Annotated in this window: 50 protein-coding genes and 1 pseudogene (1 of these 51 running past the window's edge); 29 read left to right on the top strand and 22 right to left on the bottom strand. The window is 69.3% G+C overall.

The window, feature by feature from the left end; genetic code table 11:
- Together HR086_RS49360 and HR086_RS03365 are read left to right on the top strand one after the other, a co-directional pair.
- Window positions 1-1,659, top strand: partial view of an SMI1/KNR4 family protein gene (locus HR086_RS49360; protein WP_174464851.1) — the 3' portion only. It extends 30 nt beyond the left edge of the window; the window shows 1,659 of its 1,689 coding nt (coding positions 31-1,689); the start codon falls outside the window, past its left edge; the stop codon is at window positions 1,657-1,659.
- Between the two features lie 135 nt (window positions 1,660-1,794).
- Window positions 1,795-2,118 (top strand): immunity 53 family protein, encoded by a 324-nt coding sequence (locus HR086_RS03365; RefSeq protein WP_217441664.1) that lies wholly within the window; start codon window positions 1,795-1,797, stop codon window positions 2,116-2,118.
- A gap of 83 nt (window positions 2,119-2,201) precedes the next feature.
- Here the strand turns inward: HR086_RS03365 and HR086_RS03360 are convergent, their stop codons facing one another.
- The 3 genes from HR086_RS03360 to HR086_RS03350 all read right to left on the bottom strand — a co-directional run bounded on the left by HR086_RS03360 (window position 2,202) and on the right by HR086_RS03350 (window position 3,774).
- Entirely contained in the window at window positions 2,202-2,474 is a 273-nt protein-coding gene (locus HR086_RS03360) for a hypothetical protein (protein ID WP_141643344.1), read from the bottom strand.
- A 109-nt stretch (window positions 2,475-2,583) separates the two neighbouring features.
- On the bottom strand, window positions 2,584-3,234 hold the full coding sequence (locus HR086_RS03355) for a vancomycin high temperature exclusion protein (protein WP_174464850.1): 651 nt from the start codon (window positions 3,232-3,234) through the stop codon (window positions 2,584-2,586).
- Between the two features lie 78 nt (window positions 3,235-3,312).
- Window positions 3,313-3,774, bottom strand: coding sequence for a response regulator (locus tag HR086_RS03350; RefSeq protein ID WP_373564254.1), 462 nt, complete (start codon window positions 3,772-3,774; stop codon window positions 3,313-3,315).
- Between the two features lie 177 nt (window positions 3,775-3,951).
- Between HR086_RS03350 and atpG the strand changes: the two genes are divergently transcribed.
- The 5 genes from atpG to HR086_RS03325 all read left to right on the top strand — a co-directional run bounded on the left by atpG (window position 3,952) and on the right by HR086_RS03325 (window position 8,389).
- Window positions 3,952-4,833, top strand: a complete 882-nt coding sequence (atpG, locus tag HR086_RS03345) for an ATP synthase F1 subunit gamma (RefSeq protein ID WP_174453953.1) — start codon at window positions 3,952-3,954, stop codon at window positions 4,831-4,833.
- A gap of 108 nt (window positions 4,834-4,941) precedes the next feature.
- Window positions 4,942-5,739: a prohibitin family protein gene (locus HR086_RS03340; RefSeq protein WP_174453954.1), complete on the top strand. Its 798-nt coding sequence runs from the start codon at window positions 4,942-4,944 to the stop codon at window positions 5,737-5,739.
- 176 nt (window positions 5,740-5,915) lie between these two features.
- Window positions 5,916-7,358, top strand: a complete 1,443-nt coding sequence (atpD, locus tag HR086_RS03335) for a F0F1 ATP synthase subunit beta (RefSeq protein WP_174453955.1) — start codon at window positions 5,916-5,918, stop codon at window positions 7,356-7,358.
- Window positions 7,359-7,389: 31 nt separating this feature from the next.
- Window positions 7,390-7,959, top strand: a complete 570-nt coding sequence (locus HR086_RS03330) for a hypothetical protein (RefSeq protein ID WP_141643350.1) — start codon at window positions 7,390-7,392, stop codon at window positions 7,957-7,959.
- 22 nt (window positions 7,960-7,981) lie between these two features.
- Window positions 7,982-8,389, top strand: coding sequence for a F0F1 ATP synthase subunit epsilon (locus HR086_RS03325; protein ID WP_141643351.1), 408 nt, complete (start codon window positions 7,982-7,984; stop codon window positions 8,387-8,389).
- A gap of 15 nt (window positions 8,390-8,404) precedes the next feature.
- Here the strand turns inward: HR086_RS03325 and HR086_RS03320 are convergent, their stop codons facing one another.
- Complete coding sequence (locus tag HR086_RS03320; RefSeq protein ID WP_174453957.1) at window positions 8,405-9,082, bottom strand: helix-turn-helix transcriptional regulator; 678 nt, start codon at window positions 9,080-9,082, stop codon at window positions 8,405-8,407.
- Window positions 9,083-9,255: 173 nt separating this feature from the next.
- On the opposite strand from HR086_RS03320, the gene HR086_RS03315 reads away from it, so the two are divergent.
- From HR086_RS03315 to HR086_RS03260, 12 genes are all read left to right on the top strand, one after another.
- Window positions 9,256-9,861 (top strand): flavin reductase family protein, encoded by a 606-nt coding sequence (locus HR086_RS03315; protein ID WP_246137229.1) that lies wholly within the window; start codon window positions 9,256-9,258, stop codon window positions 9,859-9,861.
- A 140-nt stretch (window positions 9,862-10,001) separates the two neighbouring features.
- On the top strand, window positions 10,002-10,385 hold the full coding sequence (locus HR086_RS03310; RefSeq protein WP_141643354.1) for a group 1 truncated hemoglobin: 384 nt from the start codon (window positions 10,002-10,004) through the stop codon (window positions 10,383-10,385).
- Window positions 10,386-10,403: 18 nt separating this feature from the next.
- Window positions 10,404-11,393, top strand: a complete 990-nt coding sequence (locus tag HR086_RS03305) for an FAD-binding oxidoreductase (RefSeq protein WP_174464849.1) — start codon at window positions 10,404-10,406, stop codon at window positions 11,391-11,393.
- Between the two features lie 2 nt (window positions 11,394-11,395).
- Complete coding sequence (locus HR086_RS03300) at window positions 11,396-11,842, top strand: Rrf2 family transcriptional regulator (RefSeq protein ID WP_141643356.1); 447 nt, start codon at window positions 11,396-11,398, stop codon at window positions 11,840-11,842.
- Window positions 11,839-12,099: a hypothetical protein gene (locus tag HR086_RS03295; protein ID WP_174453959.1), complete on the top strand. Its 261-nt coding sequence runs from the start codon at window positions 11,839-11,841 to the stop codon at window positions 12,097-12,099. Before HR086_RS03300 ends, HR086_RS03295 begins: the two co-directional genes overlap by 4 nt.
- Window positions 12,100-12,510: 411 nt before the next feature.
- On the top strand, window positions 12,511-13,539 hold the full coding sequence (locus HR086_RS03290) for an ADP-ribosylglycohydrolase family protein (protein WP_141643358.1): 1,029 nt from the start codon (window positions 12,511-12,513) through the stop codon (window positions 13,537-13,539).
- Window positions 13,540-13,713: 174 nt separating this feature from the next.
- A complete protein-coding gene (locus HR086_RS03285; protein WP_141643359.1) occupies window positions 13,714-14,118 on the top strand; it encodes a phage holin family protein in 405 nt (134 codons plus the stop codon).
- Window positions 14,115-14,624, top strand: coding sequence for a hypothetical protein (locus tag HR086_RS03280; protein ID WP_174464848.1), 510 nt, complete (start codon window positions 14,115-14,117; stop codon window positions 14,622-14,624). The genes HR086_RS03285 and HR086_RS03280 overlap by 4 nt, the downstream gene beginning before the upstream one ends.
- 39 nt (window positions 14,625-14,663) lie before the next feature.
- Window positions 14,664-16,016, top strand: coding sequence for a cytochrome ubiquinol oxidase subunit I (locus HR086_RS03275; RefSeq protein ID WP_174464847.1), 1,353 nt, complete (start codon window positions 14,664-14,666; stop codon window positions 16,014-16,016).
- On the top strand, window positions 16,006-17,031 hold the full coding sequence (locus HR086_RS03270; protein WP_174464846.1) for a cytochrome d ubiquinol oxidase subunit II: 1,026 nt from the start codon (window positions 16,006-16,008) through the stop codon (window positions 17,029-17,031). Before HR086_RS03275 ends, HR086_RS03270 begins: the two co-directional genes overlap by 11 nt.
- 362 nt (window positions 17,032-17,393) lie before the next feature.
- Complete coding sequence (locus tag HR086_RS03265; protein WP_174453963.1) at window positions 17,394-20,186, top strand: beta-propeller fold lactonase family protein; 2,793 nt, start codon at window positions 17,394-17,396, stop codon at window positions 20,184-20,186.
- Window positions 20,187-20,246: 60 nt separating this feature from the next.
- Complete coding sequence (locus HR086_RS03260; RefSeq protein ID WP_174464845.1) at window positions 20,247-20,645, top strand: DoxX family protein; 399 nt, start codon at window positions 20,247-20,249, stop codon at window positions 20,643-20,645.
- 87 nt (window positions 20,646-20,732) lie between these two features.
- On the opposite strand, the gene HR086_RS03255 is transcribed toward HR086_RS03260, so the two are convergent.
- The 3 genes from HR086_RS03255 to HR086_RS03245 form a co-directional block, all read right to left on the bottom strand.
- On the bottom strand, window positions 20,733-21,245 hold the full coding sequence (locus HR086_RS03255; RefSeq protein ID WP_174464844.1) for a hypothetical protein: 513 nt from the start codon (window positions 21,243-21,245) through the stop codon (window positions 20,733-20,735).
- Between the two features lie 84 nt (window positions 21,246-21,329).
- Window positions 21,330-22,100: an SDR family NAD(P)-dependent oxidoreductase gene (locus HR086_RS03250; RefSeq protein WP_141643366.1), complete on the bottom strand. Its 771-nt coding sequence runs from the start codon at window positions 22,098-22,100 to the stop codon at window positions 21,330-21,332.
- A gap of 97 nt (window positions 22,101-22,197) precedes the next feature.
- Window positions 22,198-23,172 carry an alpha/beta fold hydrolase gene (locus HR086_RS03245; RefSeq protein WP_174453966.1) on the bottom strand — a complete coding sequence of 325 codons (975 nt, stop codon included), beginning with the start codon at window positions 23,170-23,172 and terminating at the stop codon, window positions 22,198-22,200.
- Window positions 23,173-23,289: 117 nt separating this feature from the next.
- Between HR086_RS03245 and HR086_RS03240 the strand changes: the two genes are divergently transcribed.
- Window positions 23,290-24,186, top strand: a complete 897-nt coding sequence (locus HR086_RS03240; RefSeq protein WP_174453967.1) for a LysR family transcriptional regulator — start codon at window positions 23,290-23,292, stop codon at window positions 24,184-24,186.
- Window positions 24,187-24,365: 179 nt separating this feature from the next.
- On the opposite strand, the gene HR086_RS03235 is transcribed toward HR086_RS03240, so the two are convergent.
- Window positions 24,366-25,265 carry a helix-turn-helix transcriptional regulator gene (locus tag HR086_RS03235; protein ID WP_174464843.1) on the bottom strand — a complete coding sequence of 300 codons (900 nt, stop codon included), beginning with the start codon at window positions 25,263-25,265 and terminating at the stop codon, window positions 24,366-24,368.
- A gap of 195 nt (window positions 25,266-25,460) precedes the next feature.
- On the opposite strand from HR086_RS03235, the gene HR086_RS03230 reads away from it, so the two are divergent.
- A complete protein-coding gene (locus HR086_RS03230) occupies window positions 25,461-26,492 on the top strand; it encodes an alpha/beta fold hydrolase (protein ID WP_174464842.1) in 1,032 nt (343 codons plus the stop codon).
- A gap of 162 nt (window positions 26,493-26,654) precedes the next feature.
- Here HR086_RS03230 and HR086_RS03225 read toward each other — a convergent pair whose 3' ends face one another.
- The 3 genes from HR086_RS03225 to HR086_RS03215 all read right to left on the bottom strand — a co-directional run bounded on the left by HR086_RS03225 (window position 26,655) and on the right by HR086_RS03215 (window position 30,019).
- Window positions 26,655-28,244: a glucose-6-phosphate isomerase gene (locus tag HR086_RS03225; protein WP_174453970.1), complete on the bottom strand. Its 1,590-nt coding sequence runs from the start codon at window positions 28,242-28,244 to the stop codon at window positions 26,655-26,657.
- 179 nt (window positions 28,245-28,423) lie between these two features.
- Complete coding sequence (locus tag HR086_RS03220; RefSeq protein ID WP_174453971.1) at window positions 28,424-29,323, bottom strand: sterol desaturase family protein; 900 nt, start codon at window positions 29,321-29,323, stop codon at window positions 28,424-28,426.
- Window positions 29,324-29,344: 21 nt separating this feature from the next.
- Complete coding sequence (locus HR086_RS03215; RefSeq protein ID WP_141648158.1) at window positions 29,345-30,019, bottom strand: TetR/AcrR family transcriptional regulator; 675 nt, start codon at window positions 30,017-30,019, stop codon at window positions 29,345-29,347.
- A gap of 343 nt (window positions 30,020-30,362) precedes the next feature.
- Here HR086_RS03215 and HR086_RS49145 point away from each other — a divergent pair.
- Window positions 30,363-30,815 (top strand): annotated as a pseudogene (locus tag HR086_RS49145) (M23 family metallopeptidase); the annotation flags it as partial.
- 183 nt (window positions 30,816-30,998) lie between these two features.
- On the opposite strand, the gene HR086_RS03205 reads toward HR086_RS49145, so the two are convergent.
- Window positions 30,999-32,696 carry a GTPase gene (locus HR086_RS03205; RefSeq protein ID WP_174464841.1) on the bottom strand — a complete coding sequence of 566 codons (1,698 nt, stop codon included), beginning with the start codon at window positions 32,694-32,696 and terminating at the stop codon, window positions 30,999-31,001.
- 127 nt (window positions 32,697-32,823) lie between these two features.
- On the opposite strand from HR086_RS03205, the gene HR086_RS03200 reads away from it, so the two are divergent.
- Window positions 32,824-33,720: a dimethylarginine dimethylaminohydrolase family protein gene (locus HR086_RS03200; protein ID WP_174464840.1), complete on the top strand. Its 897-nt coding sequence runs from the start codon at window positions 32,824-32,826 to the stop codon at window positions 33,718-33,720.
- The gene (locus HR086_RS03195) at window positions 33,713-34,510 is read left to right on the top strand and encodes a hypothetical protein (protein ID WP_174464839.1); all 798 of its coding nucleotides are present in this window, start codon (window positions 33,713-33,715) and stop codon (window positions 34,508-34,510) included. The genes HR086_RS03200 and HR086_RS03195 overlap by 8 nt, the downstream gene beginning before the upstream one ends.
- A gap of 33 nt (window positions 34,511-34,543) precedes the next feature.
- Here HR086_RS03195 and HR086_RS03190 read toward each other — a convergent pair whose 3' ends face one another.
- The gene (locus HR086_RS03190; protein WP_174464838.1) at window positions 34,544-35,200 is read right to left on the bottom strand and encodes an MBL fold metallo-hydrolase; all 657 of its coding nucleotides are present in this window, start codon (window positions 35,198-35,200) and stop codon (window positions 34,544-34,546) included.
- A 145-nt stretch (window positions 35,201-35,345) separates the two neighbouring features.
- On the opposite strand from HR086_RS03190, the gene HR086_RS03185 reads away from it, so the two are divergent.
- The 4 genes from HR086_RS03185 (at window position 35,346) to HR086_RS03170 (ending at window position 41,695) form a co-directional block, all read left to right on the top strand.
- Window positions 35,346-37,274 (top strand): lipase maturation factor family protein, encoded by a 1,929-nt coding sequence (locus HR086_RS03185; RefSeq protein WP_174464837.1) that lies wholly within the window; start codon window positions 35,346-35,348, stop codon window positions 37,272-37,274.
- A 361-nt stretch (window positions 37,275-37,635) separates the two neighbouring features.
- On the top strand, window positions 37,636-39,321 hold the full coding sequence (locus HR086_RS03180; protein WP_174464836.1) for a HEAT repeat domain-containing protein: 1,686 nt from the start codon (window positions 37,636-37,638) through the stop codon (window positions 39,319-39,321).
- 33 nt (window positions 39,322-39,354) lie between these two features.
- Window positions 39,355-40,704: an HD-GYP domain-containing protein gene (locus HR086_RS03175; protein ID WP_174460765.1), complete on the top strand. Its 1,350-nt coding sequence runs from the start codon at window positions 39,355-39,357 to the stop codon at window positions 40,702-40,704.
- A 187-nt stretch (window positions 40,705-40,891) separates the two neighbouring features.
- Window positions 40,892-41,695: an Ig-like domain-containing protein gene (locus tag HR086_RS03170; RefSeq protein ID WP_246137260.1), complete on the top strand. Its 804-nt coding sequence runs from the start codon at window positions 40,892-40,894 to the stop codon at window positions 41,693-41,695.
- A 146-nt stretch (window positions 41,696-41,841) separates the two neighbouring features.
- On the opposite strand, the gene traB is transcribed toward HR086_RS03170, so the two are convergent.
- From traB to HR086_RS03140, 6 genes are all read right to left on the bottom strand, one after another.
- Entirely contained in the window at window positions 41,842-43,473 is a 1,632-nt protein-coding gene (gene traB, locus HR086_RS03165; RefSeq protein ID WP_174464835.1) for an outer membrane exchange protein TraB, read from the bottom strand.
- Window positions 43,470-45,656, bottom strand: a complete 2,187-nt coding sequence (traA, locus tag HR086_RS03160) for an outer membrane exchange protein TraA family protein (RefSeq protein WP_373564253.1) — start codon at window positions 45,654-45,656, stop codon at window positions 43,470-43,472. Before traA ends, traB begins: the two co-directional genes overlap by 4 nt.
- Window positions 45,657-45,934: 278 nt before the next feature.
- The gene (locus HR086_RS03155) at window positions 45,935-47,050 is read right to left on the bottom strand and encodes a glycosyltransferase family 4 protein (RefSeq protein ID WP_174464833.1); all 1,116 of its coding nucleotides are present in this window, start codon (window positions 47,048-47,050) and stop codon (window positions 45,935-45,937) included.
- Window positions 47,051-47,135: 85 nt separating this feature from the next.
- Complete coding sequence (locus HR086_RS03150; protein ID WP_141643658.1) at window positions 47,136-48,353, bottom strand: endonuclease/exonuclease/phosphatase family protein; 1,218 nt, start codon at window positions 48,351-48,353, stop codon at window positions 47,136-47,138.
- Between the two features lie 359 nt (window positions 48,354-48,712).
- Window positions 48,713-49,783, bottom strand: coding sequence for a hypothetical protein (locus HR086_RS03145; RefSeq protein WP_174453984.1), 1,071 nt, complete (start codon window positions 49,781-49,783; stop codon window positions 48,713-48,715).
- Window positions 49,784-49,934: 151 nt separating this feature from the next.
- Complete coding sequence (locus HR086_RS03140) at window positions 49,935-51,680, bottom strand: GTPase domain-containing protein (protein WP_174460768.1); 1,746 nt, start codon at window positions 51,678-51,680, stop codon at window positions 49,935-49,937.
- 107 nt (window positions 51,681-51,787) lie between these two features.
- Here HR086_RS03140 and HR086_RS03135 point away from each other — a divergent pair, with 107 nt between their 5' ends.
- Window positions 51,788-53,155, top strand: a complete 1,368-nt coding sequence (locus HR086_RS03135; RefSeq protein WP_174464859.1) for a thioredoxin family protein — start codon at window positions 51,788-51,790, stop codon at window positions 53,153-53,155.
- A gap of 9 nt (window positions 53,156-53,164) precedes the next feature.
- On the opposite strand, the gene HR086_RS03130 is transcribed toward HR086_RS03135, so the two are convergent.
- From HR086_RS03130 to HR086_RS47930, 3 genes are all read right to left on the bottom strand, one after another.
- The gene (locus HR086_RS03130) at window positions 53,165-54,331 is read right to left on the bottom strand and encodes a metallophosphoesterase (RefSeq protein WP_174464832.1); all 1,167 of its coding nucleotides are present in this window, start codon (window positions 54,329-54,331) and stop codon (window positions 53,165-53,167) included.
- A gap of 15 nt (window positions 54,332-54,346) precedes the next feature.
- Window positions 54,347-55,471 carry a helix-turn-helix transcriptional regulator gene (locus HR086_RS03125; protein WP_141643653.1) on the bottom strand — a complete coding sequence of 375 codons (1,125 nt, stop codon included), beginning with the start codon at window positions 55,469-55,471 and terminating at the stop codon, window positions 54,347-54,349.
- A 479-nt stretch (window positions 55,472-55,950) separates the two neighbouring features.
- Window positions 55,951-56,159, bottom strand: a 209-nt coding sequence (locus HR086_RS47930; RefSeq protein WP_217441662.1) for a hypothetical protein, incomplete at its 5' end; no start/stop codon positions are given.

Below are 56,159 nucleotides of genomic sequence, written 5' to 3'. Positions count from 1 at the left end.
TCGGCGAAGGCAGCGTCATCGGGTGTGTCCGCGGATGAGGTCCGGTGGGCGGAGACGGAGTGTGGCGTTCCATTCCCCGAGGACCTCGGCCACCTGTACCTGTCCTTCAACGGGGGCGAGTTTCACGGGGACGTGAGTCTCTTCCCGCTGCACGGGCCCGAGGGCTCCGCGAGCGTGTTGGAGAAGACGCGGCTGAAGCTGGAGGGCCTTCCGGCGGCGGGTGTGTGGCGCATTGGAATGAAGGGGGCCCACCGGCACCTGTTCTCCGCGCGCAAGTCGGCCATGGTGGAGCAGGGCGATGGTGGTGGACCCCTGCCGGGTTGGGTCCAGGCGCTGGGTGACGAGGAATGGATTTTCGGCACCTGGGAGGGCGAGAAGCGCGAGATGCGGCTGTACCGCACGCTGAAGGAGATGCTCGACGTGCTCGTGCCTCCTGCGGAGGTCGAGAGCTTCGGTGAGCGCACTTTCGCGCGCGCGCTGAACGCGGTGCTCCAGGGCGCGCTCTCTGGCGTCGGGGTGGACGACGAAGAGGAGACGGAGGAGGAGTCCGTCACGCAGGAGGTGCTCGTCGAGGCCGAAGAGGAGGAGGACGAGGGCGCTCAGCGCGAGCTGGCCTACGAGTATGACGACGACGCGTCACGAGGCCGGAAGGGCGCCGAGACCGCCGGATTCGGAAAGGCTGGCACGAAGGACGGCGGTGGGAGGAAGGCTCCGTCGAAGGTGGCGGTGAAGCAGGTAGAGCTCTTCGTGCGTCCGACGATGCAGGAGGCGCTGCGCAAGGAGCTGGGGCCCGAGAAGAAGGAGGCGCCCAAGAAGAAGGCGGCCGAGGCACCGGCACCGAAGGCTCCTGCCGAGCCCGCCGCGAAGAAGGCGAAGCCTCAGGTGGCCGCGACGCCCGCTGAGGCAAAGCCGGTGAGCGCGCCCCAGGCGGAACCGACAGCGAAGAAGGCCAAGGCGAAGAAGGTGGCCACGCCACTGGCGTTGGCACCCGCGACGAGCGATGTGCCGGCGCTGCTCGCGGAGGCGGCGGCGAAGAAGTCGGCTGTGGCTCCGGCGGCGAAGGTGGATACGGCGACGAAGCCCCGTGAAGCCATCGTGAAGAAGGCCGATACGCCAGCGGTTGGCGCGCCCAGCACCGCAAGCAAGGCCGCCGTGAAGAAGGCCGCCGCGACGAAGGCCGCCGCGACGCCCTCCGCGACGAAGGCCGCTGCGAAGAATGCTGCTGCGACGCCCGCTGCGAAGAAGGTCGCTGGGACGCCCTCCTCGAAGAAGGCTGCTGCGACGCCCTCCTTGAAGAATGCCCCCGTGAAGAAGACGGCTGCGACGCCCGCCTTGAAGAATGCCCCCGTGAAGAAGACGGCTGCGACGCCCGTCGCGAAGAAGGCGCCTGCGAAGCCTGCCGCGACGAAGGCCGCAGCGAAGAAGTCCCCTGCGAAGTCAGCCGCGAAGAAGGGCACCGCGAAGAAGTCTCCTGCGAAGCCCACCGCGAAGAAGTCGGCTGCGAAGAAGGCGCCTGTGAAGTCAGCCGCGAAGAAGGCCCCCGCGAAGAAGGTCGCCACCCAGAAGGCGGGGGGCAAAAAGGTCGTCGCGGGGAAAGCTCCAGCGAAGAAGGCGGCAGCCAAGAAGGGCGCCGTCAAGAAGGCCAAGTCGAGGAAGTAGGCCCTCGACGCGTCCATGCGCGGCCCCTTTGTTCGAGGAGGGGCCGCCTCGCGGCGCGATGCAAGAAGACCGTCAATGTCAGCCTGACGAGGTCTCGCCGTTCCTCATCGTCAAACGAACTCCTGGGAGGAGAAAATGACGATGGATGCTCTACGCGCGCTGGAAGCCTGGCTTGCCAATCACTCCAATGGAGAGTGGGAGCACCAGTACGGTGTTCGGATTGAGAACCTCGACAATCCAGGGTGGTCAATCCATATCGATCTGATCCAGACGGAGTTGTCGGGGGTCGCCTTCGAGGAAGTGACGATTGATCGAACGGACGAGGATTGGGTCCGCTGCCGAGTGCGCGCTGACGTCTTCGAGGGGTTTGGTGGAGCCTCGAACCTGAGGGAGATTCTGGGCATCTTCCAGACGTGGCAGGAGAAGTTCGCGGGCGGAAGCGCTCTGCGCGAGCAGTGAGTCCACGAGAAATCCCAGTGGGCGCAGGCGGGCCGGACCTCATCAGTCCGGCCTCGACCTTCCAACCGATGGGCGCCGAAGCGCTAGCTCTCCGGGAGCTGGTCCCTTCGCGCGGGGCGCAAGCGCTCCTCGGGCTGGGCCGTCAGCTCCACTTCCTCCGCCTCCTCGTCACCCCGGCGGAACTCGTGAATCTGATCCGGCAGGATGTCTCGGAAGTCCGGCTCCTCCTCCAACGGGGGAGTCGCCGCCAGGTCCTGGTCGGAGATGTTGATCTCCTCCTCGCCGGTGTCCTGATTCACGTGACGCAACGAAGTGGACTCGCCCACGTCCTCCGAACCGAGCTTCTTGAATCGCATGGTGTCTCCTCGCTCAAGCGGGGTGGGCTGAACCGCCGTACCTCAACAATGAGAACCCACGCGGGCCGCCGCAATTCGCGCCGCCCGCCCGCCTGCCGGGTTCGGCGGCTCAGCCGCCCTTCGGGAACGCCGCGCGGCCCGTCGGGTAGACGGGCTCCACCTTCATCAGCACCATGCCCAGGGCCAGCACGCGCGACAGCGTCTCGCGCACGGTGTAGCGCCAGGGTGTCGACCGCCCCTCGTCCGCCGCCACGCCCCACGCGTCGATGCCCACCGAGTTGGCGATGAACAGCGCACGAGGCAGGTGGAAGCGCTGGGTGACGAGCAACGCCTGACTCGCCCCGAACACGCCGCGCGCCCGCAGGCAGCTGTCATAGGTGGACAGCCCCGCCTCGTCGCCCAACACCGCGGACTCCGGCACGCCGCGCTCCAGCAGGTAGCGCCGCATGGCCCGCGTCTCGTGGTGGAAGGGCTGCACCTCGTCCCCGCTCACCAGCACCGCGCGCACCTTGCCCTCGCGCCACAGCGCCATCGCCATGTCCAACCGCTGGGCGAGCACCGGAGAGGGCACCGCGCCCGGCGCCAGCCCCGCGCCGAAGACGAGCGCCACCGGCGCCGTGGGCGCCTGCGCCAGGGACACGATGCGCTCCTCGTAGCTCACCCGCACGAGGTACGAGGTGACGAGCAGGCCCACCGTGCCCGCGAGCAGGAGGAAGAGGGCCCTGCGCGCCCAGATACCGCTCGCTCGGGTTGGCTTCATGGACCCAGGAACCACCGCACCAGGCGCCATTGTGTTACGGCCGACCGCCCTCGCAAAGCCCCGTGTGGACCTCCCGCGTCAAACCGGTGCGTCCGCCTGGGGGGCGGCCAGCCCCGGCAACAGTCGCCGCAGCGTCTCCAGGAGCCGCTTGGGGTCCACCGGCTTGGGCAGGAAGGCCGCCACGCCCTGGCTCGCCGCGTACACCGCCCTGTCACGGGGGCTCATGTCCGCCGTCTCCGCCGACAGGATGACCACCGGCACCCGCGCGAGCGCCGGGTCCGTCCCGCGCGCCGTCAGCACCCGGTGGCCGTCCAGGACCGGCAGCCCCATGTCCAGCAGGATGAGCGAGGGAGGGGGCAGGGCCGCCAGGTGCGCCAGCGCCTCCCGGCCGTCGCCCGCGACGCGGACCTCGTAGCCCTGGAGCTCCAGGTAGGTCTGGAGCGCCTCGCGGATATCCACGTCGTCCTCGACGATGAGCAGGGGTCCACCACCGGCGGCGACGGCTGAGGCCATGCCCTGGAAGGTAAGGGGTCTGCTCACCTCCGACAGCCCCGGGGTCGCCCGCCCGGCAGCCCCGGGGCCACGTGTCCGGAAAGCCCCGGCAGGACTGCCGTTGACCGGCTTGCGGCCCGCTTATATAGGGGGCCCCGCCGTCAGACTGCCTTGCTCCCACCCGGGCGCACCTGGGCAGAACGTCCCACAGGAGTCCTCCGTCCCATGGCGTCCCTTCGCGACATTCGCAAGCGCATCCGCTCGGTGAAGAACACGCGGCAGATCACCAAGGCCATGAAGATGGTCTCCGCCGCGAAGCTGCGAAAGGCGCAGGACGCCATCCTCGCCGCCCGTCCGTACGCGTCGATGCTGGACCAGATCATCTCGGACCTGACGGCGCGCTCCGGTGACGACAACCTCACCCATCCGCTGCTGGTGGCCCGCCCGGTCAAGCGCGTGGAGCTGGTGACGCTGACGTCGGACCGCGGCCTCGCGGGCGGCTTCAACTCCAACATCACCCGCCGCGCCAACCGCTTCATCTACGAGAACACCGCGCTGGAGCGCATCCAGGTCTCCACGGTGGGCCGCAAGGGCAACGACTTCTTCCGCAACCGAAACCAGACCATCCGCAAGGACTTCGGTGGGCTGTACCAGCGGCTGAACTACCGCGCCGCCGCGGAAGTGGCCGAGGAGCTCGTCGCCAGCTTCCTCAACGGCGAGGTGGACGCGGTCCACATCGTCTACAACGAGTTCATCAGCGCGATTAACCAGAAGGTCGTCGTCGCCCAGCTGCTGCCGCTGCAGACGCTCGGCGCCGAAGCGCCTCCCTCCGAGGGCGCCACCGCGATGGTGGACTTCAAGTACGAGCCGGACCGCCAGGCGGTGCTGGACCGGTTGGTCCCCCAGGCCGTCAACATCAAGGTCTACCGCGCTCTGTTGGAGAGCGTCGCCAGCGAGCACGGCGCCCGCATGAGCGCCATGGAGAACGCCACCTCCAACGCCTCGGACATGATTTCCAGCCTGACGCTCACCTACAACCGCACCCGTCAGGCGGTCATCACCAAGGAGCTGATGGAAATCGTCTCCGGCGCCGAGGCGCTCAAGTAGCTCCCGCCTCCTGTCGCGCAAGCCTCGGGCCCGCCCCATTTTTGGGTGCGGGCCCTTCGCGTTTAAGGGTCTCCCCGAGCGCGTGAGGGCTCGCGCGAGGAGGGCCGCGTGAAGCAGCGACTGTGGGTGGTGCTGGGACTGCTGTGCATCAGTGGGTGTGCGTGCGAGACGGTGTCCAGCGGCCACGGGGGCATCGGCTTTGACTCGTTCGGCAGCGGCACCCAGCGTGAGCCCTATGGGGAAGGGCTGCATGTGCTCAGGCCGGGCAAGTCGCTCATCACCTACGATTTGCGCGTCCAGGAGATGAAGGACGAGCTGAGCGTGCTGTCCAACAACGGCCTGGACCTGAAGGTGGACTCCAGCGTGCGCTACCGGGTGGACCCGGCGAAGCTCTTCGAACTGCACACGCAGACGGGCCCCCGCTACGCGGACATCCTCATCGCCCCCATCGCCCGCTCGGAGGCGCGCAAGGTGTTCGGTCGCTACGCGCCAGAGGAGATCTACTCCACCAAGCGCGAGCAGATTGAAAAGGAGATCCAGGACGAGGTGACGCGGGCCCTGCAGGGCAAGCACGTCGTCGTGGAGGCCATCCTCGTCCGGGACGTCACGCTGCCGGCCGCCATCCGGGAGGCCATCGCGGACAAGCTCGCCGAGGAGCAGCGCAGCCAGAAGATGCGCTTCACCCTGGACAAGGAGCGCCAGGAGGCCGAGCGCCGGCAGATCGAAGCCGAGGGCATCGCGAAGTACCAGAACATCGTCCGCCAGGGCCTCACCGAGGAGTACCTGCGCTTCAAGGGCATCGAGGCCACGGAGAAGCTCGCCTCCAGCCCCAACGCCAAGGTCGTCGTCGTGGGCGGCGGCTCGAAGGGCAACCTGCCGCTCGTCTACCAGGTGGACGGGAAGTAGCCGGGGGGTTGGCGCCGGGGGCGTGGATCCGCTAAGCGGGACTTACCGGTCAGGTCCCCGGGAGGCTTGATTCTGGGGGAGGCCCCCGGTAAAGGGGCACCGCCCTCATATCCGGGCCGAAATTTGATGACGGGCACGGCGCCGGCCGCTCCCCCTCACGAGGCAGACGACATCCCATGAGCGCTCAAGTTCCTACGGCAGGCAAAATCATCCAGGTTCTCGGCCCCGTGGTCGACGTCGAGTTCCCGCCGGGCGGTCTTCCCGAGGTCTACGTCGCCCTCAAGGTGACGAACGCGAACCTGGGGCCGGAGCAGGAGAACCTCACCCTGGAAGTGGCGCAGCACCTGGGCGAGAACACGGTGCGCACCATCGCCATGGACTCCACCGAGGGTCTGGCGCGTGGCACTGCCGTTCGCAACACGGGCGGCCCCATCCAGGTTCCGGTCGGCAAGGCCACCCTGGGCCGCATCCTGAACGTCACCGGTGAGCCGGTGGATGAGATGGGCCCGGTGAAGGCGCAGGAGTACTGGCCCATCCACCGCGCGCCCCCCGCGTTCACGGAGCAGGACGTGCGCGTGCAGATGTTCGAGACCGGCATCAAGGTCATCGACCTGCTCGCCCCCTACACCCGTGGCGGCAAGATTGGCCTGTTCGGCGGCGCCGGCGTGGGCAAGACGGTGCTCCTGCAGGAGCTCATCCGCAACGTCGCCATCGAGCGCGGCGGCTTCTCCGTGTTCGCCGGCGTGGGCGAGCGCACCCGCGAGGGCAACGACCTGTACCACGAGATGCAGGACACGGGCGTCATCAAGACCGACAACCTGGAGGCCAGCCAGGCCGTCCTCGTGTACGGCCAGATGAACGAGCCGCCCGGTGCCCGCGCCCGCGTGGCCCTCTCCGCGCTGACCATGGCGGAGTACTTCCGCGACGTGGAGGGCCGTGACGTGCTCCTCTTCGTGGACAACATCTTCCGCTTCACCCAGGCCGGCTCGGAAGTGTCCGCCCTCCTGGGCCGCATCCCCAGCGCCGTGGGTTACCAGCCCACGCTCGCCACGGAGATGGGCAGCCTGCAGGAGCGCATCACCTCCACCACCAAGGGCTCCATCACCTCGGTGCAGGCCATCTACGTGCCCGCCGACGACCTGACGGACCCGGCGCCCGCCACCGCGTTCGCCCACCTGGACGCGACGACGGTGCTCAACCGCTCCATCGCGGAGCTCGCCATCTTCCCCGCCGTGGACCCGCTCGACTCCACCAGCCGCATCCTGGACCCGGGCATCATCGGCCAGGAGCACTACGCGGTGGCCCGCAAGGTCCAGGGCATCCTCCAGCGGTACAAGGAGCTGCAGGACATCATCGCCATCCTCGGCATGGACGAGCTCTCCGAGGACGACAAGCTGGTGGTGGCGCGCGCCCGCAAGATTCAGAAGTTCCTGTCCCAGCCGTTCTTCGTCGCCCAGGTCTTCACCGGCAAGGAAGGCCGGTACGTGAAGCTCCAGGACACCATCCAGGGCTTCAAGGAGATCGCCGAGGGCAAGCACGACGAAATCCCCGAGGGCGCCTTCTACATGGCGGGCACCATCAGCGAAGTCGTCGAGAACGCGATCAAGCAGGCGGCGTAGACTCGGTTCAAACCCGCTTTCCGAGGTGACCATGCGTCACGCGGCGCTCGCCCTGTTCCTCTGTGTTCTGTCGCTCCCCGCCCTGGCGGAGGAGCGAAAGGGACGGGCCCGGGTGAGCGCCAACGGCTTGTACAGCGTGCGCATGGTGGACGCGGGCCCGGGCAAGTGCCGGCTCGAGGTGACGAAGGAGAGCGGACCCGTCTGGCAGCTGGAGCAGTGCCTGGGGACGGTGGACGACTACTACTTCGTCTCCAACGACGGCGAGCGCGTCTGGGTGGTGTGGCCCCTGGTGGAGAAGGGGAAGACGAAGCCGGAGCCGGCGCCGAAGCGGGGCAAGGCGAGGAAGCCCAAGGGACCTCCGGGCTGGGCCACGAACGTGCTGGTGGCGGGGCAGTATGGCCGCGACGGTCAGCGAGTCCTGGAGCGGCGGCTGACGGACCTGGTCCCCGCGCGGCAGCTCACCGAGGTGCGCCAGATGACCCACCACTTGAAGTGGCTGGAGGGCACGCTCGGCATCCCCGGCAAGGGGCCTCGGTTGACGGACGCCGGGGTGGTGGAGTTCGAGCCGGTGGGTGGCAGCACCCAGCAGCTCCATTTCTGATTTGGGTAGTGCGAGGAGCCTCATGGCCAAGCTGACTGTGGAGATTGTCACCCCCGAGAAGCGCATCCTGTCGGTGCAGGCCGACGAGGCCATCGTGCCCGGCGGCAAGGGCCTGTTTGGCGTGCGGCCGGGGCACACCCCCTTCCTGTCGCTGATGGAGCCGGGCTCGCTGACGCTCATCGACGCGGGCAAGCGTGACGCGTACTTCGTCGCGGGCGGCTTCGTGGAAGTGGCCAACGACAAGGTGCTCGTGCTGGCGGACGCCGCCGAGCACGTGTCCGGCATCGACGTGGAGGGCGCGCGCAAGCGCCTGTCCGAGGCGCAGGAGCGCCTGAAGGGCCTGTCCTCCGAGGACGCGCGCTACGAGCTGGAGCAGGCCACCGTGCGTCGCGAGGCGGCTCGCATCGGCGCCGCGAACGCTCGGGCCTGAGTCAGTCTCCGGGCCTCACGGCCAGGACAGCCCCAGCGACTTCTCGAAGCCCCGCCGGCCCTCGACGGTGAGCCGCACTCCGCGGCCCTCGGGCCGGCGTGCAATCCAGCGCAGCGCGAACAGGCGCTCCGCCAGCGCGGCGCCCAGCGCCCCACCCACGTGGGCGCGGCGCTCGCTCCAGTCCAGGCAGCGGCGCGCGAAGGCGCGGCGGCCCTGTGACAGTGTCTGTGTATCCACGCCCCACTTCGCCACGAAGCGTGTGCCCTCCGGGGTGAGGGCGTAGCTGTCCTCGCCGGACTCCAAGAGGCCGCGCTTCTCCAGGCCCTCGGCCAGCGCCACGCCCAGCGTGCCCGCCAGGTGGTCGTAACAGGTGCGCGCGAAGCGCAGCGGCTCTGGTACGCGCACGGTGGCGACGCGCGTGGGGACGAGCAGGCTGAGCGCTTCGAGGGCGCGCGCGACGTCGGCGCTGGCGAGCCGGTAGTAGCGGTGGCGGCCCTGCACCTCCACGCGGACCAGGTTTCCCTCCAGGAGTTTCGCGAGGTGTCCGCTCGCCGTCTGCGGGGAGATGCCTGCTTCCCGCGCGAGCTCGCCCGCGGTCCTCGCGGGCCCTTCGAGGAGGCGCGAGAGCATGCCCGCGCGCGTGGCGTCGCCGATGAGTGAAGCCGTGAGGGCGAGGTCGATGGGGTGGGGCATGGCGAGAGCTTGAGGGCCAAGCCTACGAGGACGTTTCGGCGCGCGCCGAACTATCTCGGGCGGGGGCTTGCGTGTGTGGCCGGGCGGCACGCGGACGTCTCGGCAAGCACCGAAGCGTTTCGAGCCACCCGTGCCCTAGGGATGCGGGCATGACCGAGCCGACGAGACACCGTGTGATTGCGCCCCGCATCCTCTACTTCGGAACGCCAGTGGCGCTCCTGAGCACCCTTCAAGAAGACGGCTCACCCAACCTGACGCCGCTGTCCTCCGCGTGGGCACTCGACGACAGGCTGGTGCTTGGACTGGGCGGGCTGGGCCAGGGCCTGGCGAACCTGGAGCGCACGCGCGAGGCCGTGGTGAACCTGCCCTCCGCGTCCCTGTGGCCTCAAGTCGAGCGCCTGGCGCCCACCACGGGCCGCTTCCCCGTTCCGGACTCGAAGCGCGCGCAGGGCTATCAGCACGAGCCTCGCAAGTTCGAGCGCGCGGGCCTCACGCCGTTGCCCTCCGACACCGTCGCTCCACCCCGCGTCGCCGAGTGTCCCTTGCAGCTCGAGGCCGTGCTGCTGTCCGCGCGCCGCTCCAGCCCCACGCCCGAGGCCCCCGAGCCCTCCTTCGTCATCGCCGAGCTGCGCGTCACCCGCGTGCACGCGCACGAGTCCGTCACCGTGCCGGGCACGCAGCACATCGACGTGGAGCGCTGGCAACCCCTGCTCTACGTGTTCCGCCACTACGTCGGCACGGGCGCGGGAATGGGCCGCAACTTCCGCGCGGAGACATGACCACCGCACGACGGTGGCCCGGAGGCCCCGACTGATTCCCGCGATTCGCGCTCCTTGTCCTGCTGTAGTTGACCTTACGCCCGAATCGATGCATTTGAAATGCATCTTTAAGCCCGGATGGGGCGGAAGGAGCGGACGCGATGAGCACTGCGGCGCAGGAGAAGAGCGTTTACGAGCAGATTGGCGGAGAGCCGGCGATGGCGGCGGCGGTGGACGTGTTCTACCGGAAGGTGCTGTCAGACGACCGCATCAGCCACTTCTTCGAGGACGTGGACATGGAGCGCCAGTCCGCGAAGCAGAAGGCGTTCCTGACGATGGTGACGGGCGGGCCCTCGAACTACACGGGCAAGGACATGCGCGCCGGCCATGCGCCCCTGGTGAAGCGCGGGCTGAACGACGTGCACTTCGACGCGGTGGTGGAGCACCTGCGCGCGACGCTGGAGGAGCTCAACGTTCCTGCGCCGCTGGTGGAGCGGGTGCTCGCCATCGCCGGGGGCGCTCGCGCGGACGTGTTGAATCGCTGAAGGGACGAAAGGCGCGCCATGGCCAGGGTGAAGCACGAGTCACGGTGGTATCCGCTGGAGGCCGAGGAGAGCGTGCTGGACGGGCTCCTGCGGCAGGGGGTGGCCGTGCCGAACGCGTGCCGCGCGGGAGCGTGCCAGTCCTGCCTCATGCGCGCGCTGTCCGGCGACGTGCCGGAGGCCGCGCGCGCGGGGTTGAAGGACACGCTGCGCACGCAAGGCTACTTCCTCGCCTGTGTCTGCCGGCCCGTCACCGGCGCGGAGCTGGAGGTGGCGGGCGCGGATGCGCTGCGCGTGCCCGCGCGCATCGAGTCCATGACCCTCTTGTCCCCCAGCGTGCTGCGCGTGCGCCTCACTACGGACGCGTCCTTCGACTACCGGGCGGGGCAGTACGTGTCGCTGCTGCGGGCGGATGGGCTGGCCCGCAGCTACTCCCTGGCGAGCCTGCCGCGCGAGGGCCTGCTGGAGCTGCACGTGCGTCTGGTGCCGGGCGGCGCGATGAGTGGCTGGCTGGTCCGGGAAGCGCGCGTCGGTGACGCCATGGCGGTGCAGGGGCCAGCGGGCAGTTGTTTCTACGTGCCCGGTCGCCCCGAGCAGCCGCTGCTGCTGGCGGGCACCGGCACGGGATTGGCGCCCCTCTACGGCATCGTGCGCGACGCGCTGGAGGCGGGGCATACCGGCCCCATCTGGCTCTTCCACGGCGCGCGCACGCCCGAGGGGCTCTACCTCACGGACGAACTGCGCGAGCTGGCCGCGCGCAACGTGGGTTTCCACTACAGACCTGGCGTGCTGACGGGAGGAAGCCGGGACGTGGCCGAGGGAGCGCTCGACGTGCTCATCCGCGCGGAGTGTCCGAAGCCCGTGGGCTACCGGGCGTGGCTCTGCGGCGATTCCGATTTGGTGTTATCCCTGCGCAAGAAGCTCTTCCTCTCGGGGCTCTCGCTGAAGGACCTCCACGCGGATGCCTTCCTGCCGAGCGCCCCCAGGGTGGAGGCCGTCGGAGCCCGCTGACCGTGCACCTCACCCTCCACGCCGACTACTCGCTGCGCGTCCTGCTCTACCTCGCCGCCCGCCCCGGAAGGCTCGCGTCCACGCAGGAGCTGGCGGACGCATATGGCATCTCCAAGCACCACCTGGTGCGGGTGGTGCAGACGCTGTCAGGCGAGGGTTTCGTGGAGGTGAAAGCCGGGCGCTCCGGAGGCGTGACGCTGGCGCGCGCCACCAAGGACATCTCCGTGGGCAAGGTGCTGCGCGCGGCCGAGCCCGACTTCGAGCTGGTGGAGTGCTTCAACCGTGAAACCAACACGTGCCCCATCGCCCCCGCCTGTGGGCTCAAGGGCGTGCTGGCGGAGGCGCGGGAGGCCTTCCTCGCGGTGCTGGACCGGTACACACTGGCGGACCTGGTCGGCCGCTCCCGCAAGGACCTGGCCGACCTCTTCCTCCCCGTGACGGCGCCATGACCTCTGCCCCGCTCGAGCTGTTCCACCGCATCGCCGACAAGCCCTCCGCCGCGGCGCGCCGTTACATCGTCGACCACGCACTGGAGGACCGCGTCGTGTTCCGCAACCTCGTGTACGCGGAAGCCGAACTGGACTGGACGCTGCATGGCGGCCACTCCACACCCGCACTCTGGGACGGGACACACCTGCACCAGGGCGCGGAGGCGGTGCTGGCGCGCTTGCAGGCCGTCGTCAACCTGGGCCGCGACGACGCGTGACGCGTGACGGCGCGTGTGCCGACTCCCGCGTGATGCTGCCACCTGCGCGTTCCTCGTGCGCCATGCGCTCCGTGTGAGTGGCGGCACGAAAGCTTCCGGAGTTGGACACGTGTGCAGGTGCGCGAATGCATGCGGGTGCTCGGGCTTGCCGCGCGCGTGCTGGTTGCGGTAGTCAGCCCACCCCCGCGTGCGACGGCGGGGGGCACGAGGCAAGGAGGGTGGATGGTGATGACGGCGGGCGTCCTGGTGTATGGCGTGGAATTCGCTCGCGTGAAACACGCGAGTGGCCTCCTCCTTCGCGAGTCAAGTCCCCACGCGTGTCATTTCACCGGAAGCCGTGCGCGTTTCACGCGATTCGCGCGCTTCTCCCTGTCCGTCCAGCCCTGAGCCTCGGTTAATCTCCTCGACTCCATGCCGCTGACTCCCTCTGAGCGCCAGGACAGGTTCCATGCGGCGTTCGTGGGGCTCGCCATTGGGGATGCGCTCGGCTTTCCGCTGCGCGGAATCCCCCCCGCGAGTCTCGCGCGGCTGCCGGGGCTCGCCGAGGACTTCGCGCCCAGGCCGCGCGGCAAGTTCGCCAAGGGCCAGTTCAGCGACGACACGCAGTTGCTGCTGGCGGCGGCGGAGAGCGTCATCCGCGAGGGCCGCGTGGACGGGCGCAGCGCGGCGGCGCACCTGGCGTGGCTGTGGCAGGAGGGCATCATCCTCCAGCCGCCTCGCAGCCTCGCGGAGTCGCTCCAGCGGCTCTCCAGCGGCACGCCGTGGATGAGCGCGGGCGCGCCCCTGGGCACGCGTTGCCCGTCGGTGCTCAGCCGCTCGCTGGTGGTGGGCCTGCTGGAGAGCGGTCAGCGCGCGCGGCTGCCGCACGACGCGGGCGTGCTCACCGTCATCACCCACAAGGACCCGGTCTGCGCCGCCGCCGCCGCCGCCTTCGCGCAGGCGGCCGCGCTGGGCATGGAGGAGGAGCCGCTGACGCCCGCGGCCTTCTGCGAGCAGCTGTCGCTGACGGCGGCCGTGCATGACAAGGGGCTGGCCGAGGAAGTGCGGCACCTGCCCCGGCTCCTGACGTGGGACACCACGCGCGCGTTGACGCAGCTGCGCAAGGTGGGCGTGCCTCCCAGTGAGCTGAAGGGCGTGGACGGGCTGCCCTCGCACGTGGTGCCCGTGCTGCTGACGTCGCTGTACGCCGCGCTGAAGGTGCCCCACGACTTCCGCGAGGCGGTGGCGCTGGTGCTGCGCTGCGGTGGAGAAGCGGACGTCGCGGCGGCGCTGACGGGCGCGTTGCTGGGCGCGCACCTGGGCACGCGCGCGCTCCCCGCGCGGCTGCGCAAGCAGGTGCTGTACGTGGACAACCTGGTGGACACCGCGGACCGACTGTTCCGGGCCCATCAGGTCCGCGAGACGCTGGCCACGGCCCTGGCCCACCAGCGTCGCCGTTAGCCCATCGACACGCTCCAGGCAGGCGACCAGGCGGGCCGGCCCTGTACTTCCAGGCGGGCTTTGCGCGCTCGTCCGCCCTGCCCACCTTGTCCGGAGGAGTGGGGCCAGGTGCCGGCCGAGCGGACGGGCGCGCACCCGGGAGTCCCCCTCCTCAGAGCGCGGGAGACGTGAGCCGTGGACCTCGAATCGGAACGCCTGGAGCGCAGCCAACTGGAGTCGCTCTCCACGGCGGAGCTCATCCGGCATGCCCTGGCGGAGACACGCCTGTTGGTGCGCGCCGAGGTGCTGCACGCCAAGAAGGAGCTTCGCGACGAGCTGAAGGCCGCGCGCACCGCGGGCATCCTCATTGGCGCGGGAGCCGTGCTCGCCCTCACGTCCCTGGCCGTGCTCTTCGTGGCGCTGGGCCTGGCCCTGCCCCTGCGCGCCGCCCTGGGCGTGTTGTTGGTGGGCGTGGTGTTGCTCGCCATCGCCGGAGGCATGCTCTTCCTGGGCAGCAAGCGCGTGCCCAAGAAGCCGCTGACCCACACCCAGGAGCGCTTGAAGCTCGACTACCAGCTCACGCGGGAGACGCTGCAATGAATGGCAACGGCCGAGGGGGCAACGAGCTGGTGGAGCGTCAGCGCCACGTCGACCACCGCATCACCCGTGGCATGGATGACCGCGAGCAGGTGGAGCAGACGGCGGACCGCATCCGGGATGAGCTCCTGCTGACGTTGGAGGAGCTGGACCGGCGGCGCGGGCGCGCCCTCGACGTCCGCTATCAGGTGAAGCAGCACACCGGCGCGCTGGTGGCCGCGGGCGCCGTGGCCATGGTGCTGGTGGGCGCGGGCGTGGGCCTGGCCATCTACCGCTCCCGCCACCGGGGGGAAGTGCTGCGCAAGAAGCGCCGGAAGGCGCTCCAGCGGGCATGGGCGCACCCGGACCAGCTGGCCTCCAGCGCGGACCAACGCCCGGTGGGCGCCGAGCTGGGCCGCAAGCTCATCCTCATCTTCGCCACCACCCTGGCCACCGCCGTGGCGAAGAACTCCGTGAAGACGCTCGTGCCCGCCCGGCAGGCTCCGAGCCCCGCTTCGCTGGGGAAGTAGAATCTCTAAATGCGCGGCAATTGTGCATAACGTATTCTGATGTTCATGACGGACCTGCTCTATGCGCGGGCGCAGATGGGCCTGTCGCTCGCGTTCCACATCGTGTTCGCGGCGGCGGGCGTGGCGTTGCCAGTCCTCATGGTGCTGAGTGACTGGAAGGCGCGGCGCACCGGAGACTCCGACTACCGGAAGCTGAGCCAGAAGCTGGCGAAGGGGACGGCCATCCTCTTCGCGGTGGGTGCGGTGAGTGGCACGGTGTTGTCGTTCGAGCTGGGCCTGCTGTGGCCGGAGTTCATGGGCCAGTACGGCGAGGTGATTGGGTTGCCCTTCAGCCTGGAGGGTGTGGCCTTCTTCACCGAGGCCATCTTCCTGGGCATCTATCTGTACGGTCGCGAGCGGGTGTCGCCAGGGCTGCACCTGTTCTCCGGTGTCATGGTGGCGGTGAGCGGCGCGGCCAGCGCGTTCTTCGTCACGCTGGTCAACGTGTTCATGAATGACCCGTCGGGCTTCGTGGCCACGCCGCATGGGCCCACGGATATCGAACCGCTGAAGGCGATGTTCAGCCCAGGCTGGCTCACCCAGACGTCGCACGTGCTGCTCTCCTGCTATCAGGCGAGCGCGTTCGCGATGGCGGGCATCCACGCCTTCGTGCTCTTGCGCCATCCAGGCTCGGCCTTCCATCGCAAGGCGCTGTCGGTGGCGCTGCCGCTCGCGTGTGTCACCGCGCTGCTCCAGCCCGTCGTGGGCGACTTGTCCGCCAAGCACGTGGCGAAGGCGCAGCCGGTGAAGCTCGCGGCGATGGAGGGGCAGTTCGAGACGGAGCGCGGCGCGCCGTTGCGCCTGGGCGGGCTGCCCGACGTGGAGACGGGCACGGTCTCCCACGCGTTGGACATCCCCAACGGCCTGTCCATCCTCGCGTTTGGCGACCCCAACGCGGAGGTGAAGGGGCTCAACGAGTTCCCACGCGACACATGGCCGCCGGTGGCGAAGGTACACGTCGCCTTCCAGGTGATGGTGGGCACGGGCAGCGCCATGGCGTTGCTGGCGCTGGTGACGCTTGCGTATCGGTGGCGGAGGAAGGCGTGGCCGTCGGGTCGGAAGATGATGTGGGCGTGGCTGGTGTCGGGGCCGCTCGGGCTGGTGGCGTTGGAGGCGGGGTGGCTCGTCACCGAGTGGGGGCGGCAGCCGTGGATTGTCCGGGGCGTCATGCGCACGGCGGACGCGGTGACACCGGTGCCTCATCTGGCCGCGCCGTTCTGGACGTTCACCGTCGTGTACGTGTTCCTGGGCGTGGTGGTGGTGGCGCTGTTGAAGCGGCAGGTGGCGGACACGCTGCCGGACCGCGAGCCGAAGGGCCCTGACGCGAAGGGAGGCGAGGCCCATGTCCACTGACGCGGTGCTGGGCTTCGTGTTGGCGGGGACGTTCGTGCTCTACGCGTTGTTTGGGGGCGCGGACTTCGGCGGCGGGGTGTGGGACCTCTTGTCCTTCGGGCCGCGCAAGGCGGAGCAGCGGGCGCTCATCGCTCACGCCATGGGCCCGGTGTGGGAGGTGAATCACATCTGGCTCATTGTCGGTGTGGTGTTGTTGTTCGCGGGGTTTCCTCGCGCCTTCGCGGCGCTGAGCGTGGCGCTGCATGTACCGCTGACATTGCTGCTGCTGGGCATCGTCTTCCGGGGCGCGGCCTTCACCTTCCGCACGTACGACATGCGGGGCGACGCCGCGCAGCGGCAGTGGGGTCTGGTGTTCAGCGCGGCGAGCATTGTCGCGCCGTTGCTGCTGGGCATGTGCGTGGGCGCGGTGGCGAGCGGCTCCATCCGCGTGGAGGGCAGGGTGGTGGTGAGCGGCTTCTTCGCGTCGTGGCTGTCGCCCTTCGCGTGGGCGGTGGGGGTGCTGGCGCTGGCGCTCTTCGCCTTCCTGGCCGCGGTGTTCCTCACCCACGAGGCGTCTGGAGCGGAGCTGCGTGAGGACTTCAGGAGGCGCGCGCTCGGGGCGGGGGTGGCCGTGTTCGTCGCGGCGGTGGCCGTGTTGCTGCTCGCGCGCGAGGGCGCGCCCCGGGTGTGGGAGGGGTTGTCGCGCTCACCCTTCGCGCTGGCGTTGCATGCGGCGACGGGGGTGGCGGCGGTGACGGCCTTCGCCTTGTTGTGGACGCGTCGCTTCCAGTGGGCGCGGCTGGCGGCGGCGTTCCAGGCCGGGCTCATCGTCCTGGGCTGGGCGGCGTCCCAGTATCCCTATCTGGTGGTGCCGGACGTGACGCTGCAGGGCGCGGCGGCGAGCCCCGCGACGCAGCGCCTGCTGCTCATCACGCTCGGGGTGGGAGCGCTCACGGTGATTCCGTCCATCGCGCTCCTGTTCCGCGTGTTCCGCCCCAGGCCCGAGGGCTCGGCCACGACGGACACTCACGGCTGATGTGTCCAGGGCGGAGACACTCCGCCGGATGCGACGCCGTGAGACAGAAAAATCCTGTCTCAATGGAGCACGGGCTTGTAACGCCATGGGGGCGGTTTCTTGCGTGACGCCCGCATTTTTGGGTGTCGCGGTTCTGTCCGCTTTGGCGTGGGTAAATGGACTTGTGTGTCTGCCTTTGCTTGGCGTGTGTGACGCCCCGAGTCGTTTTCCAGGCAGCTCGAATCTTTGATTCCCGAGAGGACGCACCCCGCAGGGGTAGATGTAGGAATGCGTTTTTTCTCACGCAAGGAGTTGCATCCGTCGCGTTGATAAATGCAAGACAGTGAGAAGCACCGCTTCTTCCTGACGTGGAGGTCGCCGATATGGCTGTCATCCGACGCGCGGTCTTGCTGCTGTGCTTCATTGCGCTCCTGCTCCCGGGGATGTCTCACGCCGATGAGTCGTTCGTGAACTGGGAGGACCCCCACGTTCACCCGCTGGAGCTGACCCCTGATGGCAATTTGCTGCTGGCGGTGAACACGGCCGACAACCGGCTGATGGTGTTCGATGTGACGTCGAGGCGTGGGTTGGAGCTGGTGGCCTCCATCCCCGTGGGCCTGGACCCCGTGTCGGTGCGGGCCCGGAGCAACACCGAGGCGTGGGTGGTGAACCACATCTCCGACAGCGTGAGCATCGTCGACCTGCGACGCGGCACCGTGACGGCCACTGTCTATACGGATGACGAGCCCGCGGACGTCGTCTTCGCGGGACGCCCGGAGCGGGCCTTCATCACCTGCTCCCAGGTCAACCGCGTGCTGGTGGTGGACCCGCGTCGTCCGGACGCGACGCCCCGGCGCATCACCCTGAAGGGCGAGGACCCGCGTGCGCTCGCGGTGAGCCCCGACGGCCGCTTCGTCTACGCGGCCATCTTCGAGTCCGGCAATGGCAGCACCATCCTCGGCGGTGGCTCGCTGATTCCGAACGCCTACCCGCCCAACGCCGTGAGCGACGCGCGCGGGCCCTATGGCGGTATCAACCCGCCGCCCAACGCGGGCTCCACCTTCTTCCCCGCGCTCAACCCCGCCAACCCGCCGCCTCCGCCCGTGGGCCTCATCGTGCGCAAGAACACGCGAGGCCAGTGGCTGGACGACAACCGCGCGGACTGGACGGACCTGGTGAGCGGGGCGAATGCCGCCGCCTCCGGTCGCCTCACGGGCTGGGACATGCCGGACCGCGACCTGGCCATCATCGACGCGGCGTCACTCGACGTCAGCTACGCCACGCGGCTGATGAACGCGAACATGGCGCTGGCCGTGCACCCCTCCGGCTCCGTCACGGTGGTGGGCACAGACGCGCGCAACGAGGTGCGCTTCGAGCCGAACGTCAACGGGCGCTTCCTGCGCGTGCTGATGGCGGTGGTGGACCCGCGCCGGCCGACGTCGCCCTCGGTGCATGACCTCAACCCGCACCTCGATTACTCCACGCCCACGGTGCCCCAATCCGTGCGGAACCTGTCGGTGGGAGACCCGCGCGGCATCGCCTGGAACTCGCGCGGCACGCGGGCCTTCGTGACGGGCATGGGCTCCAACAACGTGGTGGCCGTGGGCCTGGGTGGCGCGCGGCTGGGACAGGTGGAGGTGGGCGAGGGGCCCACGGGCATCGTGTCCGACGACTCGCGCGACAGGCTCTACGTGCTCAACCGCTTCGGCGCGAGCATCTCCGTGCTGAGCACGGATCGGCTGAAGGAGCTGTCACGGGTGGAGTTCTTCGACCCGACGCCCCAGGCCCTCAAGGTGGGCCGCAAGCACCTGTACGACACGCACAAGACGTCGGGCCTGGGCCACGTGTCCTGCGCGTCGTGCCACATCGACGGGCGCATGGACCGGCTGGGCTGGGATTTGGGAGACCCGACGGGCGCGGTGAAGTCGCTGGCCGGGCAGAACCTGGGCATGGGCCTGCCGTTGCCGCCCTTCGAGGCGTGGCACCCGATGAAGGGCCCCATGACGACGCAGACGCTCCAGGACATCATCGGCAAGGAGCCGCTGCACTGGCGCGGAGACCGGGCGAGCCTGGAGGAGTTCAACCCCGCCTTCGAGGGCCTCCAGGGTGACGATGCCCAGCTCACGCCTCGGGAGATGAAGGAGCTGCGCTCGTTCCTCGCGACGCTCACCTTCCCGCCCAACCCGTTCCGCAACCTGGACAACTCGCTGCCCCGGAACCTGCCGCTGACGGGCCACTACACGACGGGCCGCTTCGCGCCGGCCGGTCAGCCGCTGCCCAATGGCGACGCGACGCGGGGCATGGCGCTGTTCCGTCCGCCGCGCCTGCTCGCGCAGGGCCTCTTCGCGTGCAACACCTGCCACACCTTCCCATCGGGCCTCGCCGTCGACATGCAGTGGACCGGCGCCATGTGGATGCCCATGCAGAAGGGCGCCACGGGCGAGTCGCACCACGCGCTCGTGTCCACGGATGGCAGCACCAACGTCACGCTCAAGGTGCCGCAGTTGCGCAACGTCTACGAGAAGGTGGGCATGGAGCTGACGCAGAAGGAGAGCCTGTCCGGCTTCGCCTTCATCCATGACGGCAGCGTGGATTCGCTGGCGCGCTTCATCACGGAGCCGACCTTCAATCCGGAGAGCGACCAGGAGGTGGCGGACCTCGTCGCGCTGCTGCTGTCCTTCGCGGGCTCGGAGCTGCCGCGCGGCTCGGCCACGGACATGTTCCTGCCGCCGGGGCCGGACAGCAAGGACTCGCACGCGGCGGTGGGGCAGCAGGTGACCCTGACGACGGCCACGCCCTCCGAGTTCGCCCGGGTGCTGCAGTTCATGTCCCTGGCGGAGCAGGGCAAGGTGGGGCTGGTGGTGAAGGGGCGCCGACATGGCGAGGAGCGCGGCTTCGCCTATCTCGGCGGCGGTGTGTTCCAGTCGGACCGGGCCTCGGAGAAGGTGGGGGCGTACCTGCTGCTGGCGGGTGCGCGGCCCGGCGCGGAGCTGACGTACACCGTGGTGCCCGCGGGCTCCGAGCGGCGCATCGGCGTGGACCGGGACGAGGACGGCATGCTGGACCGGGACGAACTGGACCGGGGTCGCAGGCCGGACCGGGCGAATGATGGCCGACGGTTCGTCGAAGGCGAGGGGGCGGGTCAGAGTGGCCCGCTTGCGACGGCGGATTTGTAACCCGTATCGTCTCGCGCGGGGGGCTGCTCGTCAGCCCATACGGTCCTTGGAGGCGTGAGCATGAAGCTGAAAGTCGCGTATTGGGTTGTCACCGGACTGGTCTCCCTGTCGGCCACGGTCTCTGCCTTCCTGTATCTGACCGCTGCGCCGAACATGGTCGCGGCGTTCCAGCACCTGGGCTACCCGGACTACTTCCGGACCATGCTGGGCATCGCGAAGCTGCTGGGCGTGGTGGCGCTGTGGGCCCCCGGGTCTCGCACGTTGCGCGAGTGGGCCTATGCGGGCTTCGCCATCGACTTCGTGGCGGCGGCGGTGTCCCACACGGCGATGGGGGACCCGCTGGGCAACACCATCTCGCCCCTCGTCACCCTGGCGTTGCTGCTCACCTCGCACCAGCTCTGGCACCGCATCTCCGCCGGAGTCGAGGCGGCTCCGGCGGTGCATCCCGCGGGGGCGTGACGTCCCTTGGGGACGGCTCCGGGGACCTGCTCGGGAGCTGTCACCCAGGCGAGCGCGGCGGTGGCGTCGCCGCCGCGCTGGTAGCACTCAGGGCGTGGTGGGCCAGATGACGCGAGGCTCCTCGTCGCCTTTGGCCACGAGCACGCTGACGTCATCCACCATGTCTTCCGAGTCGAGGGCTTGCAGCACGGTGCGGACCGCCGCGTCGGCGTGCATCACCTGGCAGTGGACGCGCAGGAAGCCGTCGCGCAGCTCGCCGCCTTCCACCTCGCCGTTGCCCGTCCAGCCGAGGGCATCCGTGAGGAGCTCCTCGATGGCGACGCGCTTCTCCACGTCGTGCCCCGTGCCCTTGCCCTCGATGGGGTACTGGACGATGAGCGTGGCCATGGCGTCGAGCTCGGGCTCGTCATAGTCCTGCTCGATGAGCGGGCCGGCGGCGTCGGCGATGGCGAAGTCGGGGTCCTCTTCCGGGGGGAGGGGCGTGTCCTTCTGTTCGCCCACTTCGCCCACGGTGCCCCAGTGCGTGGTGAGCACGCCCTCATGCACCCAGACCTCCCAGAAACGGAGGCTGTCGCCTTCCTTTTTGTAAAGCTTCAGCACGGAATACCCCAGGGGAGGGCCCTCCATAGCATGGCGTCCGGCTGGCGCCATCCAGGGCTCTGGCCCGCCGTGTCCGGGGCCCGTTCAGAAGGCGCGGCCCTGTCCGCCGTCCACGGGGAGCGTGGCCCCCGTCACCCAGCGAGCGCGCTCCGAGCAGAGGAAGGTCACCACGTCCGCCACCTCCTCGGGCGAGCCGAAGCGACCCCAGGGCAGCTCGTCCTTCACCATCTTCGCGACCTTCTCCGGGTCGGCCTTCTGGCGTTTGTCCCAGCTTCCCCCGGGGAAGAGGATGGAGCCGGGCGCCACGCCGTTGACGCGGATGTGGTGGCGCGCGAGGTCCACGGCCATCTCCTTGGTGAGCGCGGTGAGGCCCGCCTTGGCGGTGGTGTAGGGCGCGCTGGTGGCGTACTCGCGGCCGTAGATGGAATTGATGTGGACGATGGTGCCGCCGCCCTTCGCGCGCATGACCTCCACGGCGCGCTGGCTGCACCACACGGCGGACATGAGGTTGCGGTCGAGCACGGCGGTCCACTGCTCCGCCGTGGCCGAGTCGAAGGCGCCCGCGCCGCCGCTGCCGCCCACGTTGTTGACGAGGATGTCCAGCGTGCCGAACGCGCGCACCGCCGCGTCCACCGCCGCCACGGCGCCCGCCAGGGTGGCCACGTCCGCGACGACGGTGGCGACGTCCGCGCCCGCCGCGCGCAGCTCCTTCGCGGCGGCGTCCAGTGCCTCCGCGCCCCGTGCGCTGAGACACACCCGTGCGCCCTCGCGAGCCAGCGCCGCCACCGTGGCCCGTCCAATGCCTCGGCTGCTGCCGGTGACGAGGGCCGCCTTGCCTTTGAGCTCCAGTTCCATGGAGCCGGGTTCTACTTCAGGTCACCCGGGAGCCAACGCCGTCCGCGCGACACCTGACGCCTGTTTCACACGGCGGCTCCCGCGCCGGTTGTGGGGGCTACCGTGGGTTGACGGGGCGCGGGGTGAGCGCCTGGATGGCAAGCCACTCGACGGCGTCTTCCCACAGGGTGTCGCGGAAGTTCTCCCGGAAGAAGCCGAAGTGGCCGATGGCCTGGCCCACGTCCTTCGGGGTCAGCCGGCGGTGCTCCACCAGCGCGTCCGCGTAGAACGACAGCAGGTGCTCCACGGAGGCCTTCGAGGCGATGGGGTCGTCCGAGAAGCTGTAGGCCCGCAGCGGCAGGTACAGCGACGCGAAGGCCTCGCGGCGTGCCTCACCCCCCTCGCTGAGCAGGTAGTCCGGGGACAGGCACCAGCGCGCCCACTGCGCGGCCACGCCCGCGGGCAGGTCCTCCGCCGTCCCCGCCCAGCCCGGCAGCTTGCCGAAGGCCCGCGTCAGCACGGGCGTGAGCACGCGCCAGTTGAGCGCCATGCGCAGTCGCTGGGGGAAGAGCTTGTAGTAGCCGGAGCCCGTCGCCACGTTCAGCAGCGCGGACACCTCGCGAGCGTTCTCCGCCAGCCCGAGCAACTGGCCACCCACGCTGTGGCCCACCATCAGCAGGCGTCGCCCCGGGAAGCGCTCGCGCATCGCGGCGATGGCGCCCGCGAGGTCCTGGCTTCCCCAGTCCTCCATGCGCGCGCCGAAGCCCGTGAGGGTGTCTGGGCGTGAGCCGCCAATGCCCCGGTAGTCGAAGGTGACGGTGGGAAAGCCCCGGCGCGCGAGGAAGGACGCGAAGCGCGAGTAGTACCGCTGACGCGCTCCCGTGGCCCCGGCCAGCAGCACCACCGCGCCGACCTCCGCGCCTTCGTGGGGGAAGAGGGTTGCGGCCAGCGGGTAGCCGTCCTGGGCCTTGAGTCGAAAGGGGACGCCCGGGCTCGTGCCCTGGGTGACCGCCGTCAGTCTGTCCTCCTGGGGGATGCTCCGCACCGAGGGGACCGTGTCTTGCTCCAGCGCCGTCGCATGTGACATGGACATCGCGTTCTCCTGTCGTTCGCGCGGGGCCGCCAAGGGAGCCGCCGCTTCCAGGGTCCGAGATAGCGCCGGAAGTGCTGCGGGAATGCAGGGCTTTGCTGCACCATTGCAGGCATGGATATGCGATGGGACGACCTGCGCTACCTCCTCTCCGTGGCACGCCAGGGCTCGCTCGCCGGGGCGGCCCGGGAGTTGCGGGTGGACGCCACCACGGTGGGACGGCGGCTGGCGGCGCTGGAGAAGGCGCTCGGCACGCGGCTGGTGCTGCGAGGCTCGCGCACGTTGGGGCTCACGGAGGACGCCGAGGCGGTGGTGGCGCGGGCGCGGGAGATGGAGGACGCGCTCCGCCTGCTTCACGACTCCGTCTCCGATGAAGCGAAGGCCGAGGGCACCGTCCGACTCGCGGCCACCGAGTATCTGGCCCAGGCCCTGCTCGCCGCGCACCTGGGCGAGCTTCATGCGCGCCACCCTGGCCTGAACCTGGAGCTGGTGGTGGGCACCGACGTGGTGGACCTCCAGCGAGGCGACGCGGACCTGGCGCTGCGGTTGATACCGCCCCGAGGCGATGCGCTGGTGGTGCGCAAGGTCGGCGAGATTGCCTTCGCCATGTACGCGTCGCGCGGCTACCTGCGCCGCCGGGGCGCACCTCGGCCCGGGGACTTTCGCGAGCACACCGTGCTCGTCTACCGGATGGCCCTCACGTCTGGAGAGGAGTCCGAGGAGTTGAAGCGGGTCACGGCGGGGGGACGGCGATTGCTCCAGAGCAACAGCACCGCGGTGTTGCGCGAGGCCGCGGCGGCGGGGCTGGGCGTCGCGCTGCTGCCGTGTCTCTCGGGCGAGCGGGACGCTCGGTTGACGCGCGTGGGCGCGGGAGTCCTGGCGAAGCGGCCCTTGTGGCTGACGTTCCACAAGGACTTGCAGCGCAGCCCGCGTGTGCGCGCGGTTTCGGATTGGGTGGCGGAGGTGTGTCGGCGAGAGAAGGCGGGGCTCGCGGGGACACAGGTGGCAACGCGATAGTCGCCTCGCTCGTTTCAGCGCCGGGCCGACTCCAGGACGCGTGCGTCGCGCGGGGAGTTGTCGCGGCGTCCGTCGGGGACGGCTCTGGAGCGTCCTCTCCCAGCAGGAGGCGCAGGTGCCCTTTATCACGGTGGACGAACTCGCGAGCGCCGACGGCGGGCGAGGCACCGTGAGTCGCATCACCCGCGCGAAGACGCTCGCACGGTGTCGGCCCAGTCCTTCGGAGTCACCTTGCGGAAGCGCACGGGAGAGCTGCCCACCTCGCGGCGGAAGGTGTTGATGAAGTTCGAGAGGTCTCCGAAGCCCACGTCGAAGGCGATGTCCGTCACGGGCCGCTCGGTATCGCGGAGCAGCTCCAGCGCGCGTCGCACGCGGGTCTGCAGCAGGAAGCGATGGGGCGTCACACCCGTCTCGCGCTTGAACACGCGGAGGAAGTGATACGGGCTCAAGCCGGCCACGCGCGCCAGTTCCTCCAGTCGAAGCTCGCGCGCGGAGTCGTGCTCAATCGCATGCAGGGCGGCGTAGACGCTGTCCCGAGCAGCACGGTTGTCGCGAGTCGCCTCGGGCTTGGGCGCGCGGCCGAGCAGCGCTCCGACATGCGCCGCGAGCGCGAGCCCCAACTCCTCCAGGCCCAGGGATGCGCCATGAGCGGCGAGCTGTTTCTCGGCGAGGTGTCGGAGCGCTTCGACACGTGACGAGGGCGGAAGCACTGACCGCGTGAAGTACTGGCGAGGCGCACCGCGAGGAGGACTCCCCACCAGCTCCTCGAGCGCGGCCTCGTCGAAGCGGAAGATGATGCAGCGGTCTCCCCCGGCGTGCTCGTGCGAGATTTCATACTGCTGCCCGGGGTTGGCGAGCATCGCGAAGCCGGTGGTGAGCAGCCTGGGCCCGTGCTCGCTCCGGAAGCCGAACACTCCCGAGCGCACCAGCGAGATGGAGGTGTGGGTGAACTGCTCCGGTTCGACTGGGGCACCCTTCGACGCGGGGCAGTGATACGCGAAGACGCGCACCAGTCCGGCGTGCGCCACTTCCCGACGTGGGGGAGAGGGTGGCGTGGGGAGTCCCGTCGAACGACTCATGCCGCGAGCCTAGGTCAAAGTCCCAGCTGGCGGTCCAGGGGCAACCCCAGCGTTCCCATTTCCGGGACGCATGGGCGCGTGCGTCCCGTGAGCAATTTTCACCAAGTGGCCTTGGGGTCAGCTGGTTACAAGTCCCGCCGTTGCACGGCATGACACCCGCCGCGCTCCACACCCCTTCAGGAAATGACTTCGGGAATGAGCTCCAAGGACTTCGCATTGCCCCGCAACCCCGTAGTGACGCACGGACTGCGTCGCAGGGAGTTCCTCGCCTTCACCACGGGAGCACTGGCGGCCAGCACGCTCTCCGGCTGCGTGCCTCGCGCGACCGGCGGGACCTCCGCGCAACAGGGTGGCACCTTGGACGCGGCGGCCTACCACGCCTCCCGGCGCTACCTCGACAGTCGCTTCGGGCGAATCGCCTACGTCGAGCGCGGCACGGGTGAGGCCGCGTTGTTCCTTCACGGCTTCCCGTTGAACAGCTTCCAGTGGCGCGGCGCCATCGAGCGGCTGTCGCCGTACCGGCGTTGTGTCGCTCCTGACTTCATGGGGCTCGGATACACCGAGGTCGCGGAGGGTCAGAGCTACGCGCCCGAGGCCCAGGTGGACATGCTCGTCGAATTGCTCGACAGGCTCGCCATCAAGTCGGTCGACGTCATCGCCAATGACAGTGGGGGCGCCATCGCGCAACTCCTCGTCACCCGGCATCCGGAGCGCGTGCGGACGCTGCTGCTGACGAACTGCGATGTGGAGAGTGAGTGCCCGCCCGCCGCGGTGCTGCCCGTCATCGAGATGGCACGCAAGGGCGAGTACGTGGATGCGTGGCTTGCGCCGTGGCTCGCGGACAAGGCGCTCGCGCGCTCCGAGAAGGGCTTCGGGGGCATGTGCTACTCGAATCCCTCCCAGCCCACGGACGAGGCCATCGAGTACTACTTCGCGCCCCTCGTGCGTTCGCCGCGCGGCAAGGCGCAGGCGCATGCGTACACACTCGGGCTGGAGGCCAACGCGTTGGCGGGCATCGGGCCGGCGCTCCAGAAGTGCACCGTGCCCACGCGCATCCTCTGGGGAACGGGCGACACCATCTTCTCGCAGTCGAGCGCCGACTACCTGGACCAGACGTTCGGCGCCTCGCGAGGTGTGCGGCGCGTGCCCGGCGCGAAGCTCTTCTTCCCCGAGGAGTACCCGGACCTCATCGCCGAGGAGGCGCGTCGCCTCTGGGGCGTGGGCTGACGCGACACGCGGGAGCCCGGCGCGGACGGACGCCGGGATTCGTGCCTCAAGTCACTTCCTCTCGAAGCGAGCTCCCGAGGGGTTCGCTTCATGAAGAGGCGCGTCTCTGAGGCAACCCGCGAGAACCCGGCGCGGACGAACGCCGGGCTGTCGTGGTGCGCTTTACTTCACCTGGAAGCGAGCCTCGGAGGGGCTCGCGCCACCCGAGCGCTGCACGCCGCGCCCCGGGTTGGCCGCCAGGTGCTCCAGCACCTTGAACACCGTCTCCACCTCGTCGGGCTGGCCGATGTCGTTGGCGAGCTGCTCGGCCGAACGCGCCGATGCACGCGCATCCAGCAGGCGCGCAGTGAGCTTCTTCTGAAGCTCCAGCACGCTCGTCGCCGCCTTCTTGCCCGCCTCCACGCCCGGCTGGTGGTACGCGTTGATGTGCACCAGGCTCGCGTACAGACCCACCGCGCGCTCGTAGAGGGCAATCAGCGCGCCCACCGTGCGCGCGCTCACGTCCGGAACCGTGAGGGTGATGGACTCGCGGCCCTTCTCGAACAGCGCGCGGCGCGTGCCCAGCATGAAGCCCAGCAGGTAGTCCCCGCTGGTGATGCCGCGCTCCACTTCCATCGACTCGCCGTCGCGGTCCTTCAGCACCTCGATGAAGGTAGCGAAGAAGTTCGGCACGCCCTCGCGCAGCTGCTGCACATACGCGTGCTGGTCCGTGGAGCCCTTGTTCCCGTAGACGGCGATGCCCTGGTTCACCACCTTGCCGTCCAGGTCCTTCTCCTTGCCCAGCGACTCCATGACGAGCTGCTGGAGGTAGCGCGACATCAGGAGCAGGCGGTCCTTGTACGGAAGGATGACCATGTCCTTCAGGCCCTTGCCGTCGCCCGCGTGGAACCACATCAACGCCAGCAGCGCCGCCGGGTTCTTCACCGCGTCACGCTGCCGCGTCGCCACGTCCATCTCCCGGGCGCCCGCCAGCATCGCGTCGATGTCCAGGCCCTGGAGCCGCGCGGGCAGCAGGCCCACCGCCGACATCACCGACGTGCGTCCGCCAACCCAGTCCCACATCGGGAAGGTGCGCAGCCAGCCCTGCTTCTTCGCGTGTGTGTCCAGCTCGCTGCCCGCGCCCGTGACGGCCACCGCGTGCTTGCTGAAGGTGAGCCCCTGCTCCACATAGGCGCGCTCGGCCTCCAGCATGCCGTTGTGCGTCTCCTTCGTGCCGCCGGACTTGCTGATGACCACCGTCAGCGTCTCGGCCAGCTGGGCGCCGAGCTGTCCCAGCACCCGGTCCATCCCATCCGGGTCCGTGTTGTCGAAGAAGGACACCCGCAGCTTGTCGTCCCGCGACGTCAGCGCGTCCGCCACCAACTGCGGCCCGAGCGCCGAGCCGCCGATGCCCACCAACAGCAGATGCGTGAAGCGCTGCGCCTTCTGTGGCTTCAGCTTTCCGTCATGCACGTCGCGCGCGAAGGCGTGGACGGCGGCCACCGTGTCGGTGACATCCTTGGAGAGCGCGGGCTCTGGGGCCAGCTCGGGGGCGCGCAGCCAGTAGTGGCCCACGCGGCGGTTCTCATCCGGGTTCGCGATGGCGCCCTTCTCCAGCGCCTCCATCTGGGAGAAGGCTTCCTCCAGGCGCGGACGCATCCGCTCCAGGAAGTCCGCGGCGAAGCCCATGCGCGAGACGTCGAGGGAGAACCCCAGCGACGGGACGACGCTCAGATACCGCTGGTACCGCTCCCACAGCTCACGCTCGGTCATGACTCGTCCTCCTCCTGGGGGTGCTCGCGCGAAAAAAGTGCCGGCTGGCTTAGCGCCTCCGCTCGCGTGAGGGAAGCCGAACACGCGCGCGACGCGAGGACTCGACACCCGGGAAGGGCGCAGTGCTCAACACCCGCCACTCCCCAGGGAGTCAGGGGCACCCCTGGAGGGTCTTCACCTCAGGCGGAAGGGCGCACCGGCTCCGTCGCCGGAGGACTGCCGGGCGGCGCACTTCGCTCGTCCGGTTTCCACGCGGGATTGCGGAAGACGTAGCTCAGTCGCTGCTTCAATGAGCCCGGCTTCATCGCATCCCTGGCGATGGCGAAGAACTCGTGGAACGCGATGCGCAGCGGGTTGTACGTCTGGAGGTTCTTCGTCAGGCCGTAGACGGGCTTCTCACCCTCGGGTTCGAAGGTGCCGAACATCCGGTCCCAGATGATGAGGATGCCCGCGTAGTTCTTGTCGAGGTAGCGCGGGTTGGACGCGTGGTGCACGCGGTGGTGCGACGGCGTGTTGAGCACCCACTCCAGCGGACGCGGCAGCCGGTGGATGGCCTCGGTGTGAATCCAGTACTGGTAGAGCAGGCTCACCGACTGCTGGACGACAATCATCACCGGGGAGAAGCCGAGCAGCGCCAGCGGCGCCCAGAACACCCAGCCCGTGGGGTTGGTCCACGTCTGCCGCAGCGCCGTGGTCAGGTTGTAGTGCTGGCTGGAGTGGTGCACCACGTGCGACGCCCAGAAGAAGCGGCTCTCATGGTGGACGCGATGGAACCAGTAGTAGCAGAGGTCCTCCGCGAAGAAGAGCAGCACCCAGGCCAGCACGCCCGTGCCCACGCGCAGCGGCGTCAGGTTGTAGAGCGCCAGGTAGCCGGCGAAGGCGATGCCCTTCCAGACCACGTTGATGAACACGTTGCCCAGGCCCATGGAGAGGCTGGCGGCCGAGTCCTTCAGGGTGTGTCCCGCCACCTCGCGGCCTTCGTCACGCAGCTTCTTTACCCACAGCGCCTCGGCCACCACCGTCAGGATGAAGACGGGGATGGCGGGAGTGATGAGGTCGGGAATGTGTACGGCGTCCATGGGACACCTCCATCGTGATGCTCAGGAGCGGTGGCGTTGGCGCGGTCGACGTGTCGAAGGTGGAGAGAAAGCACTGCGCATGAAGCGGGTGAGGGCATCGAGCATGCGGCGGTGGGCCGGGTCATCCGGACGCGCGCTTCCCCCGACGGCCGCACCCTGCACGGCGTCCAGCGCCAGCTCCACCACGGAGTCGAACTCCGGGTAGGCGGTCGCCGCCTCGGGGAACAGCTCGCGCGCCACCCGGTGAAGGTTCTCCCGGTGCGGCCCATCCACCGCGGCCAGCGCCACCTGGAGCGCCGTGTCCGTGCGCGCGGCCACATACAACTCGATGGCCGCTTGAAGCTCTGGCCGCTGGTACGCGGCCCACAACATGTCCACGGCGGAGGCGATGCGGTCCTTGCTCGACGGCCGCGCGCCGACACCGGCCAGGTAGTCCTGGATGATTCGCGGGAAGAGGTGCTCCACCGCCGCGGCGAGCAGCTCCTCCTTCGTATCGAAGTGCGTGAAGAGCGCGCCCTGGGACACGCCTGCTCGCTTCGCGACCTCCACCGTCGTCAGGCGCGCGTGCCCCGCGTCCACCAACGTGTCGATGGTGGCGTCCAGCAGCTTGCGGCGCGTCGTCTCGCGGCGCTCCTGCTGCGTGCGGCGGGGAGGGCGGGGTGGCCCTTCAGTAGGGGATGCGCTCTTCACGGCCATCTGCCGAAAGCATAACTCCGATGTTAATGAGTGACCAGTCACTATGTCACGGCTGCTGGTGAGGGAGGGTGATCCACGGTGCCACCCATGGTGGCGCAGGTGAGACACGAGGGCGCCGTCGTCCGCGCGAGGCTCGCCTGGGCATTTTCGCGGCGCCTCGTCGAGCAGGCGAGGAGACAGGTGCCCGCCCGCTGGAGGCGGACTCGTCACTCGACGTCGAGGGCGTCAGGCCCCACGGACGAGCGAGCGGGCCATGGGGTCCCTGGTGATAGGCCACGCGGGCGCGAGATAATTGGTCCAGGAAATACCCCTGCCACTTGTCTCCGTTGTCCGCCGGCCCGATATGAACCTTTCCTCCGCTCTCCTTGTCGGCTCCCTCCTGGCCACGGCGCCAGCGGTTACCAACTCGATTGCCTCCCCTGTGGGCGACATGCCCGAGGTCGGCGTTCCGTTCGCGTGTGGGCGCATCCACACGGTGAGCCAGGGACACGACACAGGCAGTCACCAACACAACGACACGTATGCGTGGGACTTCCGGATGCCGGAAGGCACGCCCATCGTCGCCGCGCGTGAAGGTGTGGTGCGGCTGGCTCGCGGCGACAGCTCGAAGGGCGGGTGCGACGAGAAGTTCGCGCCCTACGCCAACTACGTCGTCCTCTCACATGGGGACGGGCTGGAGACGCAGTACCTGCACTTCAGCGCCGTGGTGGTGAAGCCCGGCGAGAGCGTGAAGGAGGGGCAGCTCATCGGCTTCTCCGGCTCCACCGGCTGGGCGTGCGGCGCGCACCTGCACTTCAAGGTGGCGCGTGAGGTGGGCAAGGGTTGGAACAACCCGTCCGTGCCCGCGCGCATCGCTGGCTATGGAGACCCGGTGCGCGAGACGCGCGTGGCCGCGCCCATCTGCCGTGACTCCGGTCGCGACACGCTCATGGCCGCGACGGAGGGCTCGCACACGCCGGGTCAGCCGGTGGTGTCCATGTCACCGGAGCGCCAGGATGCGCCGCGCGGCCTCCCGCCCGGGGCGAAGGCCATCATCGACGGCCTCTCCCAGCCGCCCGCCCAGGGTGGCCAGGGCCTCGACGAAGCGCGTGCGCCCACCGGCGCCCGCACGGCGAGCGGCCCCAGCGAGACTCGCTGAGGCCAGCATCGCGCCTGCCCCGGCGAGCAGCGCGAAGAGGGCTCCCGCGTTGACGAAGTAGTCGAGCGGCAACAGGGGGCCCTCCACGTAGGCACGCACCACGCGGTAGCCCACGTGTCCCAGCAGCACGAGCAGCGGCAGGTTGATGAGCGGCAGCACCAGCCAGCGCGCGGTGCGCCACCAGCCCGCCACCGCTTCCGCCACGCCCGTCGTCGCCGTGTAGCGCCACGCGGAGGCCCGAGCCGCGCGCACCTCCTCCAGCATCGCGTCCACGTCCGGCACGCCGAGCACCGACGGCTCCAGGCCTCCGGCTCGCGCCACGCTGCGCGCCTCGGCCAGCGCGGTGCGCGCCGCGGACTCCACGCCGAAGTCGTCGTCGAAGGGCTCAATCACCGCGCTCTCCGCGGCCCGCGCGCGTGTGTGTCCGCGCACCGCGTCCACCACCGTGGAGGCCGCCGCCACCGCGAGTCCCGCGGGCAGGCTGCGTCGGCTCACCAGCGCCGCCGCGCCCAGGCCGCTCGCGCCCCACAGGGACAGGCGCAGGCCCCACGCCGCCGGGCCCCAGAAGCGGCCTCCCGCCTGTCGTCGCACTTCCGCCGCGAGGTGTCCGTGGGCCAGGCGCAGTCGCGCGTCGAAGTCCTCGCGCAGTCCGTCGGAGGCCTTCGCCAGGCCGGAGTCCAGCGCGGCGCGAGTCCGAGCGAGCAGTGCATCTGTCTCGTCGAGCGCGGCCTTCACGCGGGTGGACACTTCCTCCAAGGCGCCCATCGCGTTGCCACGTCGCACGCGCGCGGCGATGGCCTGGGTGGCGAGCCCGCGCAGGTGGAAGAGCAGCGGGCCGAACTCGCCGGACACGTCGCGGCCTTCCTTGGCGGCCAGCGCGCTGATGGCGAAGACAGGGACGTCTTGAGGGGGAAGGCCGAACTGCTCGGCGGCGACGCGGCGCACCTGTGCCTTGAGCGTGTCGCGAGACTCGGGTGACAGCTCGTCCGCGAAGTTGAGGGTGAAGACGAGCGCGCGGCGGCGGGCGAACTCCGCGAGGAACTCCACCTGCGTGGCCTCCGCGACGCTGCCCCGGTGCATGACGACGAGCGCCACGTCCGCGCGCTCCAGTGCGGCGCGAGCCACGTCGCGATGCGTGGTGGCCACGCTGTTGAGGTCGGGGGTGTCGATGAACACCTGTCCGCCCCAGAGGGCCTGGGGGCCGGGAACGTACCGCGCCACGCGAGCGCCCGTCTGGGCCAGCGTGTCCGCCGCGGCGCCTTCCGGGGCGAAGACGGTGGCGGCGGTGCTGGTGGGGCGGTCCACGCCCTCGCGGGAGAGGGGTTGTCCGGCCAGGGCGTTGAGGAGGGTGGATTTTCCCGCGCCAGTGGCGCCCACGAGCGCGACGGAGAGCGGAGCGTCCCTGCTCGCGACGCCGCGCGCGTAGTCGTCCACGAGGCGCTCCAACCGCGCCGCATGCGGCTGGAGCGGTGGCAGTTCCAGGGCGGTCTTCAAGAGGGACCGCAAGGCTTCGGGTTCGGGCAGGCTCGTCTCGTCCACGTGAGGGGCAGCCTGTCCTGGCGTCGTGCGGAGGGCCAGCGCGAATGTGACGAGGCGTGCGCCAGCGTTCAATGGCGGGACGTGGTGTGGCGGTCATGCGTGGGGGAGGGGTAGAAGCGGAGGGGTCATGGAACTCTTCCTCATGTCGCCCCCGGGGCGAGGCTGGGCGTTGCGAGGGCGGAACAACTTCCGCAGTCGCGAGGCGGGGCAGGTGGATGCGCGCAAGGCCCGGCGTGAGTGGCTGGAGCTGGCGCGGGCCATCGAGGCGCGTGGCGGCACGGTGGTGGCGCTGTCGTCGCCGTCGGAGCTGCTGACGGGCATGCCGTACGCGGCGGAGTGCGGACAGGTGGTGGCGCGCGAGGGCGGGGCGCCGGCGTTCGTGTTGCCTCGGATGATGAGCGCGCACCGTCAGGCGGAGAAGGAACACTGGGCTTCGTTGGCGCGGCGCATGGGGTTCGAGGTGATGGAGCCGGGTGAGGGCATCTGGGAGGCCCATGGCGACGTGGCGCACTTCGACGGGGCCACGCTGTTGTTCTGGGGTGGGCGCACGACGCTGGAGGGGTTGGAGGCCGCGTCGCGCTGGATTCCAGGCGAGGTGGTGCGGGTTCGGGTTCGTGAGCCCGCGTTTCACGGCAACATGGCCTTGCTGCCGTTGCCCGCCGTGGACCGGATGCTGGTGTGTCCGGACGTCATCGCCGCCGAGTCGTATGCGCTGCTGCGCGAGCGCTTCGGTGAGCAGCGGTTGCTCACGGTGACGGAGGACGAGATTCGTCGCTATGCCACCAATGGGTTGCCGGTGGGGAGGGACTTGCTTGCGCCGTCCGTGGTGCCGGAGTCGGTGAAGGCGCGGGTGGAGGCGTTGGGGATGGGTGTGGTGTCGCTCGACATGAGCGAGCTGTGTGAGAAGGGCGGAGGTTCCTCGCGTTGTCTCGTGTCGCGGGCGTGGGTGGACGACGGCGCGGTGAGGATTCCGGACGAGGCGAGACTGTCAGCCGTGGCGAAGGACATCGAAGCCGATGCGTGACACCGAGGCACTGGCGAAGCAGGCCGAGGCATTCTTCTCCGCGCATTCGGGCGTGTCGCTCATGGCGCTGGGCGCGGGTGAACACGCGGAGTCGATGTGCCTGTCGCCCTTGGGGTTGCCGGCGACGTATATGCCCGCTGAGCGCAATCTGGAGCTGGCGACGCAGTATCTGGCGTTGAACCAGTTCGCCTTTGGCGGGATTGGTGTGCCGCGTTGGGTGTTGTCGGACCTGTATCTGATGCCGGGAGCGATTGGGTTGCTGCGTTGCCCCGCGCGGATGTTGAAGCCGGAGCTGCGCGTGCATTTGGGGCTCGCGGATGAGGAGCCGGCCATCGGCGCGGCGTACTACGCGGCGCCGTCGATGACGCCGGGGCTGTTCATCGGCGTGTCGTTGTTGAGCTTCCTGCCGGGGACGGGGGCGGGGGCCTGGGTGAAGACGCTGACATTGCGCATGCTGCGTGCGACGCGGCTGCGTGGCGTGGCTCAGTGGGACAATCCGAGTGTGCGCGTCCACGCGCGACTGGGGCCCTTGCGACTGGTGGGCCGTGTTCCCGGGGGACACGAGTACGGCGAGCGGACCTTCGTCTACGAGACGGACGTGTCCGACGGCGCGCGCGTGGCGGAGGCGATGGAGCGTCGACTGTCGTTGGAGCCGACGAGGCGCATCGCCGTCACGGACCTGCCGGCACTGAGCGCGCTGTTGGACCGCGCGGAAGCGGGAGAGGCGCTGTACCTCGTCCCGCCAGGTGTCCAGGACGGCCACGTGTTGGTTCGCGAGGGCGCGCACTGAGCCGTCCTCGTTGGTGACTCGGGGACTTCAGTCTCAGGGTGACGGCGCGGCGGGAGCGTCCATGTCTTCCTGCAGCGCGCGCCGCAGCGCATTCGCTCCATCCGACAGGATGGGCTCCCCGTGCGCGAAGCAGACGATGTCTATGACGGCCAGGTGGTCCAGGATGCGCTGGACGCTCTGTCGGGTGCGAAGGGGCTCGTCCTGGTACTCGCTGGGGATGAACTCCGGCGTGCCGTTGCCCTCGTGGGTCAACAGGTCGGAGATGAAGGCAATGCCTCGCGGATGTTTCTGCATCCACAGCGTGTACATGGCCACCGCGGGACCGGGCGTGTGGAAGGGGAGCAGTCCCCCCGGAAGCGTGTCGCCCGCCACGTAGATGAAGTCGGGCTTGTCCTCCAGCCCGTATGCATTCTCCGGCGCCCACACCGGAGCGCCGAACGCCTTGCGGAAGCGCCACGCCGAACGCTGGTGATTCCCCGCCGTCAACAGGATGGCGGAGATGTCACCCAGTCCCCGCAGCACCGCTTCGTCGATGGGCAGTGGGTCGATGAGGATGACCGCCCCATCGTCATCCACCACCGCGTAGGCATCGCTGCGCGTGCCGCCGATGCGGTTGTCATTCAAGGTCCAGTGGTGGATGCCAGGCGCCACCTCGACCAGTCGCTTTGCCTTCCCCTTCGGCTCGCTCATGCCGTGAAAGCTAGGCACCCCGCTCCGATGTCCAGGGCCTCCCACGAGATGCCGCGCTTGCTCGCTCGGCACCCCGGCCCCGGAGCGGCCACCGCCTCCGCGCCAAAGGGCGGCCAACTCCACCCGCCGACTCCATGCTTCAGCCATGGTGGGTTCTCACACGCACGGACGTGTCGCCGCCCGGGAGTGGCTCACGCGTCCGCCACCGCTGCTGCTCTACGACGCCGACTGCGGCTTCTGCCGCCGCTGGGTGGCGCGCTGGGCACAGCACACCGAAGGACGCGTCCGTTTCCTCCCAGGCCGTAGTTGGCTCCTCCTGCTGCTCGGCATCCCGCGACGGAACATGCGTCGCGCCACGCAGCTCGTGGAGCCTTCGGGCCGCGTGTCGCAGGGCGCGGAGGCGGTCTTCCGCGCGCTTACCCGGTCGCCCCGCTGGCTGACGCACGGCATGGCGAGAGTGGGGCTGCTGCCCGGAGTGCTGGGCCTGTCCCAGGCTGCCTACGGCGTCATCGCTCGCAATCGCCGCGCGGCATCACGGGTGGACCGCTGGCTCTTCGGCCGCACCGTGGCACCGCGAGACCTCCGCCAGGTGCGCTGGCTCTTCCTCCGGTTGATGGGCGGCACGTTCTTCATCGCCTTCACGTCCTTGCGAGGACAGGTATTGGGGTTGTTCGGCTCGCGAGGCATCCGCCCCGTGAAGGACCTGGTCAGCGAGGAACGGCGACAGGCCGAACCCGCGCGGGAGCGCTGGCGACGACTGCCCACGGTGTTCTGGTTCGGCGCTTCCGACGCGGCGCTGGTGCGGGGCTGCACGCTGGGTCAGCTCCTCTCCCTCGCGGTCCTCTTCAACGTCGCGCCCCGCAGCGCGCTGGCCCTGTTGTGGGGCCTGTATCTCTCCTATGCGGCGGTGGGCCGGGAGTTCCTCTCGTTCCAGTGGGACGTCCTGTTGCTGGAGATGGGCCTGCTGTCCGCGCTCACCGCTCCACCAGGACTGCGCCCGGGCCTGGGCCGTGCGTCACCCGGTGCGTTGGACGTGTTCCTCTTCCGACTGCTCGTGTTCCGCCTCTACTTCGGCTCGGGTGTCAGCAAGTGGCAGTCGGGGGACAGGACGTGGCGCGAGCTGACAGCCTGTCGGCACTACTACGAGACAGCGCCCCTGCCCACGCGCGGCGGCTGGTACGCACACCACCTGCCCGAGCCACTCCAGAAGGCTTCGACAGCGATGGTGCTCGCGCTGGAAGCCGGTGTGCCGCTCCTCGTCTTCACACCCCGTCGACCCAGACAGCTCGCCTTCGGAGCCTTCTCCGCGTTGCAGGCCGCCATCGCCGCCACGGGCAACTATGGCTTCTTCAATCTCCAGTCCCTGGCGTTGGGAGTGTGGCTGCTGGATGACGCCGCCCTGCGACGAATGCTTCCGTTCCTTCCCGAGGGCCCACCTCCGGCGCGCTCGCGGACGCACTGGAGTGGAGTCCTGCTCACGCCGCTCCTCCTGCTCGGCGCCGCTGACATCCTCCTGCGCTTCGAGCGAGGTGCACGACTCCCGGAGCAAGTGCTCCGTCCCCTGACGTGGCTGCACGGCTGTGCGCGCCCGCTGCGCTCCGTGAATCGCTATGGCCTGTTCAGCGTGATGACGGTGGAGCGACCGGAAATCGTCGTCGAAGGGTCCAACGACGGCGAGCACTGGGAGCCCTATCGCTTTCGCTACAAGGTGGGCGACGTCGACCAGCCGCCGAAGCAGGTGGCCCCGCACCAACCTCGCCTCGACTGGCAGATGTGGTTCGCCGCGCTCTCCTCTCCGCCGAGCTGGTTCATCGCCTTCCTGGCTCGACTGCTCGAAGGCGCTCCCGAGGTGCTGGGATTGCTCGAGCGCAATCCCTTCCCGGACGCGCCGCCCCGGCAGGTTCGCGCGGTGCTCCATGACTACCGGATGACAGGAGCGGAGGTGCGTCGGCGCACGGGAGCGTGGTGGACGCGAGAGCGCCGGGGCCTCTACGTCCAGCCGCTGGCCCTGGCGCAGGGGCCTCGTCCCACGGGCAGCATGCCGCGCCTGAGGTGGCTCGCGCCGGCGGGGTAGACGACACCTTGAACTGGAGCGAGCGCTCGTTCTGGCCGAGCAGGGGGCGATGCGCAGGAGGCCGCGCGCATCCACTACGACGTGGGGCGTCTGCTCGGTGCGGGGGGCAGGGCAGACGAGGCGCGTGAGCGATTGGAGCGGGCCCGGGAGCGCGCCCGACTCGCTGGGTGGCGCGAGGGCGAAGCCCTGGCAACCCAGTCCCTGGGGGCACTGGGCGCCCACGCGCCTCGTTCATGAAAGACAACCTTCATTTGGTGGTGCTTGGATTCTGGCTTTAGTGTCGTGGAGGGACTCCAATGAATTGCCAGCCATGCCCACTCCCGCTTCCAGAGGTCAGACAATAGCTCCAGGCGCCGTGGGGTTGCCCGCGCTCTCGCCGGGGGACGCCGCGACGGAGGTGGGCCACGCGCTGAACAAGGTGCTGGGCGCCTATCGCTTCTACGCGGAGGGGCATGCCGCGCTGGTGGAAGTCCAACAGCGATTGATCGAAGCGGTGCGGCGCTACCACGAGGTGACGAGCGAGGCGGTGGTGCTGCACGTTCGCTCCTCGGCGCTGCTCCTGGGAGACGTGGTGCTCGTGGAGTCGGCGTCCGCGAAGGACTCGGTGACGCGGCCCCTCTTCCTGGAAGGTGTACAGGAGGTGCTGCTGCAACCGGGTTTGGATTCGGAGGAGCTGAGCGCCTTCCTGGGGATGTGGCACCGCGCGCTACAGCGCACGCTGCCTCCGGAGTACGACTTCTATACGTGGTTCTGGGAGCGGGGCTTCGAGGACATCGAGCTCGTCGTCGCGGAGGTGCCCGCGTCGGCGGAGACGGGCGAGTCCGCGCAGGCCGAAGCCCAGTTGGCCGAGCGCGAGGAGCAGCTCTTCGCGGAGCTCACGCGGCGCCAGTCCTCGGGCTCCGGCCGCCGTCGGCCCGTGGGACACGACGAGTGGCTGGCACGACTGGAAGCGGAGGTGCTGGCCCCTGTCAGCGCACAGGACCTGGTGCGCTCTGAAGCGCCGGCCTTCGCGGGCGCGAGCGACACGGACCTGGCGGAGCTGCGAGCCCTGCTGGAGCGCGAGCGGGGCGGCGAAGGCGTGCACGAGCGGAGCCTGTGGGTGGTGTGGGGCCTGCTCGCGGTGTGTCGCGAGGAGGAGCGCTCGGAGCTCCTGGCGTGGATGGGGGAGCTGCTCTCCAGCCTCGTCTCGAATGGCCGCTGGACGGAGCTGTCGCAGGTGGTGCAGGGCATGACGCGGGATGCTCGGGCCTCGGACGCGCGCACGCCGGACCTCTATGCCGTCACTCGGCTGTTCTTCCGGGAGAAGACGCGCTTCGCGCTGGCCCAGGCCACCGCCCAGCCGGGCTTGCTGCTGCGCGTGTTGGAGCTGGTGAGCGCGCTGCCTCGGGATGCGCTCCAGGGCGTCACGGACCTGCTCTTCGAGCTGCCCTCGCCCGAGGCCCGTGGGGCCCTGGCGAAGCTGCTCGTGCGCCGGGGCATCTCGCTGAACATCCTGGTGGCGCGGGCCTCGTCCCTGGGCGAGGCGGACCTGGACTGGGTGCAGTTCCTGCGCGAGTCGGGACCGGAGGCGCTGCCGTTGACGGCGGCCCTGCTGGGACATCCCCGACCGGAGGTGCGCGCGGCGCTGCTGTCCCGGCTGAGTCCTCGCGACGTGGAGGCCCAGCGCTCGCCGCTCCTGAAGCTCCTGGCGGACCCCGCGGTGGGGGTGCGTGGCGCGGCGCTCGTGTTGCTGGTGCGCTACGGCGTGGATGCGGCGGTGGGGCCGTTGGTGTCCCGGCTCGATGCGCGGATGGAGCTGCGCGAGCGCATGGCGGTGCTGCGCGCGCTCGCGGACCTGGGAGGCCCCCTCGCTGGTGCTGCGCTGCGGTCTTCCTTCGAGCGAGCGCAGGACATCGAGCTGAAGACCCACTGCGCGCACTGCATCGGCATCCTCGGAGACCCGAGGGCCCGGCCGTTGTTGGAGGCGGTGGCGAACAAGCTCTTCGCGCCGCGCAATCTGAAACAGGCCTGTCGGGAAGCGCTGGCGCAACTGGCCCCGGTGGGCTGAAGCCGACGGACGGACGTCGGGGGACGCGGAGACATGGACACGTCGACGACACGGGAGGACGCGGCACAGGTGGGCCCGAGGCTCATGGGCGTCGTCGTTCGGTGTCTGAACACGGTGTCCCTGCATGACGTGGACAGCGCGGGCGTGAAGGAGGCACTCGAGGAGCTGGGCTCGCTGCTGGACGCGGAGCTGCGGGGACAGAAGTCGGTGGAACTCCAATGCGTGGGCGGCATCCCCTTCCTCAACGGCGCGAGGATGAAGCTGGGTGAGGAGCATCTGGAGACGGCCGTCTCGCTGCGGCGTTATCTGGAGCATCTCCAGGTGCAGGAAATCTCCTTCGGCTCGGGCCTGCGTCGTGAGCACCTGCGCGCCTTCCTCGTCGCCTTCCAGAAGCACCGGCGCGCGCGGAAGCCGCGGGCCATCCTCCAGGAGAAGCTGGGGCCCATCCGCCTGCGCGACGTGTTGTCCTCCACGAACGTGCTGACCCCGCGCGAGGTGATGTTGCGCTACTACGCGCGGCTCGTCGTCCTCCTCAAGCACGTCATCACCTCGCAGGGACAGGTGCGCGTCGAGCGCTTCCGCCGCGTGCTGTTGCGTCTGGCCGAGTCCTCCGTGGGCCACGAGTCGCTCCTGGTGGGCCTCACGCGCTTTCGCCGGACAGACGTGGATGGGGGGCAGCACGGAGCGGCGGTGGCGGTGCTGTCGCTGTTGATGGCGCGGCGGATGGGGCTGTCGCGCGCGCAGCAGTTGGACCTGGCTCTCAGCGGGCTGTTCCATGACCTGGGGCGGGGGGCCACCACGCTCGCGCCGGAGCAGGAGTTCGACCGCGCCTCCCATGAGTTGCTGGCGCGGCGGGGCCCGCTGAAGACGGCGCTCCGGCTGTTGCAGCGCCCGTTGGACGCCAGTCGACTGGAACGTGTCGTGGCCGCGCACGACTGCCTCCAGCCGGCGTGGAGTGGACCGGTGCATCGGCCGGTGGGGTTTGCGGGGCGGCTGCTCGCGGTGCCCTGTGCCTTCGACCTGCTGACGTTTCCGGCGCCGCCTCATCCTGGGCTGGCACCGGACACGGCGCTGCGGCTCATCACCCACCGGGCGGGCACCCGGTTCGATGCGAGGGTGGTCCGCCTGTTCACCGCGGTGGCCGGCTTCTACCCGGTGGGGACGCTGGTGCGCCTGTCTGGGGGGCAGTTGGGCGTGGTGATGGATGTGCCCACGGATTCGGCGCAGGCGGCCAGACCCCGCGTCCGGGTCATCCAGGGGGCGGGAAAGACGAAGGCGGACTGCGTCGTCGACCTCGCGGAGCCCGGGCAGCGGCTCAACATCGTCGCGTCCCTCGATTCCACCGAGAGTGACTTCAACGTCCCCCACTTCCTCTTCTCCTGAGGGGGCGAGCGGATACCGCCTGTCTGGACGAGTGCCTTGCGGACGGCATCGGGCGCGGAGGCCGTGAGAAGAGGGCCTCGCGGTTCACACGCGGGGCGAGGGGCGTGGTTAAAATGGGCGCTACTCCCACCCCGCTTCGTTGTCTGTCTCCGCCGCCGTGAAGACGCCGCGTTTCCTATTTCGTTCCGTGCTTGTTCTCGCGCTCGGCCTCTTGGGCGCATGTGGGCCGTCGCCCGAGTCCCTGACCTTCCAGCCGCTGGAGTCGAAGTTCCTGCGCACGCCGGGGCAGAACGTGAAGTTGGACTACACGGTCCTCGATGCCGAGGGTCAGCGCATGTCCGAGCCGAAGCTGCGGTGGACCAGCTCCGCGACGGATGTGGCGCTGGTGCAGGACGGCGTGGTGACGGTGCGCAAGTCCGGCAAGACGGTCATCGGCGTGACGGGGGGCAAGGTGCGTGAGGCCCTGCCGTTGGACCTGATCATCCTGAACTCGTTGGATGTGCGCGCGCCGGGTGCCGACTTCATGGAAGTGGGCCGCGTCATCAAGATGCGCGTGGTGGCGCGCAATGAGCAGGGCGCGTCGCTTCCTGACGCCGTGCCGGAGTTCCGTTCGTCGGACGAGTCGGTCGCGCGGGTAGAGGAGGGACAGTTGGTGGCGGTGAAGCCCGGCTCGGCCACGGTGAGCGCGAGCCTGGGGCATCTGGCTCGGCACATCGCCGTCCAGGTGGTGCCCGCGGACTTCGCGCGCCTGGGCCTCAACCTCACCCACCATCAGTTCCAGCGTCCGGGGCAGTCGGTGTTGCTCCTGGCGCGGGCCTTCAATCGCAACGGCGTGGTGCTCGACAGCGTGCCGCTGGAGTGGTTCACGTCGGACGCAGCCGTGGTGTCGGTGTCCCAGGACGGCCGGGTGACGGCGGTGGGGCAGGGGCGCGCGGTGGTCTCCGTTGTCGCCGGTCGCCGCCGCTCCGCCGCGGAGTTCGTCGTTCCCTGACGGTGGTGCGGGGCCCCTCGGTGGAGACCGCCCGTGCCGTGGATGCCGGCGGCTTCCGCGTGCGCGCGAGTCGCTTCGTAGGTTCGTGACGCCTCGCTGAGGGGCGCGGCGTGCGGCGGATGCTGTCGGAGCCCGCGCCGCCGCGCTTACGGCTTCGGCGCGGCGGGGCTGGCCTTGGGGCTCGGCGCCTTCGTACGGGGGCGCTTGCCCTTCTTTTCGGACGGGTCCTCGGGGCAGGGCGGACGCGGGCCATCGCTGGGCGGTTGGATGGTGAAGTCGACGCGGCGGTTGAGCGCCATGCCTTCTTCCGTCGCGTTGTCGGACAGCGGCCGGCTGCGACCGAAGCCCTGCGAACACACCCGCTCCGCCGCGACGCCGCTCTGGATGAGGAAGCGCATCACGCTGGACGCACGCCGGCGCGACAGGTCCAGGTTGTACGCATCGCTCGCGCGGGCATCCGTGTGGCCTTCCACCAACACCCGGTCCATCTCCGGGTTCTCGTTCATCACCCGGGCGACCTCCTCCAGAATCGGGAAGGACTCGGAGAGGATGACGTCCTGGTCCGTGGCGAAGTTCACCTGCTCCAGGATGACAATCTTGTTCCCGTCGCGGCGCGCGAGCGGGCACCCATCACGGCCACGGCTTCCCGCCGGCTGGTCCGCGCACCTGTCGAGCCGGTCCACCGTGCCGTCGCCGTCGCGGTCCGTGTCCGGGCAGCCCGCGTTCTCCACGGGGCCGGGCACATCCGGGCACTTGTCGCCCACGCCAATCACCGAGTCGCCATCCGGGTCCACCGGCGGAGGAGGCGGCGGTGCCGGCTCGGGCGGCTCCTTGAAGCGCTCCAGCGCCTCCCACTCGCGCGTCTTCGCCGGAATCCAGATGATGGACGTGAAGAAGCTCAGCGTGGGCGACGCGAGCGAGCAGCCACAGCCCGCGCCGCCGCCGAAGGTGAACGTCACGCCCGTGGAGCTGTACCAGCGCAGGCCGATGAGCAGCTCCGCGGGAATCTGTCGCTCTGTTCCAGGAGCCTTCTTCAGCCCCACCGCGCCGTTCACCATGGCGAGCGCGGTGATGCCGCTGCCTCGGAGGATGGGCACCTCGGTGCCGAGGCCGAAGGGCGCCATGTCACCCAGCGCCACGCCGTCAAACACGCGGTCCGGCCGCTTCCAGAAGCCGCCGTTGAACGCCAGCAGGATGCCGTTGCCGAAGCGGTAGTCCAGCACGAGCCCGGGGGCCCACGTCATCTCGCCCTCGCCGGCGAACGCGTCCTGCGCGCCCGTGGGGAAGGACACGTTGAGCGTCAGCGCGGCGCCCCAGCCCCTGCCCTCGGCGGGACGGCGAAGGCCCGGGATGGCCACCTTGCCGGAGAGGCGCAAGTCACCGAGCACGAAGCTCTCCACGCTTCCCTCGGTGCCGATGACCTCCAGGTTCTGTCCGCCCTGGGCGAGGATGAGCGGCAGGTCCACGCCAATCTCGCCCCAGTCGAACAGGCCCACCATGGCCATGACGTCGAGCTGGAGGCGGTTGCCCACCAGGCTGATCTTCTCGAGGTCTCCGCCCTCGGGTACCAGCGTGAGGGGGTTGAGCGAGTAGCTGAAGTACGGGCCGAAGGCCACGGACATGTGTGACAGCGGACGGGACTGGGTGACGACAACCAGGTCCTGCGGCGCCGCGGACGGGCGGAACAGCTGCACGTCGAAGCGGGCGTCCGGCTGGGCGGAGGCGAGGGTTGCCCCTCCGAGCGCCAGGAGGAGGAGCGGCAGGTGGAAGGGTTTCATCGGACGCGGCGCTGGGAGCGGAGGAGCAGGAGGCCCGCGGCGAGCAGGACGAGGATGGTGGCGCTGCCAGCCGGAGTGGCGTCGGCGGCGGTGCCGCAGCAGAAGGCGCCGCCCTGTGGGTCGGTGCCGGGCTTGCGTCGGCCTCGCTCGCACTCCTGCGTCTTGGCCGAGCAGTGCTGGACGCCGAGGCAGTCGCCGCTGTCCTCGCACGAAGAGGAGCAGGTGTTGTTGGTGAGGTCGCAGGTGCCGCCGCAGGGGCAGTGCGCGTCGGCGAAACACTGGACGCACGCTTCGCCATCGCAGACGAGGCCCGCGTCACAGGTCACCGCGCAGGCGCCGGCGTTCTCACAGGTGCGCGTCGTGGGGTTGCACTGGCCGCTGCCGCAGTCGTCATTGCTCCTGCAGCCGATGCAGGTGCTGTTCTGGACCGAGCCATCCGAGAGACAGAAGGGGGCGTCCGTCTCGCAGGCTTCGCAGCGCGAGCCGCAGTGGCGGTCGGTGGTGCAGGTGCTGCACTCGCCGCTGAGACAGAACTGGCCGTCGCCACATTCCAGGTCGGTGCGGCACTGAACGCAGACCTCGCCGTCGAGGCAGAAGGGGCGCTCGCCAGGGCACTTGGCGCAGGCGGGGCCGCAGGCATCGGCGGTGTTGCACTCGGGCAGCGTGGTGACGCAGGTGCCGTTGAGCGGATCGCACTTCTGACCGTTAGCGCACTGGTCATCGGTGGTGCACTCGACGCAGGAGGGAGACCCGCCGGCGGTCAGTGCGGAGCACTGGGTGCCATTGGGGCAGCAGTTGCAGGAGTTGCCGGCGCACTGGTCATCGGTGGCGCAGGGGGCGCACTGGTGATTGGTGCAGACTTCACCGCGGACGCACTGCGAATCGTCGTTGCACTCGCGGCACTGGTTGATGTCGGTCGCGCAGACCTGGCCATCGGGGCAGTGCTCATCGTCGGTGCAGGGGACGCAGGTGGCGGTGGGCTCGTCGCAGACGGCGCCCGGGCAGTCCGCGTCGTCGTTGCAGCCCGAGCACTGGTTGGTCCCGAGGTCACAGCGGCCGGTGTTCGGGCAGTCGTTGTCGTCGTTGCAGCCTCGGCAGGTGTTGTCGCTCAGGTCGCAGCGGCCGTTGGTCGGGCAGTCGTCGTCGCCGTTGCAGCCTCGGCAGGTGTTGTCGATCAGGTCGCAGCGGCCGTTGGGGCACTGGCTATCATCCGTGCACTGCACGCATTGCGTGTTGCCGTTGATGTTGGCGCAGAGGGGCGTGGATTGACCGCAGGGAGAGCAGGCCGCGCCGCAGCGGAGCGAGGAGTCGCAAGGGGCGCACAGGGCCGCGGAGTTGCAGTGGTAGTAGGGATCACAGCCGCCGTTGTTCTGGGCGTTGACGTTGGCGCGGATGCACTGCTCGCAGCGGTTGGGGTCCGTCGAATAGGACGGGATGCCGTTCTCCGTCTGGAAGAACTGCGCGGGCTGGAGCAGTTGGAAGTTGGAGCTGTACAGGTTGATGATCGGAGGCTGGTTGGCGGCTCGCTCGAAGTCCGTGAAGGCTCCGGTGTGCAGCGACATCTCGAGCGCGGCGTGCTCACCGACCTGCGAGTAGAGGATTTCGACGGCGTAGAGCCCGGCGCTTACGAACGTGACGGAATTCGTGGTTCGCCAAGTCGGAAAGCCAAGCTGGGGTGGACGGTTGATGACTGTATAGGATTGAGCGCGGTCGTAAATGACCAGACTGATGGCGTCGTCGGTGTAATACCCCAGATGCAGTACTTGTCCGACGAGGCTATTGGGGACGTTCAGGTAGCCACGAAAGCGTGATACGAACGGCGTGAACGCATCGTTGTCGTTGATGACGTTGAAGCTGCATCCACCCGTGGAACATCCTGGTGCGGTGACCTGACTCACGAAGTCGCCGTAGCTCAGCGTACGGCCATCGTTGAGGTTGTTGGACAAGTCGAATGGCGTTCGCAGCACGGTCGTGACGCGGTTCTGCCTGCTGATGGGTTCTTCGAAGAACCCGTTGATTCCGTCGAGGTACGTACCCCGTGTCTGCGGGAACTCGCCCAAGGGCCGCGTCCACACGTTGGACGCGACGCACAGGCCCTGGCCGCTCTCGCTCAGCGCGGGGGCAATAGGCGGACCGGCGACGGTGACGTCCGGTAGCTTCTGGGCCCACGCAGAGGGGGCCACGAGGCACACCGCGAGGGCAGCGAGCGCGAATCGCGCGATGCGGAACAAGGGGGATTTCAAGGCCGCGCCAGCATGCTGGAAGCCTCTGACAAACTCAATTCTCCGGCCATCTGTGCGTCCACGATGCCATGTGACGTGAGAGGTCAGGCTCCGGACAGCAAACCTGTGCCTCTACCGACACAGGTTGCAGCTGTTATCCAGAACAGCCCGAAAATCCCGGCCCGGCGTCGTGTGCGCAAGACCCCTACTGGCCGGTTCGGTCCTCGGAACGCCCGGCGTCAGGCCCCAGGGCCCAGGCGACCTGCGGGGCCGGCTCCAGCTGGCTCTAGCATCGATAAGAACTCCTCCACGATGCGCTCGGCGGCAAAGCGCTCTCGAACGAATCGAGCCCCTGCTTCCCCCATCGCCCGCCGACGAGCTGGCGCCATGTCCGCCATGTTCAGCAGTGCGTCACGCCAGGCCGCGACGTCTCCAGGAGGAACCAGTCCACCGGTCTCTCCCTCCCGCAGGGTTTCTGGCAATCCTCCAATGCGGCTGGCGAGCACTGGGACTCCACACGCCTGGGCCTCGATGGAGACACGCCCGAAGGGTTCCAGCCACTCAGATGGCATGGTGGCTACGTCCATGGCGGCATAGAGGGAGCGCATGTCGCTCGTCCATCCACGCAGGAGATGTCGCTGGTGGAGCTCTGGCGCGAGAGCCGCTCTCAATCGCGGATGCGCTGCCTCCTCGCCCACCCAAAGTGCGCGCAGCCCAGGTCGAAGTGGCATGGCCTGATTCAGGGCCTCGGCCAGTCGGAACGCTCCCTTTTCTGGCTTCAGCGCGCCAACGAATCCGATGAGCACTTCGTCAGCGCTCACTCCAAGAGCGCGACGCGCCTCCGCCCTTCGTTCTTCATCTGGGCGGAAGTAGCCAACGTCCAACGGATTGTAGAGGAGCCGAACCCGTTCGAAGGCAACACCTTGCTCTACCAGATTCGAGCGCATGGACTCCGAGACCGCGATGAATCGGTGCGCCCAGCGGGGTAGCAGCAGGCGGGACATAGGCTTGAGTCGGCTGTTGAGATGGCGGAAGAGCGCGACCGGTGTGCCGGTCATCCCCCCCAGCATCAGCAGCGGCCAGTACTCATGTCCGAAGCTGCCCACCAACCACTGGGGCCGCGTACGGCGGATGGCGCGCAGCACGCTGCGCATCCCCCTCACATCCGCCGCGTTTCGGAAGACGCCGGGCTCGACGGCGAGCCCATGGGACTCCAACTCCCTGGCGATGAAGCCCCCCTCTCGCGCGACGGTGACCACCCCGTGGCCAGCCTGGGCCATTGCGCGCACCAGGCTGACCAGGTGGGTCTCTGTTCCCCGGGCGCCAAGGCTGGTACCCACGAAGACGAAGTTCATGGCTCCAGCACACCATGGGTTCTCCTCCTTTTCGAGGAGAACCGAGGCTCATATCGGGAGCAGGGCGCGACTCCCCCTGTCCCCACTATTCCTTGATGTGCACGCGGACCACCTGCATGCGGTGGTCCGAGAGGAACGTGGGTTCGTAGATAGGCTCATCGAAAGCCGTGTAGGCGTCGACAATCGCGAACCCCGGCGTGCTCATCCCCAGCCAGATCTGGTCAAGGTTGTAGCGGGGCAGAAGCTCCGGCGTCACCTCGCAGCCCGCCACCATGCAGAAATGCTTGTACGGTGGTTGAAAGTAGAGGGAGTCCCATTCCGCGCGAATGTAGGTATAGGGCGGGTCGTCTTTGTAGACGGGCGCATTGAAGTCACCCGCGATGATGGAGGGAGGGCCTGGCGGACGCATCACCAACATCACTTCATCCATTTCCTGTCGGCGATAGGTGAATTCATTCAGGTCTCGCTCCTCGGCGACGCTGGTCGCGATGAGGTGAAGATTCGCAATCCGAGGATTGAATCCGCCCATGTCCATCACCACGTAGTGCCATCGATGAACGTAGTCCCTGAGTGGCTGCGAAAAAGGGACCACCACGTTCTGCGCGATGGGGAACCTGCTGAAGATGGCCAGATCGTTGTTCCCAGAGAGGGCTCGGTATCGAGAGAGCTCTCGGAGCCAGGGCTGCATCAGGAGACGTGAAACGGTGTCTTCGCTGGTCTCCTGAAAGAGGACAATGTCCACTCTGTGATCGGGTTCCAAGTACATGGCGAGCATGTCGGCACTGTCCTGGTTCGCCATGTTCTTGCCGTTGCGGATGTTGAATGTCGCGACCTTGAATGACTGGACGAACACATACCGGCGCAGTGGCGTCTTCAGGACGTTGTTGTTGCCGTCGGTGGCCTGTGCCGTGAGCGCGAGGTCGATGCGGTAGGGCAAAAGGCCGGGCGCGCAGCGGGTCTCCTCCGTATACGACTTGAACGTCGCTGCGAGGGAGACGGTGCGCGAGGGAGAGGCTGTCGCGGCGCTGTTCTCATTCGAGAGAGGGAACGTCTGCGCCGAGCGCGTCTCGGTGCTGTAGACACTGCGGCGAGGCGACATGCACCAGACAGTGAGCTCGCCGGTGAGTTTGACGGATTTGACTCCCCGATTGGGGTCTTCCGCGGTCGCAGTGAAAGTCAGACTCTTTTGCGCCTGGGTAAATAGATACGTGGGGAACGGGTCTGTCGTGGCGGCGTCTGGGACGCCCACGACGGTTTTCTCCTTGCCTGCCCCAATCCCGCTCGTCACGTACCGGAGACCCATGGGCGGCGTCTCGTAGCAGGCCGGGGTGGGCGCACACTCACTCCACTCCCTGTTGCTGCATGTTGAAGTTCCCGCACATCCTTCGAAGGTGCAGGTTGTTGTCTGTCCTTCGGGGCATGAGGCTTCAGCGATCCGGGCGGTCAGGAACGTGGCAAGGCAGATACCCACCAGAAGCCCGGTCTTGGTGGACGCGTTCGAGCGCTGGTGGGGAGAGCTGTCACTGGGAGATTTCACTTTGACTTTCCGCCACGTGTCTCTGAAATGGCTGGGTGGCGGTTGAAGAGACGACGGTTTCGCGGCGGTCTGACAAATGATTGTCGGCCAGACCAGGCGCTGTGGATAGGCAGTGGAAGGAATTGCTATGCGCGACGGCAGGCCGCGTCACCATCCTGGGAGCGGATGAACGCGGCGGTCAGCTCGGTGCCGACGGCGGCGCCCAGGACCTCGTACGTGCGCCGACGTGCTCCGCCCACGACGGACGGTTGATGCGCGAGCGACTCCGGGTGCCGCACGAAGATGTTGTACCCGACGATGCACCCGTCCGCGCGAAGCACGGTGATTCCATCCGTCGCCATCATCCCGCGCAAAAGCTGCCCGGTGGCTCGCACCGCCGTGGCCGCCGAGTCGGTCGGGTCCGCGTGATAGCGGTCCAGCAGCGCCACGATGTCCAACGGGCGCGGCAGGATGATGCCGTCCACGAAGAGCGTGGAGCCCGCGCGCTCCCGGGGCAGTACCGCCACCAGCGCCCCATGGGACGACTGCATCACCTCGAAGAGCACGCGCCGGAAGAACCCTCGGGCTCGCTCCAGACTGGCGCTCGCCACGCCATCCGTGATGGCCTCCGCCAATTCGTTGAGCACCGCGGGAGGTGACGCCCCCTCCACGCGCGCACCCGACAGGTACACGTGCCGGCACAGCCCGCCACCCGCGCGCAGCTCCAGCATGTTGTCCGCGAGCTGGAGCACGCCCACGACCCCCGCCTGCGCCTCCTCCGTCCGCCGCAGTCGCTCCAGCGGTGACTCCGCGAGCGGAAACGGGTCCGTGCGGAACACGCCGTAGGCGAAGCCCTCCGGCACCCGCAGCAGGTAAAGCGCCCACCACCGCCCCTGCCCCAACGGCGCGCACTGCTTGAGGGCTCGCTGGACGGTGGCGCGTGAGCGGGGCCCGATGCCGATGGCGATGGGGTCCTTGCCGCCCAGCAGCGCGAGCATCTGCCCCAGGTCGTCCCCCATGAAGGCCATGGGGAACAGCGGTGCGCCTTCCTCGCGGTAGCGCGACAGCGTGACGATGAGCTCGCCGATGGAGTCGGCCGTCTGCGCGCACGACATCCCCGCCTCATCCAGGAACGTACCGACAGCGTCGGTCAGCAGGTGGCGGAAGGAAAGGACGGGAGGTGGGGAGCCCGGTGCTCCGGGGTCCGAGCCATTCATGACGCTCGCAGCATGGCGCATTGTCGCCGCACACGCACGGACCGAATGTCATCCGTCCTGTCCGTCCGCGCGGTGTCGCCTCGGTGTCTCAGTGCGCACGCCTCCCAGCCCGTTGGAGCAGGAGGACGACGGCTCGTCCACCCGCCAGCCGTCACGACAGCTCGGCCCGCGTGGCCTCCAGCCGCGCGGCGGTGTGGTTCCAGTCGTCCGCCAGCCCATCCAGGTGGCCGAGCACGTCCGAGAAGAACCGCGTCTCCAGCGCGCGGGCCAGCGTGGCGCCATGTGCGTCCGCCCACTTGCGGGTGACGCGGGCACGCACCTGGGCGCCCAGCAGGTCCACGAAGCGCTCCATCAGCGGCGTGGACAACAGCGTCCCCGCCCACACCACCGCGTCATGGCCGAAGCCGCCCGTGGCCACCGTCACCACCGCAGCCGCGCCCGACGGCACCGAGTACACCAGCGTCGTCAGCGCCTGGAGCAGCTCCTCGCGCATGCCTCCCTGCAGCTCGCCCGCCACCAGTTCGCGACAGTAGGCATAGAGCGTGGCGCGGTCCGCCGCGTGGGCGTGCAGGGACTCGAAGCCCAGCGGCTCCTCCAGCTTCGCGAGCGTCACGGGCCCGAAGGCCTCGGTCAGCTTCTCTCGTGTCTCGGGGTCTCCGCGCCACGCGGCGACTTCCGGCGCGAAGGCATCCACCAGCCGCCGCACCCCATCCGTCATCGTCGCGTCCACCGTGCGCGAGGGCGTCTGCGAGCCCTCCGGCTCCGGCCCCGTGAAGGACTGGCGCACCTTGCGACTCACGTACGTGAGCGCCGTGGCCAGTCCCCGGAAGGGCAGCCGCACCCATTTGTGGAACTGGCTGCGCGCATCCAACTCGTCGCGGAAGGCATCGATGAGCACGTCCGCGGGCACCGCCTTGAGCGCCGCCGCGCGTCCCACGCCTTCCAGCTCGTGACGCAGGCGTTGCCGCAGCCGCTCCGGCTCGCTCGCCGCGCGAGTCGACGCGCGCGCCACCGCCTCCAGCTCCGCCCGCGCATCCGCGAGCGACGCCTCCAGCGCCCGGGCCTTCAGCTCCCGTGCGTGCTCGGCCTCCCCCAGGAGGGCATCGAGCGGAGGACTCCCGTCCAGCGGCTCTGTCGCGAGGGCCCGCAGGCCCGCCTCGACGTCGGGCTGGTGCGGCGCCAGGTAACGCGCGAGCGGAGGATGGCCCACGTCAGAGGCCAGCTTGTCCAGGTGCCCACGCGCCACCTCCTCGCGCGAGGCCTCGTTGTAGACGAGCAGGTACGGCCGCCCATGGCCCACGGCTGCGCGCAGGAAGTCCACCAGCGCCGCGTTCTGGTACGTCTGCCGGCTCACCACGAACACGAGCACGTCCACGGTGACGAGCAACGCCTCCGCGCGCTCGCGATTCTCCCGGTACACGCTGTCGAAGTCCGGCGTGTCCATGACGAGCAGCCCGCGCGGTACCGCGTCCGCCAGCACCAGGTACAGCCGCCCCGCGGGGCCCGGCTGGTCCACGGGCGCGAGCGCTCCCGGCGCCACGGGCACCGTGTCGTACCGACGGGTGAGGAAGTCCTTCAGCGCGCCCGTCCACGTCTCCGGGTGGGCCGCCGCGAGGCACTGCTTCGTCAGGCCTCCCTCGGGCCTCGCGGGCGACAGCGGCGCGCCCACCAGCGCGTTGAAGAGCGTGGACTTGCCCACGTTGTTGGGGCCGGCGATGGCCACCAGCAACAGGGGCGCGTCCGCGGAACCCAGGCGGGGAAGCAGGTCCCTGCGCAGCCGCTCGGCCAGACGCCGGGCCAGGTCCGCGTCCGACGCCTCGGGGAAGCGCTCGGGGGCGGGCAGGGCGTCCAGGGCGGACGCGAGGGAATCACGCAGGGTGTAGGGGTCTCTCGTCATCGGAGGTCCGCGCACACCAGAGCATGTGCGGGAGCGGGTGCCCAGTTGCTTGCGTGGCGGATGTCGTTGAGGGACAGAGCGGCGAGGGCGCGGTAGGGTCCGCCGCCATGCGCATCCACGCCGCCTGCCTGTTGCTGCTGGGGCTCGTCGCCTGCACCGCCGCGAACACGAACACCCCCGTGTCCACGGATGCGACGCATGCCGGAGCCCCCCTGCCGTTCATCGAGGATGACTACGCCCGCGCGCTCGCCGAGGCGAAGGCGAAGGGCATCCCCCTCTTCGTCGACGTCTGGGCACCGTGGTGTCACACCTGTCGCTCCATGAAGGCGTATGTCCTGTCGGACAAGTCGCTGGCGCGCCATGCCGGACGCTACGTCTGGTTGGAGGTGAACACCGACCTGACCCAGAACGCGGCGTTCCAGGAGAAGTTCCCCATCGAGTTCTGGCCCACGCTGTACGTCATCGACCCGCGCGAGGAGAAGCCGCTGTTGCGCTTCGCCGGCAGCGCCACGGTGGAGCAGCTCGTGAAGCTCTTCGAGGACGGTGAGCGCGGCTACAAGGGCGGCATCACCGGCGCGGAGGCGCTCCTGGCGCGCGGTGACGCGCTCTATGGCGAGGGACGCTCGGCGGAGGCCGTCGAGACGCTGACGGAGGCCCTGGCCGAGGCGCCCGCGGATTGGTCCCGTCGGGGCCGCGCGGTGGAGTCCCTGATGACGGCGATGTACGGCGCGATGCAGGTGGAGCCGTGCGCGAAGAAGGCGCTGGAGCTGTTGCCGGGCACGCCGCGCTCGCTGTCGTGGGCCAACGCCTCGATGATGGGCCTGATGTGCGCGCTGTCGATTCCGGACCAGGCCGCGAGCAAGGAGCTGCGCGTGGCCCTGGAGGCCAGGGTGGTCGAGGCCATGGGCGCTCCCATCATCGAGATGTCGGGGGATGACCGCTCCGGCCTCTACGAGATGCGGGTGGGCGCGCGAGAGCTGGAGAAGGACGAGGCGGGCGTGAAGGCGCTCGCGGGCGAGTGGCTGGCGTTCCTGGAGGCGGAGGCCGCCAAGGCGCCCAACCCCGACGCACGCTCCGTCTTTGATTCGCACCGCATGCTGGCGGCGATGAAGCTGGGCACGCCCGAGCGCGCCGTGCCCGCGCTGGAGCAGAGCGAGAAGGACCTGCCCCAGGACTACAACCCGCCCGCGCGGCTGGCCACGCTGTACCGGCTGCAGGGGCGCCTGGATGATGCGCTCGCGGCGAGTGACCGCGCGCTCGCGCGGGTGAAGGGCTCCCGCCGCATCAACGTGCTGTCCAACCGGGTCGACATCCACGTCGCGCGCAAGGACGTCGCGGGCGCCACGAAGACGGTGGAGGACGCCATCGCCTACGCCAAGACGCTGCCCGCCTCGCAGGTGTCGCCGCGCATGATGAAGGGGCTGGAGAAGAAGCTCGCCGGCCTCCAGGCGGAGGCCCAGCCCGCGCCGAAGTAGTCCTTCAGGTCAGCGCGCCGTCGCTCGTACGGCGGCGCGCAGACCCAGGTCGAACAGCTCGTACGCGTCGACGGGACAGTGGCTCATCCCGCCGTCGATGAAGACGAGCACCGCCTCCGCCGGGCCCGTCGCTGGCGGGGCACCGTGCGCGCAGTCCACCCGCGTGCCGTCCGTCACCAGGTGGCGCACCACCCCGTCGAGCGCCGTGCCCGAAGTGACGCCCATCAGCTCCCGGATGCGCTTGTCGCGGGTGTGCCCCACCACCTGGGTGAGTCCCGAGGGAAGCCGCCTGGGGTCGAAGCGCCGACGCGGCGTCTGTCGCGTGCGCTCGGCGTCCTCCGGCTTCGTGCTGGGGCGCTGGTAGAAGATGCCCGTGCCCTCGCCGCGCGCGGCGTCGCCCGGCTGGTGCAGGCCCGGCACCTCCAGCCGTCCGTGCGTCCAGGCCTCCACCGCCGCGTCCATCGTCGCGTTCAGCGCGTGGGCCACCGCGTCCGCGTCCGCGCGGCGCTCGGGGGCAAGGCCCGTCACGTCCAGGTCCTCGTGGGTGACGCCCGCATGCAGCACCAGCAGCCCGGGGCCCGCGGCGTGCGCGGTGCGAAAGCGCCGGACGCGCAAGAGGTGCTCCACCCAGGCGCGTTGGGCTTCCAGGAAGTTGCCGAAGTCGCGGGCCACCAGCTCGGCCGTGGGCACCTGGGGCCAGCGCGCCAGGAAGGCTTTCTCCCCGGCCTCATCGGTGAGGCCCTTCTGGTAGACGCGGTCCGCCTCCGCCTGGGCGACGGTGAAGCGGGCGTCGTCGAAGCCGGCCAGCTCTCCCACGCGGCCCAGGTCGTGGTTGCCCAGAATCAGGAGGACCTGGTCCGCGGGATGCGCGGCCAGCCAGGCCACCATCGCGAGCGCGCTGTTCGCCGCGTGCAGGCGCTCCTCGGGACGACCCCAGTCGAAGTGGTCTCCCACCGAGACGAGCTGCACGTCGGGCAGGAGCCAACCGTCCGCGCCCAGCAGTCCGTGGTGGTCGAGGATGCCCAGGACCTTGTCGAAGTCCGCCTGCGGGTCGCCCAGGGCGAGCCGTCGTCGGCGGGGTACACCGTCAGGGGGCGCGGAGCGGGGACCTGTCTCCACCGCCTGTCGGGCGCGAGCGTGGGCGGCCTGGATGCGGGTGGCTTGGGAGTCGTTCACCCGCTCATTGTAGGGTCAGGACGTCTGGAAGAAGCGGGCGATGAGCGCCGAGCGGCTCTCCACATGCGCCTTGGCCAGCAGGTGCGTGACGTGGACCTCCACGGTGCGCTCCGCGCAGCCCAGCCTGCCGGCGATGGACTTGTTCGTCTCTCCCTGGACGATGTGCGTGAGGACCTCGGATTCGCGCGCGGTGAGCGACCAGCGCGCGGCCAGGGCCTGCACGCGCGCGGCGGCGCTGGAGGCGGTGCCCGTGTCGATGGCCAGGTAGTGCGCGGGAAGCCCCGTGGTGCGCAGCGGCGTGAGCGTCAGCGGCCCCGAGCAGGGGATGCCCTGGGCGCCTCGGCGCAGTTGCTCCATCAGCTCCGGCTCGCCGCGCTCCAGCCACACCCGGCCCGCGCTGTTGGCGTGCACCACCCGGCCGCTGCCGCTGACGACCCAGGCGGCGCGACCGAGCGCCTCCATCGCGACCTCCAGCGCGGTGGACATCAGGCCCGACTCGCGCAGGCGCGTCTCCATCGTCAGCCGCCGCTGCAGCGTGGGCGTCAACGCCTGGAGCACCCGCTGCTCGCGCTCGGTGAAGGGCTCCTCGCGCATCAACCCCAGCCAGCCCAGGAGCGACGGCCCCTCGCAGACCAGGGTGCGAAGGAAGGCCATGCGCTCCATGCCCAGTTGCCGGTACACCGCGCCGGAGCGGGTGTTGACGCGGTCTCTCTGGGCGTCCAGCTCCGCCTCGGTCAATCCCAGACGCCGCCCCACCTCATATGCGGGCAGGTCATGCAAGGGCATCTGCCGCGCTTCCGACTCCTGCAGCGAGCGGAAGTGCAGCGCCCGGTTGCGTTGGGCCGGCGCGGGACGGGCTGGATCATACCAACCCCAAAGACTCTCCCGGTCCGACAGGAAGGTCTCCAGGGCGTCGAAGACCGACTCCCCCTCCTGGGGGAAGCCCGAGTTGAAGGAATAGCTGACGTGGTAGCGGTCCGGCCCTACATCCACGCCGTAGGCCACCGCGCGCTCCGCCTTGAGCGTGTCGCGCAATGCCCCCAGAAGTGTGGGAAGGGACTCCGAACTCGGCTCCGCTTCGACGAGCAGGGCTTCCAGGTCCGCCAGGATACGCTGTTCCTCGGAATTCAAACGAATCACGATATCCTGAGTATACGCTGGCAATGAGTGACTCCCACTATCCCACCAACACGTCGAAGTTGTGAGTTGTTGAGCATTTATCGGCGACATGCCCTGGAGTCTGAGGCTTCCGGGTGGAAGCAGACATCAGGGCTTCCCCGCATGGAAATCGCAGTGCGTACCGCGCGACAATGAAGTGCAGGCCCACCGGGGGGGAGGGCCTTTCGCGGTAGGTTTCATGTGAGCGCGCGCCGGGGATCGACAGTCGATGCCCGGCGCGTCGCCCTTGTACCCCGCACTTTCCCTACATCTGGCGCGAAGCCCGTGACGCACCCCTGGGACGTCCGCTTCGCGCTTTGATGCGTGGCGTCATCCGCAAGGCCGCGAAACATCACTGTTTCGCAGCCGGCACGCCACTGGCTAACATATTCATGACAATGAATTCCTTCCGTGAGGCTGGACGGATGTCTGTCCATTGCTCGCGGCGAACGAATGCTCATTCAGGGGGAGTCTGAGATGACGATGATGCGCACCGGGAAACTTGCGTTGGGAATGGCCGTGTTGCTGGGCGTGACGGGGTGTCGGACGCCGGGGGCCACGGGGAGTGGAGGGATGAGCGCGTCGGGGGGGTCGTCCGACGGTTCGGGTTCGGGTTCGGGCTCGGGTGGCTCGTCGGACGGATCCGGGGAGTCATCGAAGGGGTCCGGGG

This window comes from Myxococcus sp. CA039A (genome assembly GCF_013336645.1).
Taxonomy (GTDB): Bacteria; Myxococcota; Myxococcia; order Myxococcales; family Myxococcaceae; genus Myxococcus; species Myxococcus llanfairpwllgwyngyllgogerychwyrndrobwllllantysiliogogogochensis.
This window is presented reverse-complemented; position numbering and strand designations above follow the sequence as displayed.

What these genes read in the sequence shown, in the direction of transcription:
- atpD (WP_174453955.1), top strand. Translation starts at nt 5,916, where the DNA reads ATGAGCGCTCAAGTTCCTACGGCAGGCAAAATCATCCAGGTTCTCGGC.
- HR086_RS03140 (WP_174460768.1), bottom strand. Translation starts at nt 51,680, where the DNA reads ATGACGAGAGACCCCTACACCCTGCGTGATTCCCTCGCGTCCGCCCTG.
- HR086_RS03275 (WP_174464847.1), top strand. Translation starts at nt 14,664, where the DNA reads ATGTTCATGACGGACCTGCTCTATGCGCGGGCGCAGATGGGCCTGTCG.
- HR086_RS03245 (WP_174453966.1), bottom strand. Translation starts at nt 23,172, where the DNA reads ATGTCCATGTCACATGCGACGGCGCTGGAGCAAGACACGGTCCCCTCG.
- HR086_RS03155 (WP_174464833.1), bottom strand. Translation starts at nt 47,050, where the DNA reads ATGAACTTCGTCTTCGTGGGTACCAGCCTTGGCGCCCGGGGAACAGAG.
- HR086_RS03135 (WP_174464859.1), top strand. Translation starts at nt 51,788, where the DNA reads ATGCGCATCCACGCCGCCTGCCTGTTGCTGCTGGGGCTCGTCGCCTGC.
- HR086_RS03240 (WP_174453967.1), top strand. Translation starts at nt 23,290, where the DNA reads ATGCGATGGGACGACCTGCGCTACCTCCTCTCCGTGGCACGCCAGGGC.
- HR086_RS03265 (WP_174453963.1), top strand. Translation starts at nt 17,394, where the DNA reads ATGGCTGTCATCCGACGCGCGGTCTTGCTGCTGTGCTTCATTGCGCTC.
- HR086_RS03150 (WP_141643658.1), bottom strand. Translation starts at nt 48,353, where the DNA reads ATGGGTCTCCGGTACGTGACGAGCGGGATTGGGGCAGGCAAGGAGAAA.
- HR086_RS03355 (WP_174464850.1), bottom strand. Translation starts at nt 3,234, where the DNA reads ATGAAGCCAACCCGAGCGAGCGGTATCTGGGCGCGCAGGGCCCTCTTC.
- HR086_RS03305 (WP_174464849.1), top strand. Translation starts at nt 10,404, where the DNA reads ATGGCCAGGGTGAAGCACGAGTCACGGTGGTATCCGCTGGAGGCCGAG.
- HR086_RS03270 (WP_174464846.1), top strand. Translation starts at nt 16,006, where the DNA reads ATGTCCACTGACGCGGTGCTGGGCTTCGTGTTGGCGGGGACGTTCGTG.
- HR086_RS03235 (WP_174464843.1), bottom strand. Translation starts at nt 25,265, where the DNA reads ATGAGTCGTTCGACGGGACTCCCCACGCCACCCTCTCCCCCACGTCGG.
- HR086_RS03365 (WP_217441664.1), top strand. Translation starts at nt 1,795, where the DNA reads ATGACGATGGATGCTCTACGCGCGCTGGAAGCCTGGCTTGCCAATCAC.
- HR086_RS03250 (WP_141643366.1), bottom strand. Translation starts at nt 22,100, where the DNA reads ATGGAACTGGAGCTCAAAGGCAAGGCGGCCCTCGTCACCGGCAGCAGC.
- HR086_RS03200 (WP_174464840.1), top strand. Translation starts at nt 32,824, where the DNA reads ATGGAACTCTTCCTCATGTCGCCCCCGGGGCGAGGCTGGGCGTTGCGA.
- HR086_RS03185 (WP_174464837.1), top strand. Translation starts at nt 35,346, where the DNA reads ATGGTGGGTTCTCACACGCACGGACGTGTCGCCGCCCGGGAGTGGCTC.
- traB (WP_174464835.1), bottom strand. Translation starts at nt 43,473, where the DNA reads ATGAAACCCTTCCACCTGCCGCTCCTCCTCCTGGCGCTCGGAGGGGCA.
- HR086_RS03230 (WP_174464842.1), top strand. Translation starts at nt 25,461, where the DNA reads ATGAGCTCCAAGGACTTCGCATTGCCCCGCAACCCCGTAGTGACGCAC.
- HR086_RS03190 (WP_174464838.1), bottom strand. Translation starts at nt 35,200, where the DNA reads ATGAGCGAGCCGAAGGGGAAGGCAAAGCGACTGGTCGAGGTGGCGCCT.
- HR086_RS03195 (WP_174464839.1), top strand. Translation starts at nt 33,713, where the DNA reads ATGCGTGACACCGAGGCACTGGCGAAGCAGGCCGAGGCATTCTTCTCC.
- atpG (WP_174453953.1), top strand. Translation starts at nt 3,952, where the DNA reads ATGGCGTCCCTTCGCGACATTCGCAAGCGCATCCGCTCGGTGAAGAAC.
- HR086_RS03360 (WP_141643344.1), bottom strand. Translation starts at nt 2,474, where the DNA reads ATGCGATTCAAGAAGCTCGGTTCGGAGGACGTGGGCGAGTCCACTTCG.
- HR086_RS03290 (WP_141643358.1), top strand. Translation starts at nt 12,511, where the DNA reads ATGCCGCTGACTCCCTCTGAGCGCCAGGACAGGTTCCATGCGGCGTTC.
- HR086_RS03320 (WP_174453957.1), bottom strand. Translation starts at nt 9,082, where the DNA reads ATGCCCCACCCCATCGACCTCGCCCTCACGGCTTCACTCATCGGCGAC.
- HR086_RS03310 (WP_141643354.1), top strand. Translation starts at nt 10,002, where the DNA reads ATGAGCACTGCGGCGCAGGAGAAGAGCGTTTACGAGCAGATTGGCGGA.
- HR086_RS03220 (WP_174453971.1), bottom strand. Translation starts at nt 29,323, where the DNA reads ATGGACGCCGTACACATTCCCGACCTCATCACTCCCGCCATCCCCGTC.
- HR086_RS03225 (WP_174453970.1), bottom strand. Translation starts at nt 28,244, where the DNA reads ATGACCGAGCGTGAGCTGTGGGAGCGGTACCAGCGGTATCTGAGCGTC.
- HR086_RS03260 (WP_174464845.1), top strand. Translation starts at nt 20,247, where the DNA reads ATGAAGCTGAAAGTCGCGTATTGGGTTGTCACCGGACTGGTCTCCCTG.
- HR086_RS03175 (WP_174460765.1), top strand. Translation starts at nt 39,355, where the DNA reads ATGGACACGTCGACGACACGGGAGGACGCGGCACAGGTGGGCCCGAGG.
- HR086_RS03325 (WP_141643351.1), top strand. Translation starts at nt 7,982, where the DNA reads ATGGCCAAGCTGACTGTGGAGATTGTCACCCCCGAGAAGCGCATCCTG.
- HR086_RS03145 (WP_174453984.1), bottom strand. Translation starts at nt 49,783, where the DNA reads ATGAATGGCTCGGACCCCGGAGCACCGGGCTCCCCACCTCCCGTCCTT.
- HR086_RS03295 (WP_174453959.1), top strand. Translation starts at nt 11,839, where the DNA reads ATGACCTCTGCCCCGCTCGAGCTGTTCCACCGCATCGCCGACAAGCCC.
- HR086_RS03215 (WP_141648158.1), bottom strand. Translation starts at nt 30,019, where the DNA reads ATGGCCGTGAAGAGCGCATCCCCTACTGAAGGGCCACCCCGCCCTCCC.
- HR086_RS03330 (WP_141643350.1), top strand. Translation starts at nt 7,390, where the DNA reads ATGCGTCACGCGGCGCTCGCCCTGTTCCTCTGTGTTCTGTCGCTCCCC.
- HR086_RS03280 (WP_174464848.1), top strand. Translation starts at nt 14,115, where the DNA reads ATGAATGGCAACGGCCGAGGGGGCAACGAGCTGGTGGAGCGTCAGCGC.